At 70.7% G+C, this 43,370-nt stretch carries 38 protein-coding genes, 1 tRNA gene, 2 pseudogenes and 1 riboswitch; of the genes and pseudogenes, 21 read left to right on the forward strand and 20 right to left on the reverse strand.

Going from position 1 to position 43,370, the window contains the following annotated elements; genetic code table 11:
• Positions 1 to 3,060, forward strand: a 3,060-nt coding sequence (locus AC1DUE_RS18440; protein ID WP_477040871.1) for a COG1361 family protein, incomplete at its 5' end; no start/stop codon positions are given.
• Here AC1DUE_RS18440 and AC1DUE_RS18445 read toward each other — a convergent pair.
• From AC1DUE_RS18445 to upp, 3 genes are all read right to left on the reverse strand, one after another.
• Positions 3,057 to 3,713, reverse strand: a complete 657-nt coding sequence (locus AC1DUE_RS18445; protein ID WP_477040872.1) for an NAD(P)H-binding protein — start codon at positions 3,711 to 3,713, stop codon at positions 3,057 to 3,059. The two genes, AC1DUE_RS18440 and AC1DUE_RS18445, sit on opposite strands and share 4 nt — an antisense overlap.
• A 91-nt stretch (positions 3,714 to 3,804) precedes the next feature.
• The gene (locus AC1DUE_RS18450) at positions 3,805 to 4,071 is read right to left on the reverse strand and encodes a hypothetical protein (protein WP_477040873.1); all 267 of its coding nucleotides are present in this window, start codon (positions 4,069 to 4,071) and stop codon (positions 3,805 to 3,807) included.
• A 167-nt stretch (positions 4,072 to 4,238) separates the two neighbouring features.
• Entirely contained in the window at positions 4,239 to 4,874 is a 636-nt protein-coding gene (upp, locus tag AC1DUE_RS18455) for a uracil phosphoribosyltransferase (protein WP_477040874.1), read from the reverse strand.
• Between the two features lie 43 nt (positions 4,875 to 4,917).
• On the opposite strand from upp, the gene AC1DUE_RS18460 reads away from it, so the two are divergent.
• From AC1DUE_RS18460 to AC1DUE_RS18470, 3 genes are read left to right on the forward strand one after another with little or no spacing between them, the layout of a single operon-like run.
• Positions 4,918 to 5,379 carry a nucleoside deaminase gene (locus tag AC1DUE_RS18460; RefSeq protein WP_477040875.1) on the forward strand — a complete coding sequence of 154 codons (462 nt, stop codon included), beginning with the start codon at positions 4,918 to 4,920 and terminating at the stop codon, positions 5,377 to 5,379.
• Between the two features lie 9 nt (positions 5,380 to 5,388).
• Complete coding sequence (gene fdhD / locus AC1DUE_RS18465; protein WP_477040876.1) at positions 5,389 to 6,210, forward strand: formate dehydrogenase accessory sulfurtransferase FdhD; 822 nt, start codon at positions 5,389 to 5,391, stop codon at positions 6,208 to 6,210.
• 42 nt (positions 6,211 to 6,252) lie between these two features.
• Complete coding sequence (locus tag AC1DUE_RS18470) at positions 6,253 to 8,517, forward strand: FdhF/YdeP family oxidoreductase (protein ID WP_477040905.1); 2,265 nt, start codon at positions 6,253 to 6,255, stop codon at positions 8,515 to 8,517.
• On the opposite strand, the gene AC1DUE_RS18475 is transcribed toward AC1DUE_RS18470, so the two are convergent.
• A complete protein-coding gene (locus AC1DUE_RS18475) occupies positions 8,474 to 9,316 on the reverse strand; it encodes an NAD-dependent protein deacetylase (RefSeq protein ID WP_477040906.1) in 843 nt (280 codons plus the stop codon). The two genes, AC1DUE_RS18470 and AC1DUE_RS18475, sit on opposite strands and share 44 nt — an antisense overlap.
• A gap of 88 nt (positions 9,317 to 9,404) precedes the next feature.
• Between AC1DUE_RS18475 and AC1DUE_RS18480 the strand changes: the two genes are divergently transcribed.
• A tRNA-Ser gene (locus tag AC1DUE_RS18480) sits at positions 9,405 to 9,491 on the forward strand.
• Between the two features lie 904 nt (positions 9,492 to 10,395).
• On the forward strand, positions 10,396 to 16,953 hold the full coding sequence (locus AC1DUE_RS18485) for a PA14 domain-containing protein (protein WP_477040877.1): 6,558 nt from the start codon (positions 10,396 to 10,398) through the stop codon (positions 16,951 to 16,953).
• Positions 16,954 to 17,155: 202 nt separating this feature from the next.
• Here the strand turns inward: AC1DUE_RS18485 and AC1DUE_RS18490 are convergent, their stop codons facing one another.
• The 7 genes and pseudogenes from AC1DUE_RS18490 to AC1DUE_RS18520 form a co-directional block, all read right to left on the reverse strand.
• A complete protein-coding gene (locus AC1DUE_RS18490; RefSeq protein WP_477040878.1) occupies positions 17,156 to 18,061 on the reverse strand; it encodes a DDE-type integrase/transposase/recombinase in 906 nt (301 codons plus the stop codon).
• The gene (locus AC1DUE_RS18495) at positions 17,946 to 18,236 is read right to left on the reverse strand and encodes an IS3 family transposase (protein ID WP_477040879.1); all 291 of its coding nucleotides are present in this window, start codon (positions 18,234 to 18,236) and stop codon (positions 17,946 to 17,948) included. The genes AC1DUE_RS18490 and AC1DUE_RS18495 overlap by 116 nt, the downstream gene beginning before the upstream one ends.
• A 128-nt stretch (positions 18,237 to 18,364) precedes the next feature.
• Positions 18,365 to 18,925, reverse strand: a pseudogene (locus tag AC1DUE_RS18500) (CHAT domain-containing protein); the annotation flags it as partial.
• Positions 18,926 to 18,943: 18 nt separating this feature from the next.
• Complete coding sequence (locus AC1DUE_RS18505; RefSeq protein ID WP_477040880.1) at positions 18,944 to 19,243, reverse strand: hypothetical protein; 300 nt, start codon at positions 19,241 to 19,243, stop codon at positions 18,944 to 18,946.
• A gap of 573 nt (positions 19,244 to 19,816) precedes the next feature.
• On the reverse strand, positions 19,817 to 20,215 hold the full coding sequence (locus AC1DUE_RS18510; RefSeq protein ID WP_477040881.1) for a ubiquitination-like system serine protease family protein: 399 nt from the start codon (positions 20,213 to 20,215) through the stop codon (positions 19,817 to 19,819).
• A complete protein-coding gene (locus AC1DUE_RS18515; protein WP_477040882.1) occupies positions 20,212 to 21,354 on the reverse strand; it encodes a ThiF family adenylyltransferase in 1,143 nt (380 codons plus the stop codon). Before AC1DUE_RS18515 ends, AC1DUE_RS18510 begins: the two co-directional genes overlap by 4 nt.
• 2 nt (positions 21,355 to 21,356) lie before the next feature.
• Entirely contained in the window at positions 21,357 to 21,641 is a 285-nt protein-coding gene (locus AC1DUE_RS18520) for a multiubiquitin domain-containing protein (protein ID WP_477040883.1), read from the reverse strand.
• Positions 21,642 to 21,781: 140 nt separating this feature from the next.
• On the opposite strand from AC1DUE_RS18520, the gene AC1DUE_RS18525 reads away from it, so the two are divergent.
• Positions 21,782 to 22,165, forward strand: coding sequence for a helix-turn-helix domain-containing protein (locus tag AC1DUE_RS18525; RefSeq protein WP_477040884.1), 384 nt, complete (start codon positions 21,782 to 21,784; stop codon positions 22,163 to 22,165).
• 1 nt (position 22,166) lies between these two features.
• Positions 22,167 to 22,724 (forward strand): ImmA/IrrE family metallo-endopeptidase, encoded by a 558-nt coding sequence (locus tag AC1DUE_RS18530; RefSeq protein WP_477040885.1) that lies wholly within the window; start codon positions 22,167 to 22,169, stop codon positions 22,722 to 22,724.
• Positions 22,725 to 22,988: 264 nt separating this feature from the next.
• Here AC1DUE_RS18530 and AC1DUE_RS18535 read toward each other — a convergent pair whose 3' ends face one another.
• Positions 22,989 to 23,921, reverse strand: a complete 933-nt coding sequence (locus AC1DUE_RS18535) for a helix-turn-helix transcriptional regulator (RefSeq protein WP_477040886.1) — start codon at positions 23,919 to 23,921, stop codon at positions 22,989 to 22,991.
• Between the two features lie 81 nt (positions 23,922 to 24,002).
• Here AC1DUE_RS18535 and AC1DUE_RS18540 point away from each other — a divergent pair, with 81 nt between their 5' ends.
• The gene (locus tag AC1DUE_RS18540; protein ID WP_477040887.1) at positions 24,003 to 24,965 is read left to right on the forward strand and encodes an alpha/beta fold hydrolase; all 963 of its coding nucleotides are present in this window, start codon (positions 24,003 to 24,005) and stop codon (positions 24,963 to 24,965) included.
• Between the two features lie 42 nt (positions 24,966 to 25,007).
• Here the strand turns inward: AC1DUE_RS18540 and AC1DUE_RS18545 are convergent, their stop codons facing one another.
• The 5 genes from AC1DUE_RS18545 to AC1DUE_RS18565 form a co-directional block, all read right to left on the reverse strand.
• Positions 25,008 to 25,343: a YciI family protein gene (locus tag AC1DUE_RS18545; protein ID WP_477040888.1), complete on the reverse strand. Its 336-nt coding sequence runs from the start codon at positions 25,341 to 25,343 to the stop codon at positions 25,008 to 25,010.
• A 27-nt stretch (positions 25,344 to 25,370) separates the two neighbouring features.
• Positions 25,371 to 25,970 carry a dihydrofolate reductase family protein gene (locus AC1DUE_RS18550; protein ID WP_477040889.1) on the reverse strand — a complete coding sequence of 200 codons (600 nt, stop codon included), beginning with the start codon at positions 25,968 to 25,970 and terminating at the stop codon, positions 25,371 to 25,373.
• 97 nt (positions 25,971 to 26,067) lie between these two features.
• Entirely contained in the window at positions 26,068 to 26,799 is a 732-nt protein-coding gene (locus AC1DUE_RS18555; protein ID WP_477040890.1) for a phosphatase PAP2 family protein, read from the reverse strand.
• Entirely contained in the window at positions 26,799 to 27,473 is a 675-nt protein-coding gene (locus AC1DUE_RS18560) for a phosphatase PAP2 family protein (RefSeq protein WP_477040891.1), read from the reverse strand. The genes AC1DUE_RS18555 and AC1DUE_RS18560 overlap by 1 nt, the downstream gene beginning before the upstream one ends.
• 44 nt (positions 27,474 to 27,517) lie before the next feature.
• Positions 27,518 to 28,417: an NADP-dependent oxidoreductase gene (locus AC1DUE_RS18565; RefSeq protein ID WP_477040892.1), complete on the reverse strand. Its 900-nt coding sequence runs from the start codon at positions 28,415 to 28,417 to the stop codon at positions 27,518 to 27,520.
• A gap of 122 nt (positions 28,418 to 28,539) precedes the next feature.
• Between AC1DUE_RS18565 and AC1DUE_RS18570 the strand changes: the two genes are divergently transcribed.
• The 8 genes and pseudogenes from AC1DUE_RS18570 to AC1DUE_RS18605 all read left to right on the forward strand — a co-directional run bounded on the left by AC1DUE_RS18570 (position 28,540) and on the right by AC1DUE_RS18605 (position 36,228).
• A complete protein-coding gene (locus AC1DUE_RS18570) occupies positions 28,540 to 28,917 on the forward strand; it encodes a winged helix-turn-helix transcriptional regulator (protein ID WP_477040893.1) in 378 nt (125 codons plus the stop codon).
• 62 nt (positions 28,918 to 28,979) lie between these two features.
• Positions 28,980 to 29,099, forward strand: a riboswitch (SAM riboswitch).
• 210 nt (positions 29,100 to 29,309) lie between these two features.
• Positions 29,310 to 30,416, forward strand: a complete 1,107-nt coding sequence (locus AC1DUE_RS18575; protein WP_477040894.1) for an LLM class flavin-dependent oxidoreductase — start codon at positions 29,310 to 29,312, stop codon at positions 30,414 to 30,416.
• Positions 30,413 to 30,997, forward strand: a complete 585-nt coding sequence (locus AC1DUE_RS18580; protein WP_477040895.1) for a GNAT family N-acetyltransferase — start codon at positions 30,413 to 30,415, stop codon at positions 30,995 to 30,997. Before AC1DUE_RS18575 ends, AC1DUE_RS18580 begins: the two co-directional genes overlap by 4 nt.
• Before the next feature lie 26 nt (positions 30,998 to 31,023).
• A complete protein-coding gene (locus AC1DUE_RS18585; protein WP_477040896.1) occupies positions 31,024 to 32,061 on the forward strand; it encodes an amino acid ABC transporter permease in 1,038 nt (345 codons plus the stop codon).
• A complete protein-coding gene (locus AC1DUE_RS18590; RefSeq protein ID WP_477040897.1) occupies positions 32,061 to 32,828 on the forward strand; it encodes an amino acid ABC transporter ATP-binding protein in 768 nt (255 codons plus the stop codon). The genes AC1DUE_RS18585 and AC1DUE_RS18590 overlap by 1 nt, the downstream gene beginning before the upstream one ends.
• A gap of 80 nt (positions 32,829 to 32,908) precedes the next feature.
• Positions 32,909 to 33,916, forward strand: coding sequence for an ABC transporter substrate-binding protein (locus tag AC1DUE_RS18595; protein WP_477040898.1), 1,008 nt, complete (start codon positions 32,909 to 32,911; stop codon positions 33,914 to 33,916).
• Between the two features lie 87 nt (positions 33,917 to 34,003).
• Positions 34,004 to 35,044 (forward strand): annotated as a pseudogene (locus tag AC1DUE_RS18600) (FAD-dependent oxidoreductase); the annotation flags it as partial.
• Complete coding sequence (locus AC1DUE_RS18605; RefSeq protein WP_477040899.1) at positions 35,041 to 36,228, forward strand: LLM class flavin-dependent oxidoreductase; 1,188 nt, start codon at positions 35,041 to 35,043, stop codon at positions 36,226 to 36,228. The pseudogene AC1DUE_RS18600 and the gene AC1DUE_RS18605, both read left to right, overlap by 4 nt.
• A 141-nt stretch (positions 36,229 to 36,369) precedes the next feature.
• On the opposite strand, the gene AC1DUE_RS18610 is transcribed toward AC1DUE_RS18605, so the two are convergent.
• The gene (locus AC1DUE_RS18610) at positions 36,370 to 36,912 is read right to left on the reverse strand and encodes a flavin reductase family protein (protein WP_477040900.1); all 543 of its coding nucleotides are present in this window, start codon (positions 36,910 to 36,912) and stop codon (positions 36,370 to 36,372) included.
• Entirely contained in the window at positions 36,909 to 37,436 is a 528-nt protein-coding gene (locus AC1DUE_RS18615) for an NADPH-dependent FMN reductase (RefSeq protein ID WP_477040901.1), read from the reverse strand. Before AC1DUE_RS18615 ends, AC1DUE_RS18610 begins: the two co-directional genes overlap by 4 nt.
• A gap of 235 nt (positions 37,437 to 37,671) precedes the next feature.
• Here AC1DUE_RS18615 and AC1DUE_RS18620 point away from each other — a divergent pair, with 235 nt between their 5' ends.
• The 4 genes from AC1DUE_RS18620 to AC1DUE_RS18635 all read left to right on the forward strand — a co-directional run bounded on the left by AC1DUE_RS18620 (position 37,672) and on the right by AC1DUE_RS18635 (position 42,360).
• Positions 37,672 to 38,052 carry a YciI family protein gene (locus tag AC1DUE_RS18620; protein ID WP_477040907.1) on the forward strand — a complete coding sequence of 127 codons (381 nt, stop codon included), beginning with the start codon at positions 37,672 to 37,674 and terminating at the stop codon, positions 38,050 to 38,052.
• Between the two features lie 37 nt (positions 38,053 to 38,089).
• Positions 38,090 to 39,277, forward strand: a complete 1,188-nt coding sequence (locus AC1DUE_RS18625; RefSeq protein WP_477040908.1) for an RNA polymerase sigma factor — start codon at positions 38,090 to 38,092, stop codon at positions 39,275 to 39,277.
• 166 nt (positions 39,278 to 39,443) lie between these two features.
• A complete protein-coding gene (locus AC1DUE_RS18630) occupies positions 39,444 to 41,351 on the forward strand; it encodes an AAA family ATPase (protein ID WP_477040902.1) in 1,908 nt (635 codons plus the stop codon).
• 10 nt (positions 41,352 to 41,361) lie between these two features.
• Positions 41,362 to 42,360: an Fpg/Nei family DNA glycosylase gene (locus AC1DUE_RS18635; protein ID WP_477040903.1), complete on the forward strand. Its 999-nt coding sequence runs from the start codon at positions 41,362 to 41,364 to the stop codon at positions 42,358 to 42,360.
• Positions 42,361 to 42,701: 341 nt separating this feature from the next.
• On the opposite strand, the gene AC1DUE_RS18640 is transcribed toward AC1DUE_RS18635, so the two are convergent.
• The coding region (locus AC1DUE_RS18640; RefSeq protein ID WP_477040904.1) for an HNH endonuclease signature motif containing protein at positions 42,702 to 43,370 on the reverse strand (669 nt) is incomplete at its 5' end.

The raw sequence follows: 43,370 nt of genomic DNA on the forward strand, positions 1-43,370 counted from the left end.
GGCACGGGCGGCGGGGCGGCAGCGGCAGGTACGGGCGTCGCGGCCGGCAGCGCAGGTGTCGCGGCGGCCAGCGCCGGAGGTGCAGGCACGGCGACGGCGGTGGCCGCGGGCGGCGGCGCCGTAGCGACGGCCGGCGCGGTCGGTGGCGCCGCAGCCGCCGGCGGCGTGGCCGCCCTCATCGCCTCGATCCCGCTCGGCGCTGCCGCGGTCGTGGTGGGTGGTGTGGTCCTCGCGGCCGTCGCGACGGTCGGCATCGTCAGCCTCGTCACGGGTCCCGACGACGGCGGCACGCCCGTGGCGTCGCCCTCGTCGTCGGCGACGCCGTCGCCGTCGCCGTCCAGCGAGGAGTCGGCCGCGCCCCAGGGGGTCGTGCCGTCGGTGCAGCCCACCGACCTGCCGACCGAGTTCCCCGAGGACCAGCAGTCCGACGAGTCGTTGCTCGCGGACGGGGAGCAGCCGGCCGACGACTCCTCCGACTCGACGAGCGACGAGCCCGCGGACGGGCCGAGCGCGTCGCCGACCCCCTCCGCTCCTCCCGTCGCCCCGGCTGACGTCGTCATCGACCTCCCCGACGGCGGGCTCGCCCTGGAGGCAGGGCTCGGCGGCCAGGAGCTCTCGGTCACCGTCCGCAACGCGGGCGGCACGCCTGCCACGAACCTCATCGCCGAGGTGAGCCTGCCCCCGGGCGTCACGCTCGACGGCATCTCCGCCCAGGCGTTCGCCGGACCCACCGGCCGGTTCGCACCGACCGAGATGGGCAACGGCTGGATCTGCACGGAGGGCGCGCCGGGCGCACAGTGCACGCTCGCCACGCTCCCGCCCATGACGACGTCGACCCTGGTGCTGCGGGTCGCGGTCGACGACACGTACGACCAGGCCGACGGTGCGGTCGGGCTCGTGGTGCACGGAGCGGGCATCAGCTACCGCGCGCCCCCGATCCCGCTGACGGTGGCGGCGTCCCCCGCCCGCCTCGCGCTTCGCGCGCCCGCGCCGGCCCTCCAGCTGGTGAGCGGGCGGACGCGCACGCTCACGCTCGACGTCGGGAACGTCGGCGGCAGCCCGCTGGCCCCCGGCACCGGGTCGGTCAGCGTGGTGCTCCCGAGCGGCGTCACCGGCGCTCTGGCGCCCGGTGCGAGCCCGTGGAGCTGCCCCACGGTCCAGGGCGGCACGATGCTCTGCACCATCGACACGCTCGCCGCCCGGACCGCCGCGCCCCTGACGCTTGCCTTGAGCGCGTCGACCCCGGCCGCGGTCGGAGCGCGCGAGCTGTCGGTGCTCCTGGTGCCCGGCGGTCGACAGGCCCCCGACCAGGCCGTCGCCGCGTTCTCGGTGGTCCGGCCCGCGCTCCTCGGCGTCGTCGGAGGACCGGCAGCGACCGTCGCGCTCGGCCAGAGCACGCTCGCCCCGCTCACCGTGACCAACACGGGCGACCTGCCGTCCGCGCCCGTGAGCGTCACGCTCGCCGCCCCGGCGGGCGTCTCGGTGACGGTCCAGAGCGACGCGTGGGCCTGCGCCCCGCCCGCCGGGACCACCTGGACGTGCACGGCCGGGTCCGTCGCCCCGGGCGGTTCGCTGGCGCTGCCGGTCACCCTCGACCCGGTCGCCGGTTTCGTCGGACCCCTCGGCACGATGTCGGTCTCGGCCGCCGCGGACGACGCCGACGTCACCCCCGCCCTCGGCGTCGCGATCACGTCGACGGCACCGGTGCTCTCGCTCGACGAGGGCGACCCGAACGTGCTGCTCTACTACGGCGCCGGGACGGTGCGGTTCACCGTCTCGGTCGCCCCCGGCGCGAACGCCGACAGGCTCGTCGCGACGCTCAGCCTGCCGCCGAACCTGCGGTACGAGGCCGACGACGGCGGTGTGCAGTCGAGCGAGTGCGTCGCGGCCACGGCGCGGCGGATCGTGTGCGACTTCGGCACGGTCGAGGGTGGCGTCTCCGTGCAGGGCCTGGCGAACGTCCGGGTCGTCGGGAGCGCGCACGGCACGGCGCTCGTCGAGGTCGCGGCCACCGGTGCCGCCACCGTCCAGTCGTCGACCACGGTGAGCACGTCCTCCGGCGGCCTGTCGCCGCGGGTGCGGTTCGACGGCGGCTGGAACGTCGCCGAGGTCGGCGCGCCGCTGCTGTCGTGCGACGTCAAGCTGCCCGCGTGCAAGACCGCGCTGGACACCGGGAGCGCGGACAACAACGGGCTCGACATGCTGCCGCTCGACGACGCGGCCCCGGTGCCTTCCGGACCGGGCAACGGCGGCAAGAAGCGTGCGAGTGTCCCGGTCTCCTCGTCGACACTCCTGACCGTCCCCGCGGGCCGCACGATCGCGTTCGCCGGGCTCTACTGGTCGGCCAACGCCGGCTCGTACGACTCGTGGAGCGGCAAGCTCGACACCGCGAGGCTGCGCGGCCCGTCGGGCGACTACGCCGACGTCAACGGCACGACGCTCTCGCAGACGAACGACAACGCGGCCCGCCGCTACTACCAGTCGTTCGCCGACGTCACCGACCAGGTGGCCGCGGGCGGTCCGGGCACCTGGTCCGTGGCCGACGTCGCGGTGAGCAGCACCCGCAAGGACCCGGACAAGACCTACTACGCCGGCTGGTCGCTGGTCGTCGTCTACTCCGAGCCGGGCAACGACGCGTCCGTGACGGTCTACGACGGCGGTTCCTGGATCGGCACCTCCATGGCGCCGACCCCGTTCGAGTTCGCCGCCGAGGCGGGCACGACCGCCCGCCTCGGCGTCGTGGCCTGGGAGGGCGACCGCACCAGCTCGGGCGACCGGCTGGTCCTCGGTGACACCTGCACCGTGCCGGCCGGGCAGCACGCCCTGACGCCCCAGCGCTGGAGCGGCACCGCGTTCGCGGCCGGAGGCGTGGCCACCAACGCGTTCGACTCGACCGCCACCGGCTGGCGCGCCACGAACTCGCTGGGCACCGACGCCAAGGGCTTCGCCCCGCAGACGCTCGCCTGCGACGTCAGCTCGCTGACCGCGAGCACCAACGGCGACCAGTACCTGATCGGCGCGATCACGGTGCGGACGACCCCGCCGGCCGCGCAGGACTAGAGCGTCAGCGCCGCGATCGCGTCGTCGATCGAGACGGTTCCGCCGACGACCTCGAGCACACGCCCGGACGTCCGAGGCTCGTGCAGCAGCGCGGCGAGCACGGCGGCGACGTCCGCCCGCGGGACCTTGCCGCGGTCCACGCGCTCGTCGAGCGTCACCGTGCCGGTCGCCGCGCCGTCGGTCAGGCCGCCCGGCCGCAGGATCGTCCAGTCGAGGTCCCGCGCCCGCAGGTCGATCTCGGCCGCGCGCTTGGCGACGAGGTAGGCGGCGAAGACGTCGTCCGTGCCGGGCGGCGGCGGCGCCCCGGCTCCCATGGACGAGACGAGCACGTAGCGCCGGACACCGGCCTGCTCGGCCCCGTCGGCGAGCAGACCGGCGGCCGCCCGGTCCACGGTGTCCTTGCGGGCGATCCCGCTGCCCGGACCCGCGCCCGCCGCGAACACCACCGCGTCGGCACCGGAGACGGCCTCGGCGACGTCCCGCGCGTTGGCGCGCTCGAGGTCCAGGACGACCGCCTCGGCGCCGTCCCCGGTGACGTCCTCGACGTGGCCGAGCTGTCGGATGAGGGCCAGGGGGACGTCGCCGCGCGCGGTCAGGGCACGCGACAGGTGTCGAGCCACCTGTCCGTGGCCGCCCGCGATCGCGATTCGCATACGACCCACGGTAAGCACGGGGTCGCGCGCGGGCGACCGGTGGGGCACTGCCGGACCCGCGCCCCCTGCGCTCGGGCCCGGCAGCGCGATCTCAGACGGCTTCCTGCGCACCCTGCAGCAGACGCAGGTGCGTGAGCCGGTCACCGAGGTCGTGGATGTCGTCGGAACCCGCCGTGGCCAGCGAGAGGGCCGCGACGGACTCGGCTCCGGGGAGCAGCTCCAGTGCCATCTCCTGCAGCAGGTCCGCGGCCTCGGCGAGGTCGGCGGCACCGAGCCCCGTCTGCGCGGGCAGGCTCACGTAGAGCAGCAGACCCGCGTTCGGGGCGATGGTGCGAGGTATCGAGCGGGGTAGTGCCATGGGGAGGTCTCCGGTGCGGCGCCCTCCGGACTGGGGCGCGAGAGTGTGTCGGTCGCTGAGGGCTTCAGGATCGATAACAGGCGCACGTGAGGGTCACGACGCGGACTGTGCCACGCGCCGCGGGCTGCGGAAAGCGATTTGCGGAGCGTCCCAGGGGTTGGACGCGCTCAGACGATGCCGTAGAGCCGGTCGCCCGCGTCGCCCAGGCCGGGGACGATGTACGCCTTCTCGTTCAGGCGCTCGTCCACGGCTGCGACGACGATCTTGACGTCCGCCCGGTCGCCGACGAACTGCTCGACGACGGCGAGACCCTCGGGCGCGGCGAGCAGGCACACGGCCGTGACGTCGCGCGCGCCCCGCTGGAGCAGGTAGTCGATCGCGGCGACCAGCGTGCCGCCGGTGGCCAGCATGGGGTCCAGCAGGAAGCACTGCCGACCCGACAGGTCGTCGGGGAGCCGGTTGGCGTAGGTGATCGCCTCGAGCGTCTGCTCGTCGCGCTGCATCCCCAGGAAGCCGACCTCGGCGGTGGGCAGCACGCGCGTCATCCCGTCGAGCATGCCCAGGCCCGCGCGCAGGATCGGCACGACGATCGGCTGCGGGTCGGCGAGCCGGATGCCCGTCGTCGGGGCCACCGGCGTGACGATGTCGATCGGCTCGGTACGCACGTCTCGCGTCGCCTCGTACGCCAGGAGCGTCACCAGCTCGTCGACCAGGAGCCGGAACGTGGGCGACGGCGTGCCGATGTCGCGAAGGACGGTGAGCTTGTGGGCGACCAGGGGGTGGTCCGCGACGTGCAGGCGCATGGCCACAACCTACCGGCGTCCTCGGCCTGCGAGCATAGGACCCATGCCGAACCCCGCCGACGACGCCGCGATGGGTCTCGCGCTCGACGAGGCCCGCCTGGCGCTGCTGACGCAGGACGTCCCGGTCGGTGCCGTCGTGCTCGACGCGGCAGGGCAGGTGATCGGCCGCGGGCACAACACGCGTGAGGCCGACAACGACCCGACCGGTCACGCCGAGATGGACGCGCTGCGCGGGGCCGCGGAGTCGCTGGGGCGCTGGCGGCTCGACGACTGCACGCTCGTCGTGACCCTGGAGCCCTGCCTGATGTGCGCCGGCGCGACCGTCCTGGCGCGCGTCCCGCGGCTGGTGCTGGGCGCGTGGGACCCGAAGGCCGGTGCCTGCGGTTCGCAGTTCGACGTCGTGCGCGACCGGCGGCTGAACCACCAGGTCGAGGTGGTGGGCGGCGTGCGGGCGGACGAGTGCTCGGCGCTGCTGCGGGAGTTCTTCGCGACGCATCGGTCCTAGCATCGGGTGGTGCAGAGAATCGCGGTGCGGCGACGGGTGACGCGGATCGACGTCGATACCGGCGCCCGCCCGGCGGAGGACCTCCTCGCGGCCGAGGAGCCGCTCGAGATCCGGGTGGGCGGTCGTCCGCTGGCGGTGACGATGCGTACGCCGGGCCACGACGTGGAGCTCGCGGCGGGCTTCCTCGTCTCGGAGGGCGTCGTCTCCTCGTCGGACCACTTCGCGGCCGCCCGGTACTGCGCGGGGGCGAACGACGAGGGCGAGAACACCTACAACGTGCTGGACGTGACGACCCGCGGGGTCCCGGCGCCGGACCCGAGCCTCGAGCGGAGCTTCTTCACGACGTCGTCGTGCGGGCTCTGCGGCAAGGCGAGCATCGACGCGGTGCGGACGAGCTCGTCGTGGACGGTGGCCGACGACGACCTCACCGTGCCCGCCGACCTCCTCGCCACGTTCCCCGACCGGCTGCGCGAGCACCAGGACGTGTTCGACAAGACGGGCGGTCTGCACGCGGCGGCCCTGTTCTCCGACGACGGCGACCTGCTCGTGCTTCGCGAGGACGTCGGCCGGCACAACGCCGTCGACAAGGTGGTCGGCTGGGCGCTGACCGCGGGGCTGCTGCCCCTGCGGCGCACGGTGCTCATGGTGTCGGGGCGGGCGTCGTTCGAGCTCGCGCAGAAGGCCGTCATGGCGGGGATCCCGATGCTCGCGGCCGTCTCGGCGCCGTCGTCGCTCGCGGCCGAGCTCGCTACCGAGTCCGGGCTCACGCTGGTCGGCTTCCTGCGCGGGTCGACGATGGTCGTGTACTCGCGGCCGGACCGGGTGGTCTGAGTGCCGCGCAAGCCTCTGGTGACCGACCCCACCTATGAGCGGATGTCGGTCGTGCCGCCCGAGCCGTGGGCGGTCGGCCTGCCCGGGATCGTCAGCGCGATGACGAACGCGCTCCCCAACCTCGGCCCTCGACGCACGCTGAGCCTGCTCTCCAAGATCAACCAGCAGGACGGGTTCGACTGCATGAGCTGCGCGTGGCCGGACCCGGGCCACCGCGCGCGGGCCGAGTTCTGCGAGAACGGCGCCCGCGCGGTCACGTGGGAGGCGACGACCAACACCGTCTCCAGCGACTTCTGGGCCGCGCACTCGCTGACCGACCTGGCGCAGAAGTCCGAGTACTGGCTCGGCCAGCAGGGCCGGCTCGTCGAACCCGTCCACAAGCCCGCGGGCAGCGACCACTACGTGCCCATCGACTGGGCGTCCGCGATCCGTCTCGTGGCGACCACGCTGCGCGGCCTCGACAGCCCCGACCAGGCGGCGTTCTACACGAGCGGACGCGCGGCGAACGAGACCGCGTTCGTCTACCAGCTCTTCGTGCGGGCGTTCGGCACCAACAACCTGCCCGACTGCTCGAACATGTGCCACGAGTCGACGGGCACCGCGATGCTCGAGACGCTCGGGATCGGGAAGTCGACGATCGCGTACGACGACTTCGCCAAGGCTGACCTCATCGTCGTGATGGGCCAGAACCCCGGGACGAACCACCCGCGCATGCTGACGGCGCTCGAGGAGGCCAAGCGGGCGGGCGCGACGATCGTGTCCGTGAACCCGCTGCCCGAGGCCGGCCTGCGGCGGTACAAGAACCCGAAGACCGTGCGCGGCATCGTCGGCCGCGGCACCGACATGGCCGACCAGTTCCTGCAGATCCGCTCCGGCGGCGACATGGCGCTGCTGCAGTGGATCTCGCGGCGGGTGCTCGAGGCCGAGTCCCGAGAGCCCGGGACGGTCCTCGACCACGACTTCCTCGCGCGGCACACCCTGGGTCTCGACGAGCTCCGCGTGCACCTCGCTCTTCTCGACGAGGACGAGGTGGTGCAGGCGACGGGCCTGTCGATCCGCGAGATGGACGAGCTCGCCGACCGCTACCTCGCCGCGGACCGCGTGATCGTCACGTGGGCCATGGGCATCACGCAGCACCGCAAGGGCGTCGACACGATCAAGGAGATCGTCAACCTCCTGCTCCTGCGCGGGAACATCGGCAAGCCCGGCGCGGGCGCCTCCCCGATCCGGGGGCACAGCAACGTCCAGGGTGACCGGACCATGGGCATCTGGGAACGGCCGCCGGACTGGTTCCTGGACGCGCTCGCCGACGAGTTCGGGTTCGAGCCGCCCCGCGCGCACGGGCTCGACTCGGTGCGATCGATCGAGGCGATGCAGCGCGGCGAGGTCAAGGTCTGGTTCGCCCTCGGCGGGAACCTCGTCGCGGCGATCTCGGACACCGCCGCCGCCGAGGCCGCGATGCGCGGGACCGAGCTGACCGTGCAGGTCTCGACCAAGCTGAACCGGTCGCACGTCGTCACCGGCGCCGAGGCGCTCATCCTGCCCACGCTCGGCCGCACCGACGTCGACCTGCAGGTGTCCGGCCCGCAGTTCCTCTCGGTCGAGGACTCGGTCTGCGCGGTGCACGCCACCCACGGCGCCGTCGCTCCCGTCTCGGACAACCTCCTCTCGGAGATCTCGATCGTCACGCGCCTGGCGCGGGCGGTGCTGGGGGAGGACAGCCCGATCGACTGGGCCGGCTTCGAGCGCGACTACGACACCATCCGCGAGCACATCTCCCACGTCGTGCCCGGCTTCGCGGACTTCAACCGGCTGATCCGTCGCAAGGCCGGGTTCGTCCTGCCCAACGGCCCGAGGGACTCGCGGACCTTCGCGACGAGCACGGGCAAGGCCATGATCACGGTCAACGAGCTCGTCCCGGTCGAGTGCCCTCCCGGACGCCTGATCCTGCAGACGATCCGCTCGCACGACCAGTTCAACACCACGATGTACAGCCTGAACGACCGCTACCGGGGCATCCACCGCGGCCGCGACGTGGTCTTCGTGAACCCCTTGGATCTCGAGGACCTCGGACTGGCCGACGGATCCCGCGTCGACATCCACAGCGAGTGGCCGGGCGACCCCGACCGCGTCCTGCGGAACCAGCGCGTCGTCGCCTACCCGACCTCCCGCGGCTGCGCGGCCGCGTACTTCCCCGAGGCGAACGTGCTCGTCCCGCTGGCCAGCACCGCGCTGGGCAGCAATACGCCCGTGTCCAAGGCGGTCATCGTGCGGCTGGAGCCGTCAGCACCTCGGACAGCTCGGTGAGCGTCTCGGACGTCCCCGCGTCCAGCGTCACCGCCGCGTACTTGTCCCCGCGCGTCGCCCCACGGTTCACGACGACGATCGGCTTGCCCGTCTGCGCCGCGTGCCGCACGAACCGCAGCCCTGACTGGACGGTCAGCGACGACCCCGCGACCAGCAGCGCGTCGGCAGCGTCGACCATCGCGTAGGCCCGGTCCACCCGCTCGCGCGGCACGTTCTCGCCGAAGTAGACGATGTCGGGCTTGAGCATCCCGCCGCAGACCGCGCAGTCCGCGACCACGAAGTGACTGGTCTTCTCGATCACCGCGTCGGCGTCGGGTGCGATCTCGATGTCGTCGACGGCCGCCAGCTCCTCGGCGAACCCCGGGTTCAGCAGGTCCAGCCGTGCCGCGAGGTCCGACCGGCTGATCACCGTGCCGCACGACAGGCAGCGCACCCGGTCGTACCGCCCGTGCAGGTCGATGACGTGCCGGCTGCCCGCGGCCTCGTGCAGCAGGTCGACGTTCTGCGTGATCAGCCCGGTGACGACGCCGCGGTGCTCCATCGTGGCCAGCGCCCGGTGCCCCGCGTTCGGGATGGTCCGGTGCACGTGCCGCCAGCCGACGTGGTTCCGCGCCCAGTAGTGCCGGCGGAAGCCCTCGTCGCCCGTGAACTGCTGGAACGTCATCGGGGTGCGTGGCGGCGAGTCCGGACCGCGGTAGTCGGGGATCCCGGAGTCCGTTGACACCCCCGCGCCCGTGAGCACCGCCAGCCGGTGGCCGACGAGCACGTCGACCACCTCCGCCAGCGACCCGGCGGTCATCGGGAGTGCGTCGCTGCTCACCTCTCCACGGTACGACGGGTTGCCCGATTCGGAGGCAGGGCCCTTCACCGGGTACCGTTCTCCCCGAGGTAGCGTGTCCGAGCGGCCTAAGGAGCACGCCTCGAAAGCGTGTGTGGGTGAAAGTCCACCGTGGGTTCAAATCCCACCGCTACCGCAACGGCAGTGAACGCGGGGCCCTGACCAGCAGAAACGCCGGTTTGGGCCCTTCGTTTTGCCTCAAACTCGCCCAATTGGACTCCACCTTGGGGACCGAAGCAGCGCGGCATCCGGCAACCCGGTGCGAGCCGGATGAGCGTCCGACCAGGTCAGGCACCAGATCGTCCAACCGGACCAACCTTGTCCCACCGTCCGTCGAAAGCCGTGTGATAACGCACCCGCAGTGAGCGCACGGCCCTGACCAGCAGCAACGCCGGTCCGGGCTATCCGCCTTGCCCTCGAACTCACCGAATTCCACTCGGAGCCTGCCCCTTTCGCGGGCACTTTCGGTTCGTTGATCATGCACGGCGCCGCAGCTCGACGAGCTCCGTGCGCTCTTCGCTGCTCCGCCCCTCAGGGCGGCCCGCATCGACGTCGTCCTGGGCCATCCACCGGAGCACGCACGACTCGCTGATCCCCAGAGCCGAGGCGACCGCTAAGGGCCGGCTCCTCTCTCGACGCCGGACGTCCGGCGGCCGGCTGCAGGCCTCCCAGACTCCTCCCCGGGGGCGACACACCTCGCCTCAGACAAGGTGTCCACGGAAGCGGGTCAGGCTCCCCATGAGTCGGTGGTCCGTTCGAGTGAACGTGCGCCAGGGGTGTCCGATTCGTCCATTGCGCTCAGCGGGTGTGGTCCTTGGTGTGGCTAAGTTGCGGGCTCTCGGTGCCGATGGTGGTCGCTGAGACGAAGCCAGGGGGCAAGGGTGCGAGTGCGACGTACATCAGCAATGCGGGCGGGGCTGGTTGCAGGTTTGGTCAGCGTCAGCCTAGTAGCAGTCGGGATCCAGCCCGTGCAAGCTGCTCAAGCGTCGCCGCCGGGCGCCGCGCAGCCAATCAGCGTGCCGGCCGACCAGGTGCCACCGTTGGACTCTGCGGAGCCATCGCCGTTGTCGGCGCCCGTAGGTGCAAATGCGTTCGACGTCCCCGCGTTGGCTCCGTCCGCCAAGCCCGCCCCGAAGGTAGAAGAGGTCGAGGGCTTTGATGAGGAGACGTCGACCGTCTCGGCCCGAACAGAGTCGTCGACCGTCTTCGCCAACGCGGATGGGACGTACACCACCGAGCTGACCGCTGAGCCGTCGAACATCCGCGCGGTCGACGGCTCGTGGGAGTCAATCTCGACCATCGTCGCCTCGACCGGCGACGGCGGCGGCACGATTGCCCGGCACCCGCTGGCCCCGCGGTTCGCGGCGAAGGGCGATTCTGCTGATCTGCTGCGCGTCTCGCGCAAGGGTGCGCAGGTCAGCATCAGCCTGCTGGGTGCGCGCTCGAAGGCGTTGAGCCGCAAGGGATCGGTGGCCACGTACGCCGACGTGCTGCCAGGGGCGGACTTGAAGTACCAGGTGACGCCGGGTTCGGTGAAGGAGTCCGTGGTACTGGACACGGCCCCCGGCACGGCGCCGACCTACCGGTGGAGGATCAAGGGAACCGGTTTCACCTTGCATGAGGGCCGCTCAGGCTCTTACGAGCTCGTCGGCAGCGACGGCGCGGTCGCGATGATGATCCCGCCGGCCGTGATGGTGGATTCGTCGGGTGTCGACGGTGTGCGCGAGGCCGCGACCGTGAACACGCCGATGACGGTGACCCAAGATGCCAAGGGTTGGGTGCTGTCCATCAGCCCGGACATGGCGTGGCTGACCGATCCCTCACGGGTGTATCCGGTCTCGATCGACCCGACCGTGATGACCGGCACCGGCCTAGACGCGAGCTACTCCTACAAGTCGGACGGCACCGTTGTCTCGGACGGCCACCTGCGCATCGGCAACTCCCGCGACAACGGCGACCGCTACTGGCGCACCGTCTACCACTTCCCCTACGAGCAGTTCTTCGGCCGGCAAGTTGTCGACGTCTGGATGCACACCGTCGTGGAGTCCGGAACCACGAACGGCTACGTGGGTCAGACCGGTTGGGCGTCGTGTCTCGGGTTTGGTTGCCAGGGCAATGTCGAAGCACAAGCTTGGGTCGACAGTTCTGGCGTATTCGACAGTGATGCTCTCGGCACCGACTATGCGAGTTGGGTGAACGCCGGCCTTCAGGGCTACTACGTGTATATCAACGGTGCCGAGACGCCCGGCGTGTACACGTACAAGAACATGCGCACCGCGCTCTACATCACGACCGCCGAGTACCCCTCAGTCACGGGCAGCGCCCCGGCCCACTGGTCCCGCGTTCCTGAAGCGCCGACGCTGACGTCGTCCGCGTCCGACCCCGCGCAGTCGCCGGGGCTCGAGTACTTCTTCAGAGTCGGTACCACTCCGAGCCCTGACGCGAGCAAGGTCTGGGAGAGCGGCTGGATTAGCCAGAACACCGCGACCCTGCCCGCCGGGCTCCTCGAGGACGGCACGACCTACTACTGGCAGCCATTCGTCCGGAACGCCTACAACAACATCTTTGGCACGTCGACCCAGCGCAACGGGTACGTCTATGCGATGACCACGAACACATTGCCGAAGGTGGACAAGACGCAGGTCAAGTTCGACGGCGTCGCCCCGCCAGCGACGGGAACGCAGACGATCACGACGACGTCACCGCTGATCACATGGCCCGCCGTGGCCCCGGACGGTGACGGCGCAATCAAGTACCAGGTCCGCATCGCCACCGGGACGGACGCTGTCAGTGGAACCGTGCTCACCTCAGGGTGGCAGGACGCGGCGAGCTACCAGGTCCCCGAAGGCAGCTTGCGTGATGGCGGGGCGTACAGCTGGACCGTCGAGACCAAAGACGACCTCGGCGCCGGACGGGTGCCGTGGAAGGCCAACCTCACCGTGAACCGCCGACTGGCCGAGTCAGGCCCCGCGCCCGTCGAGCAGGTCGGCCCGGTCACCGTGAACCTGGCGAACGGGAACGTCGGGCTGCGGTTCGCCTCGCCGACCGTGAACACCGTCGGCGGCCCGATGGGACTCTCGTTCTCCTACAACTCCCAGGCAGCGCGCGAGAAGGGGCTGCTCGGGCGCTATTACGCCGCCGGATCCCCGGCCTCTGCCTTCACATACCCCTTGAGCGTCGAGCCACTGATGACGCGTATCGATGCGAGCCCGAACTTCTTCTGGGAGTACGGCTCGCCGGCACCCTCTGTTCCCGTGGACAACTTCGCTGTGCGGTGGAGTGGATACTTCACGCCTCCTACTGCTGGTGATTGGACGTTCGGGGTGCTCCAGGACGATGGCACTCGCGTTTTCGTTGGCGACGGCCCGGCCGTGGTGGACCGATGGTCCGACCAGGCCGGCGGGGTGTACTGGGGCACGGCCAAGACCATCACGGGCCAGACGCCCATCCGCGCGGAGTACTTCGAGTCCGGTGGCGGCGCGACCTATCAGCTGTGGGCCAAGGGCCCGGGTTACCCCAATGGCATCGTGGTGCCCCCGTCCTGGCTCTCTCCGACATTCGAGACACTGCCCGCCGGGTGGTCCTCCTCGGCGGCGCTCGCCGGTGGCTCGACTGAGTACGTCTCTGCCGCGGTCGAAGCCACCGCCGTGGTCGTTACCGACGCCACCGGCACCGCCCACACTTACACCAAACAGGATGTCGGCGGGTACGCGCCGCCGCAGGGCGAGTACGGCGTCCTAGCCCTGTCTGGGACCGGCCAGGTGAACCTTGCCCAAGAGGACGGGACTGTCTACGTCTTCGGCACCAACGGCCGCCTCGAATCCTCCACCCCACCCGCCGACGCCAAGACAACTGCATCCCCGAAGGTCGTTTGGAAGGGTTTCACCGGTCAGCTCGACTACCTCGAGGACCGCGCGTCAGGCAAGCAAGTCCGCTTCTACTACAGCGACTCGACTGCACCCGAGGGCGGAACCGGCGCCGCCTGCCCGGTCGAGTTCGGCTTCGCCGCTCCACCGGCGGGAATGGTCTGCCGAATCGTCTACCCACCCGCATCAGGCACCGGCGTTGGAGATTCGACCTTCTTGCGCTACGACGCCGCTGGCCGGCTGGTGAGAATCGTCGATCCAGGAACCGAAGTCACCGACTTCGAATACGGCAGCGCCGGCGAGCTCACCGCGCTACGCACACCCCTGATCACGGACTGGCTCGCCGCTGACACATCCCGGGTTAAGGCGAACGCGAACACGATCCAGGTCGCCTACGACGGCACCGGCGGCTCACCGAAGGCCTGGAAGGCCACCACGGTGACGCTTCCGGCAGTCGACGGGGTGACGACCGCCGGCCGGTTAGCGACATCGTTCACCTACGCAAACGCGACCACGACCTACGTCGACCGAACCGGACTGCCAGGGCACGCCAGGACGGTCACCTTCGACAAGGCCTGGCGACAGCTCACCGAAGTGAGTCCCAGCGGGCTGACCTCCACCCAGGTCTGGGACCCCTCCAAGGATCTCCTCCTCTCCTCAACCGACCCCGCAGGGCGGATGTCCACCACGCTGTACGACAATCGCGACCGGGCCACCGACACTTACGGGCCTGCGCCTACCTCGTGCTTCGGTGCCGACCGCCAGCCCGTCGCGTCCTGCCTGGCCACCACCGCGCACCAGTCAACGAAATACGACGAGGGCCTCAACGGGCTCAACGTCGCCTACTACAGCGGCGCATCCCTGGCCGGGCAGCCCAAGGCGTTCGCACTCGGATTCGGCTCTGGGACCCTTGCCAAGGACTGGGGCGCGAATATGCCCGACCCCGCACTGACGGCCGCCCCTTGGGGAGCCCGGCTCACCGGGCTCATCTACTTTCCGCAGGCCGGGGACTTCCAGTTCACAGCCGGCGCCGATGACCAGGTCCAAGTCTGGGTCGACGACATCCGCCGACTCGCGCCACCGAACGGAGGGACAACCTCCGGCACCGTGCACCGCGACTCGGCCGGTTGGGCACGCTTCCGGGTCGACTACGTCAACACCGGCGGTCCAGGCAGCGTGACGATCTCGTGGTCGGGCCCCGGCGTGACCACTGGGGTGATCCCGGAGTCGGCCCTCGCACCCGACTACGGATTGGTCACCAGTACCAGCAGCGACGACGCCGTACCGGCAGGGGTTCCCGGGGGAACCCCTGCCGTGACCTCTGCGCAGGCTCCCGGGCAAGCCACCCGGACCGGGTACGGCTCGAGCCCGTGGTTGGGTCAAGCGTTGACGACCACCGTCGACCCCGCAGGCCTCGCGCTGACCACCACGAACGCCTATGAAGCGCCAGGTGTCGGCTTCGGACGCCGCACCGGACGCTGGCTGCCGGCAGCCACGGCGGCCGGGACGCTCGACACTGCTCGTGGGACCACCTACACCTATTACTCTTCGACGGACATGCAGGAAAACGTGTGTGCGGTCCCCGCAGGCGCCAGGCCTGCTGGGCTGGTCAAGTCGACGACCGGTCCGTCGCCGAGCACTGGTGCTCCCGCGACGTCCAGCGTCGTGTATGACCAGTTTGGTCGGGCGGTGGGGACGAAGATGTCCGGCGACGTCGGTTGGACGTGCACGACGTACGACGCCCGTGGCCGCGTCGAGAAGGTGATCTACCCGGCAGCCTCCGGCGCGCGGACAGTGACCTCGTCCTACGCGGTCGGGGGCGACCCGTTGGCGCTGTCGGTCACCGACTCCTCTATCGGTTCGATTGGCGGGACGGTCACGACGAGAGTCGACCTGCTCGGCCGGGCCGTCTCGTACACAGATGTGTGGGGTGTCACGACGGGCACGACCTACGACTCCGCAGGGCGGACATCTGGCTCCACCACGACGGTCACGGCGACGAGCGGCGGGGTCAGCACCTACACGGCCGGGGTCACCTACGATGCGGACGGTCAGGTCAAGTCCGTCCTGGACGGTGGGAAGACGATCGCCGACGTCACCTACAACCTCGGTGAACCTGCGAGCGTGTCCTTCCCATCGGGGACGACCGCGGCCGGCAACGGCACGTCCACAACCTTCACCCGGTCGACTACTGGCGCGCTGATGAAGGTCGCCCACAGCTTCGTCGGCTCACCCGGAGTTTCCGATGAGGTCGTGCGTTCTCAGTCGGGCAGAATCCTGACCGCGAACGTCACAGACGGCACGGCCGTCTCGTCGGCCGCGTACTGGTACGACGGTGCCGGTCGGCTCGCCCGTGCTGACATCCCAGGTCACCGTCTGGAGTACGCGTTCGCTCAGTCAGGGACCTGCGGGGCCAACGCCTCGGCGGGGAGGGACGGGAACCGCACGATGTTGACAGACACCCCGACTGGTCAGCTCGCCCGCACGACGGCCTATTGCTACGACTGGGCCGACCGACTGGTCTCGACCAACATTGCGAACCCCGAGCCTGCGGCGAACCCGATCACCGGGACAAATCTCAACACGACGAACCTGCAGTACGACGCGCAGGGCAACACGACCAAGCTCGCCGACCAGACATTGCTATACGACGGTGCGGGTCGGCACATCTCGACCACCTTGGCCTCCGGTCCGTCCGTGGTCTACCAACGCGACGCCGGCAACCGGATCATCGCCCGCGCGGGCCAAGACGGGGAAACTTCATCGATCCGCTACGGCTTCACCGGCGAGGGAGACAGCGCCGACCTGGTCATGGACGACTCGAACAATGTGCTGCAACGCCAAATCTCCTTGCCCGGGGGAGTCCTGGTTAGCGTGCCGACGACGGGATCGGCGACCTGGTCATACCCGAACATCCACGGCGATGTCATTGTCACGGCCAACGCCGCCGGCGCCCGAATCGGCAGCCTGACGAGCTTCGACCCGTTCGGGCAGATCCTTGACCCGTCCACGAAGGCAATCGGCACAGCCGCCGCCGAGGACTCCGTTGGGGAGAACCTGCCCTCGAGCGTCGACTACGCCTGGGTTGGCCAGCATCAGAAGATGTACGAACACCTCGCCACAATCGCCGCGATCGAGATGGGCGCTCGCGTATATATCGGAGCGCTTGGTAGGTTCTCGTCCGTCGACCCAGTTGAGGGGGGTGTCGACAACGACTACGTCTACCCGACCGACCCCGTCAACAGCTTCGACCTCGACGGTCAGTGGGGTTGGAAGTCGCTCGCTGGAGCGTTGTCTGGTGTCGCAACGGTCGCGGGTTTCCTACCTGCCGCCGTGTGCGGTGTCTGCGGCGTCGTTGCAACCGTGGCAGCCGTAGGAGCTTCGGGGATCTATTTGGCCACGGGCGACCGCGCCTCGGCCGCCGGGGAGATGGTGGGACTTGCTGCTGGGCTCGCATTCGGAGGCGCTGGTCGTCTCGCGGTCAGAGAATCCACCAAGGCCGTGCTCAAGGCGACCGCCCCTAGGCTGGCCACGCATCTGTCCCGCGCCGCGGCTAGGTGGAATAGATCGATTGGGAAGTTCCGCGGGATGGATGGATTCATCGAGGACATGGCTGGCACCGTCGGCAAGAGCGGGATCGGCCACCGAATCGCCTTTCAGACGGCTTTCAGCGGCCTCGCGTATGTTGGCGGTCCTCAGGTCACCAGCTACGTCAACCGCCGATCCAGGTAGGAGTTAAAGCTTGCCGTTCGTGCTAGTTGCATACGCGCTGCTCCTGGCCGCTGTGCCAGTCCTTTCACGTCTACGGTGCCGTGCGGAAACGGCAAAATCCCTCGCCCTTTCGGCGAGTTTGCTGGCGCTCGCGCTTGTTGGCAGCTTTCGTTTCATCGTCGCCGGCGGCAGCCCCGTCGCGGGCCTGGTGATTGGTTGCTGGCTAAATCTTAGCTTGATTCTCGGCACGAAAATGGACCCGATGAACGCGGTGGTAAACATCAAGTCCGACACATCGGACGAGCGAATCGTTAGGGTGTTCAGGCGAAGTGCTCCGCCGCGCACACGGCGGAAGTCGGCAGCCTTGCCGCTTACAATATTCTTCGTTGGTGCGTTCGTCATGTGGATGCAGTTTCCGGCGTTTTTTGGAATGGAACCGTAGGCGGCGGGATTGCCAAGAACTGGGCGCGGGTTCCGCACGCGGCCCGAGCGCGCCCGCCGTGGCCTGGCGAAGCGCGCGGGTCGGTGACACGAGGAAGGTCCGGAGAACCAATCGACGTATTCGGCGGTGGCGATCTCGAGATCGTCGAAGTTCTTCCAGGGGCCGAAGTTGCGGACGAGCTCGGCTTTGAACAGCGAGCTGAAGCCCTCGGCAAGAGCGTTGTCGTAGGAGTCGCCAGTGGTACCGACGGATGCGACTGCGCCGGCCTCGGCCAGGCGCTGGCTGTAGCGGATGGCGACGTACGGAACGCCGCGATCGCTGTGATGGACCAGGCCGGCGACATCGTGGCCTTCGGGTTGCCGGGTCCAGATCCATCTCCAAGGCGTCCAGGGCCAGGTCGGTGCGCAGGTTCTTCGACAGCTGCCAGCCGACCACCCGCCGGGAGTAGACGTCGGTGACGAGCGCGGCGTAGACCCACCCGGCGAAGGTGGGGCAGGAGGTGATGACCGTGACCCACAGCTGGTTGGGTCCGGTCGCGGTGAACAGCCGCTCGACCAGGTCCGGGCGCAGGTCAGGTCCCGTCCCGGGGATCGCGGTGCGTGGTCCCTTGGCCCGGCTGATGCCCCCGCAGCCCCGCGGCCCGCATGAGCCTTTCGACGGTGCAGCGAGCGACCCGGTGCCCGTCACGGTGCAGCTGGGCGTGAACCTTGCGGACCCCGTAGACGCCCGTAGTTCGCCGCGTGGACCTGCGCGATGAGGTCGCTGGTCGCCGCATCGCGGATCGAGCGCGCCGAGGGAAGGCGCGTCTTGACCAACGACCCGGAACGTGGTGGAGACCTTGATGTGTCTCGCGGAAGGCCATTCCCGCCACGCGCGGTAGAAGGCGCCGTCCCACTCGTGATGTGCCCAGCGCCAAGGACCCTTGAAGCCGACTGCGACGAGGCCCGCAAGCAGTCCTTCTGATGTTTGTTCACATCGAGCCCTTCAGGGTCAGGAGCCGACGGGCGGCGATACGAGGACGAGGGTCGCAGGATCGACGTCGTCGCGTGCTCGTAGGGTCGGAAGGTGGGAGTGGTCGACTTGGTCGGCGTCGAACATCGAGGCGGCAAGCATCTGCACCTTGGCCTGATCGACCGCCGTCGAGACGGATTGCGCAGATGCAAGCGCCGCATAGAGCGATCGAGCGAAGACGACGGCGGCAGTGTCGTCGATGGTGTCGGACATCCCGATCACCACCGGGACCGTCTGCAGAAAGTCGTCGGCACCCTCAAGGCTCTCGCACGCGTTGAGGACGACCAGACGAGGCGGCTCGTCCGTGGCTCCGAGAAGCCGCGCCAGGAAGGTGAAGTTGACGTCTTGTCCGTCACGCTCGCCGGCGTCGTTCTCCATCCACAGTCCGAGGGCATCGGCGTGGCCGGAGAAGTGAACGACGTGCGGCCGATGGTCGTTGAGTCCATTGGCCAGGTCCCCGAACGTTGCGGCCGGGGCGTGCTCGACCACGACGAGGTCGCGGTACTTCGACCCGCGCAGACCCTGCTTAACCTGCCGAACCTCTTGATCAACTCGAAGCTATGCCACCTGCTCGACGACTGTCCCATCGGGGTTCATCACAGTGCTCGTGGTGGCGTCGGGGTTGGAGGTCAGGTAGAGCACGCGGAGCGGCTCGGGGGTCGGGGGAGGGACCTCGACGTAGCGGATCGCCGGCGCCGGCGGGCTCGCCTTCGACACGGCACAGGCATGGCTCAACTCCTCGCGTCGTCGCTTCGCGTCGTTGCTCCGCTGCAGGTTCTGGTTCGCCTTCTGCTCGGATGCCTCGGCGGAACGCAGCGATGTCGTCTTCGTTGCGATCGCCTTGTCGATGGTCGCCATGTCCTTGCGTGCCTTGGCGACCTTGCCGTCGGCGGCGTCCGTCTTCTTCTCCTCACGCTCCGCTGCGGTCAGTGACGATCGGACGGTGGCGGCGCTCTTGGTACGAGCTGCCGCGTCACGCTTCTTGCGGGCTGCTCACGGGCCGCGGTCGCGATCTTGCCCTGGGCGGCAACGATCTTCGCGTGGCCGGCCCTCTTGTCTTCCAGCCCAGCGATCTCGCGTCGGAGAGTGTCACTACGTGCCATCCATCTCACCTGTCTCTACCGGTTCGGGCTGCTGGTGCGGTGCGTCACGGCGTCACGGACGGGATGCGACGGGCTCATCCGCTCGCGCTACCGCCGTGCACGGGGTCTGCTCGGCGTCTCGATTGGTGATCCGTACCCCACAACGTGCCACCATCCGCAGTAGGGGCACTGAATTGCTTGCGCGCCCTTGGCGACGCGTACAGCGATCATCAGCGCTTCGTGTCGAGACTCGATCGGGGGCCGTTTGGTGAGGCACCGGACGCCGCGCATGTACCTACGCTCTCCTTCCATTTCGCGTCGTCGAGGCGCGGTGAGGACGGGCGGGTGGTCAGGATCGCGAAGGGCGGAAGAGATCTCCGAGCGTTCGCTTGGCACGGTCCAGCCAGGACTGGTTGAGGTGCTGCGCTGCTTCCTGGTCGCGAGACCGGGCCTGAAGGTGCTGCGCGGGCGTCATGGTCGACAACCACCGGACGCGCGACGCGTGGATGACGTAGTGGGACTTGCAGTCGTAGGCGCCGTTGCCGATGGACGGCGCGAGGCTGACCTGTCCGTCGTAGCGCAGGGTCCACCCTGCCGGGCCAAGCGGTGTGACGACCTCACGGTCACATCCACAGCAGCAGAGGTGCGCCACGATGTTGTGGGTGCCGCTGATGTAGAGCGTGCCGGGGTCGAGCTGGGCCGGGAGGACCTCGACGAACTGGTGGTCGATCTCGTGCCGGCGGTTCATGAGCTGAGGTCCACGATGGCGTTGTCACTGACGGGGTAGGCGAAGGCGGGCACGTCGGATGCCATGTCGGCGTAGAAGCGGAGGTGGCGCTTCCACTGGAGGACGGCGAGGGCCGCGTTCAGCGCGTTGAGGTCACCGATCTGGATGTTGCGTGCGTACTCGTCGGGCTCGGTGCCGCCCGTCGGGACAGGCACACGTCGCGCCGGGGTGCTGGTCGTGATGCGCAGCATGCCGGTGAGTCCGGACCCGGTGTCGGTGACGCCCATGCCCACGTCGATGAACGAGAGGTCCGCGTCCTCGAGAGCGGCGACGATGCCCTGGCGGTCGGAGCCGTCGTCGAGAGCGAGGAACACGAAGTCGAACCCGGCCACCTCGGCGACCGTCTCCGCGTCGAAGTACCTGGGGTGGGCGACGATCCGGCGCTTGATGCGGGAGTACTGCGAGGCCCAGTACTGGGCCTTGTTCGGCTGGGCTCGCAGGTCCGCGATGTCAGCGGCGCCCGGCGCCCGGAAGGCGTTGTGGTTGATGAAGACGTCGCCGTCATAGAGGTGGATCTCGGCGACCGGCGTCTTGGCGACGAGGTCGAGGATGTGCGAGCCCGTGCCACCGAGGCCGACGATCGCGATCCGCGCGCCGTGGAAGACCGAGTTGAGGGCGCTGGTGCCGGCTCGGCTGGACGCCGAGTCGCGGTAGGCGAACGGGTAGTCGTCGTCGTCGGGGACCGCGTGGACCGGATGGGTGCGAGCGGTTGCTGTCGGGTCGAGGTGTCGGGCCCACCGCGAGAGCAGGTCGACGTAGGTGGTGACCTTCTCGTAGTAGTTCGGGTAATTGCCGTCGAGCGGCTTGGCGGAGAAGTAGAAGTCGGTGCGCAGGCCGGGGAGGAATTCGTTGACCTGCGGACCGTTGATCACCTTCGAGAGCGGCCGACCCTCGTTGTCGCAGGGCTCGGAGCCCGCGAAGTGGGTCGCGTGGTCCGGGGGCGTAGCCAGGACGTCACCAGCCATGGCCGCCGGCATGACGAGCCGTCCGCGGGCTACAGCCTCATCGGCGGTGACGTAGGGGACGTCGTTGACGATCAGGTAGCCGTCGCGGAGCTCGACGTCGTAGCCCTCGTTCTCCAGGCGCGTGAGGTCGTCCATGATCACGACCGCGTCGTGACCTGGACGGCGAAGCTCGTGCCCTTCTTGACGCGGATGGACTGGCCGGGGGCCAGGGAGCCCGACGCGTTCCCGTGCTGCGCGCGGGTGTAGGTGACGATGTACTCGGTGTCGGGGGCGGGTGTCTGGCCAGGGAAGGCGAGAGCGACGACGTCTTCGAACGACACGTCCCGGTCCGCGACGAGGTGAGGGCGAGCGTTGACGAAGATCTCGATCGTCTTGCCGTTGGCAGCATCGCGATCGATAGGGGGAACAGCCTGCGTAGTCATCGGGATCCTCCTAGATCCGTAGATGGCGACCGCCACGAGACTGAGCCAGCGACGGGTGCCAAACCAGTAGAACAGTGCTCGATTTGTCGAGCGGTACTACAGTAGCACCACTGATCGACAAGTCGAGCACACATGGAGGAATGACGATGACGGAGGGCCCATCGGTGGACGTCTTGGCGCTGCACGCAGCGCTCGACGCCACGCGGACTTCGCGAGGGCTGTCATGGCGGCAACTGGCTAAAGAACTCGGGGTGAGCGCGTCGACCCTCTCCCGGATGGCCAACGGGCTCAGACCCGACGTCACCGCGTTCGCGACTATGACCGCATGGCTGAACATGTCCGCGGACGACTTCATTGTCGGCGCCACCAGGCAAGATGAGCGGGAGCCCGAGCTAGTCGCGGCTCTGGCGCCACTGCTGCGGGCACGCCGGGACCTGACAGAGACGGACGTGCAGTACCTCGAAGAGATCATTGGCGCCGCTGCGCGCCGCTTCGAGTCGGAACGGGCGGCACAGGACGGGTGAAATGAAGTGGACGCAGGCGGCTATGTCTGAGGTCGCTGAGGAGGAGCGCGCTGGCCTCGGCCTCGGTCCCAACGACGCCTTCGATCCTTACGCGCTTTGCGCCGAGCACGGTATCCCCGTGTACTCGATCGAGGATCTCCCCGGCGTGAGCGGGGAGGCGGTGGAGCACTTCACCGGCACCGCGACCGGGTCTTGGTCGGCCGCCCTCATTCCCGTGGGCACGGCCCGGATGATCGTCGAAAACCCCGCTCATCACCTCAACAGGCGACGGGCGAACATCTCGCACGAACTCGGGCATCATCTGCTCGAGCACCCGTTCGCCGGAGTACTACTCAGCGAGTCCCACGCCGAGTCGTTCGCTGCAAACCTCGAGAAGCAGGCGACCTTCATGGCAGGCGAGCTGCTCATCCCGAAGGCCGCCGCGAACAGGGCGGCCTTCGCCGACTGGACGAACGAGCAGGTCTCCGCCCACTTCTGCGTCAGCACCCAGTTTGCCCAGATGCAGATGAAGGGCCCCCGTGTGTACGCCCAGCGCGCTCGCGCCCGCTACGACCGTTGACCGTTGGAGAGTGATTTGGTCGCTTGGGTCTGCTGCACGGATCGCTACACCTGATCTGTGGTGCCGGAGGTCGCCGATTGCTCTCCTCTTTGACGTCCAACCGGGTCCGAAAACGTACAACGCGGTACAAGCCGCGAGCAGGTGTCCGACCAGGTCAGATGCTAGATCGTCGAACCGGGCCAATGTCGTCCAAGACGAGCGACGCAAGCCCACCGCTACCGCCACCGACAGCCCGGTCCCTTCGCAGGGTCCGGGCTGTCGTCGTCACCGGTACCGCTCGACGAGCGCAGCCCCGATCGAGGCGAGGTGCCTGCGCACGCCCGCAGGTCCGGTCACCTCGACCCACTCGCCCAGCCCGGCGAGCTCTCCGGCGAGCACGTGCTCGTCGTCGCCGCCGCGGATCACGACCTCGATGCGGCCGTCGGGTGCGGAGCCGCCGACCTCGAGCCGGCGCCCGAAGGCCATCCGGAGCAGGCCGATCCCATGAGGCACGCACAGTGCCTGGCACTCGCCGGGCGTGCGCAAGCGGTCGACCTGGTCGGCGATCTCGCGCCAGCTCTCCGCGAGGTCGAAGTCCTCGGGTCGGTGCACGGCGTGGTCGGTCGGCTCGACGGACGACACGCGATCGATCCGGAAGGTCCGCCGGCCGGCCTCCGTGTGCGAGACGAGGTACCACGACGGACCCTTGGCGACGATGCCGAGCGGGTGGACGGTCCTCTCGGTCTCGGCGCCCGCGCGATCCACGTAGCCGAGCCGCACCTGGACGCCGCGGATCACCGCATCCTGGAGCTCGTCGAGGAAGCGAGGCTGTCGGTGCTCGACGCGGTCCGACCCCCACCGCCGGGGGTCGGTGACCAACGACGACGCCGCCGCCTCGGCCTGTACGCGGAAAGGCTCCGGCAGGGCACGCACGAGCTTGCGCAGCGCCGCTCTCACGGCCGGCGTCGCGGCGGAGGCCGGGCCGGCCACCAGGAACAGAGCACGGGCCTCGCTCGCGGACAGGCCGGACAGGTCGGTGCGGGCGCCGCCGACGAGGCGCCAGCCGCCGCCGCGTCCCTGCATCGAGTACACGGGCACCCCGGCCACGGCCAGGGCGTCGAGGTCGCGACGGGCGGTGCGCTCGGAGACCTCCAGCTCGCGCGCGACCTCCGCAGCCGTCACCTGCTCGCGCTGCTGCAGGAACAGCAGGGTGGCCATCAGCCGGTCAGCTCGCACTCGACGAGAATTGCACAGGAAACCGGTCACAAGGTGACCGGGTTAGGTCGGCACGATGACGACATGACCTCACAGACCAGTGCCACGACTCGTGATGACTTTCCCCGACCCACCCGTGTCTCGGTCAACGGGGTGGAGCTCGAGGTGTTCGAAGCGGGCCGAGAGAATGCCGGCCGACCGATCGTGCTGTGCCACGGCTGGCCGGAGCTTGCCTTCTCCTGGCGCCACCAGGTGCCCGCGCTCGTCGCAGCGGGCTACCACGTGATCGTCCCCAACCAGCGGGGCTACGGGAACTCCTCCCGTCCGACCGAGGTGACGGCCTACGACATCGAGCACCTGTCGGGCGATCTCGTCGCGCTCCTGGATCACTACGGCTACGAGGACGCGACGTTCGTCGGACACGACTGGGGTGCGTTCGTCGTCTGGGGGCTGACGCTGCTGCATCCCGACCGGGTCAACAAGGTGATCGCCCTGAGCCTGCCCTACCAGGAGCGCGGCGAGACGCCCTGGATCGAGCTCATGGAGGCCGTGCTCGGCGGCGACTTCTACTTCGTCCACTTCAACCGGCAGCCGGGTGTCGCCGACGCCGTGCTCGACGAGTTCGCACACCAGTTCCTGCGGAACCTCTACCGCACGAACGAACCCGTCAGAGCGCCGCAGCCCGGCATGGCGTTCCTGAACCTCGCCCGGGCGGAGGCACCGCTCGGCGACCCCCTGATGAGCGACAGCGAGCTGGCCGTCTTCGTCTCCGCCTTCGAGACCTCGGGCTTCACGGGCGGCATCAACTGGTACAGGAACCTCGACCGCAACTGGCACCTGCTGGCCGAGGTGGAGCCCGTCATCCAGCAGCGCGCGCTCATGATCTACGGCGAGCGGGACGCGATCATGAGGTCGGAGTCACTGTCCCGGTTCGTGCCGAACGTGGACGTGGTCACCCTGGACTGCGGCCACTGGATCCAGCAGGAGCTGCCCGACGAGACCAACCGAGCCATGCTCACGTGGCTCGCCGAGCGGGACGCCACCTAGGGTCGACGACAGCCCGAGCCTCGCGGTTCGGGCTGTCGTCGCTCAGTCCTCCGGGAACAGCATCGGGCGCACCTCGAGCCGCCGGTTGCACGCCTTCGAGCCGTCGGCCATGAGCGCGAGAGCGACGTCGAGGTCGGGGGCCTCGATGACCCAGAGGCCGGCCATGTGCTCCTTCGACTCGATGAAGGGCCCGTCGGTGAACACCGGCTCCTCGCCGCGGCCGTCGATGACCGTCGACGTCTCGGGAGCCGCCAGGCCGGCGGCGAACACCCAGTGGCCGCCGGCGCGCAGGCGGTCGTTGAACGCGTCGATCGCCACCGCCTCCTGCGGGGTGCCCGAGTTGGTCCGGTCGTCGATCACGGAAACCAGGTACTGCATCGTCACCACCTCCGTCGTCGGGAACTGCTACGCGTACTCGGGACGGCCGCCGGGCCGGTAGGTCTGCACCGTGATGCCCCTCGGGAACCGACGCGACTCGACGAGCTCGAGCGCGAAGTCGCGGCCCTCGTCGGGGAAGAGCCTGGTGCCCGCACCGACGATCACCGGGCAGACGATCAGCGTCAGCTCGTCGACGAGCCCATGCTCCAGCAGCCACCGGATCAGCTGCCCGCTGCCGTGCACCTGGAGCTCGCCGCCGGGCGTGGCCTTGAGCTCGCGGACCGCCGTCTCGAGGTCGCCGGACAGCACGGTCGTGCCCGCCCACCGCGGGTCGGTGAGCGTGCTCGACGCGACGTACTTCGGGCGCGAGTTCAGCGAGCCGACGAACGGGTTGTCCATGTCGGTCTGCACACCCCAGTACCCGGCGAACAGGTCGTACGTGCGCCGCCCGAACAGGAACGCGTCGGCGCGCCGGTAGAAGTCGCCGATGTAGGCCGTCGACTCCTCGTCGCCCACCGGCAACGCCCACCCGCCCCGCTCGAACCCGGGGTCGAGCTCCGCGTTGTTCCCGCCGTTCGCCTGCATCACGCCGTCGACGGTGATCTGCGTGTTGGTGACGAGCCTCATGATCGTGATCCTTCCCGGGCCGCCCCGCGCGGGCGACCTCTCACCCGTGCGACGAACGGGAAGGGCGCGATCGGACACCGCACGCTCGTCGGGTGTGTCAGCCCGCGACCCGAGCGGCCAGGTCCTGCTGACGGCCCGCTGCGCCGGACGTGTCGCGGCGCAGGTAGTTCCACGCCAGGAACGCGCAGACCAGCCCGTTGACGAAGCCCATGAGCACGTCGGTCGGGCTGTGCATGCCGCGGTACAGGCGGGCCGTCCCGACGCCGATCGGCACGAGCAGGCAGAGCACGGTGACGACGCCGCGCAGGATCGGGTTGCCGATCCGCTGGGCCATCATCGCGAGCGTCACGTAGAACGCCGTGGACGCGCCGGTGTGCCCGCTGGGGTAGGCCGAGGTGGGCGGCGAGTCGTCCAGGTGCTCGACGTCGGGCCGCTCGCGGCCGACCACCAGGGCGGCGGTCATGAAGAGGATGGCCTGCACGGCGATGGCCTGCGGCGGCACGATCGCGAGCCACCACTGCTTGGTGCGCCACCAGAAGAGCGCGACGAACAGCACGCACGCGCCGATGATGAACTCGGTGGTGCCGATCGCGGACAGCGCCGCCGTCACCGAGTTCAGCGCCGGAGTCCGGATCGACTCGAACCACTCGTTCACGGCTGCCTCCCGCGGCAGCCCGTCGAGAGGTCCGGTGATCAGCAGGCCGACGCCGACGAGGACGACCCAGAGGCCGACCGCCGGCAGGAGCACCCGGACGCCGATGTCGCGGAGTGCTTCGCGGCCGGTCGGGGCGGACCGGTCGAGCTCGTAGCGGTGCAGGAACGTGTGCATCAGGACTCCTGGTGCGGGCCGGTCGCGGACCAGCCGCTGTAGCCCAGGTAGGACGCGCCGGCGAGGGCTGTGCCGAGGGCGAACCCCGCGATCACGTCGGAGGGATAGTGCACGCCGAGCATGACGCGGTCGAGCCCGGTGATCAGGACGCAGGCGCCGGCGACGACGGGGACGACGACCCGGCCGCGCGGGCCGAGCAGCGGCCACACCAGCAGCGTCACCGTGAGGGCCGCGGCTGCGGTGTTCGTGGCGTGCCCGGACGGGAAGCTCGACCCGGGGGCGTGCGAGACGGCATCCTCGACCACCGGCCTGGCCCGCTGCACCAGCCCCTTCGCGCCCAGCTGCAGCGCCCAGGCCGCCATGATCGTGAGGAACGCCCACAGCGCCCGCGTGGTCATCCCGTGCCGTCGCCACACCCAGACGCAGAGCACCGTCGCGGCGAGGTTGACCCAGCGCGCCTGGAACGCCTCCTGCCAGACGAGCAGCGCCTGCCGGAGCTCGGGGTGCTCGCGGGTGAAGTCGGTCGCGGAGGCGATGGCCTGCTGGTCGAGCCGCAGGACGTCGTCCACCTGCGCCCGCACCACGTACGCGAGCACCGCGACCGGCACGGTGAACGCGACCCCGAACACGGCGGCACGCAGGAGCGCGCGTCGACGGAGGGGGCGAGGATGCATCCCCGGAGGTTAGGCGCGCGGGGCCGGACGCGCTCGTCGAGAGCTCACGGCACCAGGACGACCACCCCGCGCAGCCCGCCGGCCTCGACCGCGGCGTAGGCGTCGCCCGCCTTCTCGAACGGGTAGGTGTCCGCGACGCGCGGCGTCAGGACGCCCTCGACGGCCAGCGCCGCCACGTCCGCGAGTCCCGCGGAGCCGCTGACCACGTGGACGGTCTTGACGCGGATGCCGCGCTCGGGCGTGGGCGTCGCGGGCGCGGTGACGGCCACGAGCACGCCGCCGTCCCGGGCTGCGACGAGAGCCGGTGCGCCGAGCTCGGCGGTGTCCAGCACCCCGTCGGCGCCCAGCGTGCCGAGGTCGGTGCCCCGCAGCACGAGCCGGGCGCCGGTGCGCTCGACGAAGGCGCGGTCGGCCTCGCGCGCGACGGCCAGGACCTCGAGCCCGCGGTGCCGGGCGAGCTCGACGGCGAACCCGCCGACACCACCGGCGGCGCCGGTGACGGCCAGCGTCGCGCCCGCCGGCAGGCCGAGCAGGTCCAGTGCCTGTGCGGCGGTCAGAGCGTTGAGCGCCAGCGTCGACGCGTCCACCGCGCTCAGTGACGCGGGACGCGACGCGACCGACCCGCGCGGCAGCACGACGGACGACGCCTGGGCGCCGACGAAGGTGTCGAACCAGTCGGACAGGGCCAGCACCGGGTCGCCGGGGGCGAGGCCCGTGACGTCCGGGCCGACCGCGTCGACCACGCCGGCGAGCGCCCAGCCGAGCACGTAGCGGTCGGCCGGCGGCAGCGGGACGTGGCCGCGCGCGACGACCACGTCGACCGGGTGGACGGGTGCGGCCTCGACGTGGACCCGGACCTCGCCCGGACCGGGCTCCAGGACGGGCAGGTCGAGGATCGCGAAGTCGGCGGTGGGGCCGGGAACGGTGAGGGTGACGGTCGACATGAGGGCCTCCGGGGGGAGATCGGTTCGGGACGCGACCCATCCTGAGCACAGTGGTATCTTTTGGGAAGTAGGCACCTTCTGGTGCCTAAAGGGTCTGTCTGGTTCCCTGCTCGGAGGACATCGTGCTCGAGACGCTCCCCCTCGCGGCGTACGACTCGTTCGACGCCGACTGTCCGACCCGTGAGCTCCTCGACGAGCTGTCGGACAAGTGGGTCTGTCTGGTCATGACCGCGCTGGAGGTCGGCCCGCAGCGGCACTCGGAGCTGCGGCGGCGCCTCAACGGCGTGAGCCAGAAGATGCTCACCCAGACGCTGCGCGCCATGGAGCGCGACGGCATGATCACGCGGACCGTGACCGCGTCCGTGCCGGTCCGGGTCGACTACGAGCTCACTCCGCTGGGCGTCTCGCTGACCTCCGTGGTGCACGCCGTGAAGGTGTGGGCCGAGGCGAACATGGACGCGGTCGCGATCGCCCGTGAGGCGTACGACGCCCGCGTCTGATCTCACGATGTGACCAGCGGTTTGACGTCGTCGGGCCCCCGATCTAAATTCCCTACCAATAAGGTCAAGATTTCCAGCGCGAAGCTCCGGCTAGCTGGAAGGCAACCCTCCGCGCGGTGGGGTGCCCCGGATGAGGACCTGGTCGTGGTGGGCACTACGCCTCCACACGGCAACGACGCGAACCCCGGCAGTGCCGGGACGAGAGGAACGACCATGAACGCGTTCGGAGCACCCCGCTCCCCGAGCTGCGGCCACGCCATGCTCACGCGTTCCTGTTGTCGCTGAACCTTCAGCGCCCCGCTCCACCTCGCACGCCCCGCTGAACGGGGCGAGCCTCGCCGCACCTCTGACGTGCGCGCCCCACCTCTCGCACCACCTGAACGGATACCCCTGTGTCCTCCCATGCCCACCTCGGTGTCGACCTGTCCGACACCGGCGCCCGCGCCGCCGCCTGGCGCACCCACGGCTCCCAGGGTCAGCGTCTCTTCGACGCCGGCCGCCTCGAGGAGCTCGTCGCCGTCGCCCAGCGCGGTGCGCTCGACTTCGTCGTGTTCGACGACGACTTCGCCCTGCACCCCGGCGGCAGCACGACCCGCCTCGACGCGGCCATCGTCGCCTCCCGCCTCGCGGCGCGCACCGACGGCATCGGCCTCGTCGCCTCGGTCGGCACCTCGCACCTCGAACCGGCGCACATCTCGACGGCCATCGCGACGATCGACCAGGCCAGCGCCGGTCGCGCCGGGTGGCAGGTCGGCTGGACCACGCGTCTCGACGAGGTGCCGACGGCCGGCCCGCGGTCGTCCTCCCCGGACGTCGCGGCCCTCGCCGGCGCGGCCGAGGCGGCCGCCACAGTCGCCCGGCGCTGGGACAGCTGGGTGCCGACGACCTCGGCACGCCCGCGTTTCACGACGCACGACGGCGTGAACTTCGCCGCCGGCGTCCCGAAGGGCAGCACGCGTCCGCCGCAGGGCCGACCGCCGGTCGTCGTCCGTGCGACGACCCCCGACGAGATCGAGCTGGCCGGACGCGTCGCGGACGTCGTGCGCATCCGCGCCACCGACCGCGACGAGGCCGCGCGCACCCGGGCCCGGGTCCTGGGCGCGGTCGTCGCCGCCGGTCGTGACCCGCGCGACGTGCGCGTCCTGGTCGACGTCTACCTCATCGTCGGGCCGGACCGGGCCAGCGCGCAGGCCCGCCTCGACATGCTCTCCGACCTGGAGGGCGTCAGCTGGGACACCGGCTCGCTCGCGTTCGTCGGGACCTCCACGGGGTTCGCCGAGCTGGTCACCGACTGGCTCGACGCCGAGGCCGCCGACGGGTTCACCATCCGCCCGGCATCCGTGCAGACCGACCTGGTCGCGCTCGTCGACGGCGTCCTGCCGGTGCTGCGCGCGTCGGACGCCTTCCGTTCGTCGTACCCCGGCCGCACGTTCCGCGACACCCTCGGCCTGCCGAGCACCGTGCCGAGCACCGTCGCCCGATTCGCGGCGTCGGCATGACGACCACCGACCTCCGCGTCGTGCGCTCGTACGCGCTGAGCGACCCGGCCGTGCAGCCGATGCTCGACGAGCTCGCGGTCGAGTACCTCACGCGGTACAGCGAGTTCTTCGGGGTCGACGACCTGCGCGCGGAGCTCGAGCGGTACCCCGCCGAGCAGTTCGCGGCGCCCGACGGTGACCTGATCCTGATCCTGGAGGACGGGACCGCGGTGGCCGGCGGTGCGTTCCGGCTCCGGGCCGAGCCGGAGCTCGGTTCGGCGGAGCGGCTCAGCCGTCCGGATACGCGCGACGAGTCCGGTCTGCCGACGGTCCGCACCGCCGAGTACAAGCGGATCTGGACCAACTCGGCGCACCGCCGCCGCGGTCTGGCGCGCCAGGTGCTCGCCGAGCTCGAGCTCCGAGCGGTCGCGCTCGGGTACGAGCGCCTCTACCTCACCACCGGTCCCCGGCAGCCCGAGGCCGCCGCGCTCTACCTGGCGACCGGCTGGCACCCCCTGTTCGACACGACCGACGCCCCGACGGACGGCCCGCTCGCGTTCGAGAAGTGGCTCTGTCCGGAGCATGACGCCCCGCAGTCGTAGAGCCCCCTCGAACCCCGGAGTGCACCGTGTCCACCGCCTTCCTGAAGAAGGACGACGTCCTGCCCGACGTGTCTGACGTCGTCGTCCACGACGAACCCCGCGTCTACGGCGCGCGCCACCCCGCGCGCTGGGTCGCGACCGCGATCGTCGCGGTGCTGCTCGCGATGGTCGTCAGCTCGCTGCTCACCAACCCCAAGTGGGAGTGGGGGGTCGTCTGGCAGTACCTGACCTGGCCGTCCGTGCTCGACGGGCTCTGGGGCACCATCCGGCTCACCGCCGCGGCCGCCGTGGTCGGGTTCGGGCTCGGCACCGTGCTCGCGCTCATGCGGCTGTCGAGGTCACCGCTGCTGCGATCGGTCGCGTGGGGGTACATCTGGATCTTCCGGTCCGTGCCCCTGATCCTCCAGCTGCTCCTCTGGTACAACCTCGCGTACCTGTACCCGCACCTCACGCTCGGGGTACCGTTCGGCCCGTCGTTCGTCGAGCTCGACACCCTGTCCGTGATCGACAAGTTCGGTGCCGCGGTCCTCGGGCTCGGGCTCTCGCAGGCGGCGTACGCGTCCGAGATCATCCGCGCCGGCATCATCGGCGTCGACCAGGGCCAGCACGAGGCCGCCGCGGCGCTCGGCCTGCCCCGGCGTCGCCAGCAACGGCGGATCATCCTGCCGCAGGCCATGCGCACCATCGTGCCGACCGCCGTGAACGAGATCATCGGCCTGGTCAAGGGCACGTCGGTGGTCTACGTCCTGGCGTACGGCGAGCTGTTCTACATCGTCGGCGTCATCTACGGCCGCAACCAGCGCGTGGTCCCGCTGCTGATCGTCGCGGGCATCTGGTACCTCGTCCTGACCACCGTGCTGACGATCGTGCAGTACTACCTGGAGCGGCACTACGCCAAGGGCGCCCTGCGCCAGCTGCCGCCCACGCCGATCCAGAAGGCACGCTGGGGCCTGGGCGTGAGCTGGTCCCGCCTCACCGGCAGACCACTGCCCGGCGACCTCCCACCGAGCTACGGACGCGGCGCCCGCAACCTCCTGGTCCGCACCCAGCGGGGTGGGTTCTGATGGCCGCGGGGCTCGTCGAGGTGCGCGGTGTGCACAAGGCGTACGGGACGCTCGAGGTGCTCGACGGCATCGACCTGACGGTCCGCCCCGGCGAGGTCACGGTGATCCTAGGCCCGTCGGGCTCGGGCAAGTCGACCCTGCTGCGTGTGATCAACCACCTCGAGAAGGTCGATCGCGGCCTCATCTCGGTGGACGGCGACCTCATCGGCTACAAGCGGCGTTCCGACGGAGCGCTGCAGGAGCTCAAGGAGAAGGACGTGCTGGCGCAGCGGACCCGCATCGGGTTCGTGTTCCAGAACTTCAACCTCTTCCCGCACCTGACCGCGCTCGAGAACGTCATCGAGGCGCCCATCTCGGCGCAGCGCCGGCCGCGGGCCGAGGTCGAGGCCGAGGGCCGTGCGCTGCTCGAGCGCGTCGGGCTGTCCGACAAGGCCGACGCCTACCCCCGGCAGCTGTCGGGCGGCCAGCAGCAGCGCGTGGCCATCGCCCGGGCGCTCGCGGTCAAGCCGTCGGTCGTGCTCTTCGACGAGCCGACGTCCGCGCTCGACCCGGAGCTCGTCGGGGAGGTCCTCGACGTCATCCGCGACCTCGCCGCGACCGGCACGACCCTCGTCGTCGTGACGCACGAGATCGGGTTCGCCCGCGAGGTCGCCACCTCGATCGTCTTCATGGACGGCGGCCGGATCGTCGAGCAGGGCACACCCACCCAGGTGCTCGACGCCCCGCAGCACGCCCGTACCAAGGCCTTCTTGGACAAGGTGCTCTGACAGCTCCGCCTGCACCCACCCCTGATCGTTCCCCGCTCACCCGCGCGCCTGCGCACACCACCGAAAGAGAGACACCTCCCGTGACCACACCCCTGCGACGTACCCGGCTCCTGAGCGCACTGGCCCTCGTGCCCCTGCTGGCGCTCGCCGCGTGCAGCGGATCGGCCGCGGCGGACGACGACGTGGCGGCCGAGCCCTCGGGCTCCGCCACCGCAGCCGCCGGACTGACGATCAACACCAGCCCCGATCAGGACCGCATCCACTCGACCGAGTCGGCCGACGCCATCGCGCTGCTGCCGGCCGCGGTCAAGGAGTCCGGCGTGCTCAAGGTCTCGACGACGGCCGGTGGCCTCCCGCCGCTCGGCTTCCTCGCCGACGACGAGAAGACGCCGATCGGCAACGAGCCCGACATCGCCTCGCTCATCGCCGACGCCCTGGGCCTGAAGCTCGAGCTCGAGGTCAAGGCGTGGGCCGACTGGCCGCTCGCGCTGCAGTCCGGGGACGTCGACGCGGTCATCTCCAACGTCACGGTGACCGAGGAGCGCAAGGAGCTCTACGACTTCTCGTCGTACCGCAACGACCAGCTCGGCTGGCTGACCGCCGCCGGCAGCGACATCAAGCAGATCAAGGAGCCCAAGGACATCGCGGGCCTCACGGTCGGCGTCGGGTCCGGCACCAACCAGGAGAAGATCCTGCTCGCCTGGAACCAGGAGAACATCGACGCGGGCCTCGAGCCGATCAAGGGTGGCGAGCCGGAGTACTACGAGAACTACTCCGACGTCCTGCTCGCCGTGCAGTCCGGCCGGCTCGACACCTACGTCGGCCCGAACGCGAGCCTGGCGTACAGCGCGGCGACCGCTCCCGACCAGTTCAAGGTCGTCGGCACGCTCAACGGCGGCTGGCCCGACACGGCGCAGATCGCCGTGGCCACCCTCAAGGGCTCCGGGCTCGCCGAGGCCGTGACCGCGGCCCTCAACCACACCTTCGAGGACGGCACCTACCAACAGGTGCTCGAGCGCTGGGGCCTGCAGGCCGAGGCGATCGAGAAGTCCGAGACCAACCCCCCGGGTCTGCCGAAGACCAGCTGACCACCCTGGACCGAGTGCCCCTGGTCTTCACACCAGCGCACTCGACGGTGGCCGGCCGGGGTCGGGGGACGCCCGGCCGCTCGCCGCGGCCGGTCGGTGGTCCTGCTCGAGCGCTTCGAGCCGGGCCACGTCCAAGGCGCCTCGCACGGAGCCTCGCGCATCTACCGGCAGACCTACGATCGCGCCGAGTACCTCGACCTCACGATTGAGGCGCTGGGGCTCTGGCGGTCGCTCGAGGACGCGACCGGTTCGGAGCTCCTGACGATCACCGGCGGCGTCAGCCACGGATCCCCCGCGCCGTCGCTCCTGGCCGCGTTCGAGGCCCGTGGCATCGCGCACGAGGTCCTCACGCCCGACGAGGCGGCCGAGCGGTGGACCGGACTGCGGTTCGAGGGGTCGGTGCTGCACGAGACCCGCACGGCGGGCCGACTGCACGCCGACCGCGCCGTCCTCGCGCTGCAGGACGACGCCCGCGCGCACGGCGCCGACGTCCGTCACGGCGTCCGCGTGCTCTCGCTGACGGTCGCCACTGACGGTGTGGTCGTCGAGACCTCCGACGGACCCGTCCGCGCTCGTCGGGTCGTGCTGGCCGTCGGCGCCTGGACCGGCTCGCTGCTCGGCCGGCCGCTCCCGCTGGTGGTGACGCAGGAGCAGCCCGCCCACTTCGACCTCGCCTACCCCGCCGACTGGCCGTCGTTCACGCATCAGCCGTTCGGTGTACATCCGTACCCCAGCGGAACGTACGGACTGCTGACGCCCGGCGAGGGCGTCAAGGTCGGGTTCCACGCGGTCGGTCCGGTGACCGACCCGGACCACCGCACGTTCACGCCCGAACCCGCGCAGCTCGCGCTCCTGCAGCGGTACGCCGAGCAGTGGATGCCGGGCGTCGACGCGAGCACCCCGCACCCCATCTCGTGCACCTACACGACCACGCCCGACCACGACTTCATCCTCGACCGCCGCGGACCGCTGGTCGTCGCCGCCGGGTTCTCCGGCCACGGCTTCAAGTTCGGGCCCGCGATCGGCCGGGTCCTGGCCGACCTCGCCGACGAGCCGGTCGACGACCCGGTGCGTGCCTCCGACCCCGCGTTCCACCTGTCCCGCCTCGTCCTCCAGGAGTCCCGATGACACGCGTCCCCCTGTCCGTCCTCGACCTCGCACCCGTGTGGGAGGGCGGCACCGGCGCGCAGGCGCTCCAGGCGTCGCTCGACCGGGCGCGGCTGGTCGAACGGCTCGGCTACCGGCGGATCTGGTTCGCCGAGCACCACCTCGCCCCGGGCGTGGCCTCGGCCGCTCCGGGCGTGCTGGCCGCGCTCGCGGCGGGCGTCACGTCGACCCTGCGCGTCGGGTCGGCCGCCGTCCTGCTCGGGTCGACGAGCCCGGTTGTCGCCGCCGAGCAGTTCGGCACCATCGCGGCCGCCCACCCCGGGCGCGTCGACCTGGGCCTCGGACGCGCGTCGTTCCCGCCGCCCTCCGACAAGGCCGCCGCGCCGCCCGCGCCGCCGGCGCCGCCGGTCGTCTCCGAGGATCGCGTCGTCGAGGGGCTCCTCGTGCCTGCGACCCCTCCCTTCAGCTTCCGGGACCCCGACCTGCTCGCGCGGTTCGTCGCGCAGCAGCGCTACCTCAGCGCCGGTCGCACGCCCGGCGCGTTCGCCGACGAGCTGCGCACCGTCCTCGACCTGCAGGCCGGTACCGCGCGCGCCGACGACGGCCGCGACGCCGTCAGCCCCGCGGTGCAGGGCTCCGACCTGGCCCTGTGGGTGCTCGCGTCGAGCGCGGGGGAGAGTGCCCGCGTGGCCGGCGAGCTGGGTCTGCCGCTCGCCGCGAACTACCACGTGAGCCCGTCGACGGTGCTCGAGACCGTCGAGGCGTACCGGTCCGCGTTCCGCCCGGGCGTGCTCGCAGCCCCGTACGTGGTGGTCTCGGCCGACGTGCTCGTCGCGGAGACGTCGTCGCAGGCGGTCGCCCTGGCGGACCCCTTCGCGGCCTGGGTCCTGTCCATCCGCTCGGGCGCCCGCGCCATCCCGTACCCGCGCCCAGGCACCACGACCCCGTGGGACGAGCGGTCCGACGACGAGCGCGCACTCCTGCGCGACCGCATCGTCTCGCGGCTGGTCGGCGACGCCGCGTCGGTCGCGTCGGGCCTCGATGCGCTCGTGCGCGCCACCGGCGCCGACGAGCTGCTGCTCACGACGATCACGCACGACCCGTCGGACACCGCCCGCTCGTACGAGCTCCTGGCGGCCGAGTGGTTGGCGCGGGACGCGGACGCCCTCGTCGGCGCGGGCGTGGGAGCCAGGTCGTCCTCGTAGGGCGGCGCCGAGCAGGACCTGAGTCGCGCCACGGACACCCGTGGCGCGACTCGCGTCATGTTCGGCCGTGCCTCGCGCACGACAAGACCCGCCGGGCTCCGAGGCCCGGCGGGTCTGTGCTGTCCGGAGGTCCGGCCGGCGTCACACGGCCGTGTGGTCGCCGATCCGGTGATACGTGCGGTCGTGGTAGACGAGCGGGAGTGCCTCGTCGTCGATCCCGTGCTCGAGGGCGCGGATCGAGACCAGGTACGAGCCGCCGACGGGTGCGCGCTGCACGATGCGCCCGCGGACCCAGGACACCGCACCGTCGATGACGGGCTCGCCCGACGCCAGCGCGGTCCAGCCGCCCGCGGCGAAGCGGTCGATGCCACTGGTCGCGAACCGCGCGGACACGTCGTCCTGCCCGGACGCGAGGAAGCTGATCGCGAGCGTGCGGGCCCGGGACAGGGGCGCCCACGACGAGGACGTCGACGCGAGCGAGAACGCGAGCAGCGGCGGGTCGGCGGACACCGAGATGACCGAGGTGGCCGTGAACCCGACCGGCCGGCCCTCGTCGACGAACGCCACGACGGCGACCCCCGCGGGGTGGCGGCGGAAGACCTCCTTGTAGGAGGCGGGCGACAGCTGCGGTTCGTCGTGTTCCACCAGGTCGGCCTGGAGCTCGCGAAGGATCTCGGCGGTCATCGCGCCGCCGCCTCGAGCTCGGGCGTGAGCGCGCGCTGGAGCGGCGCCGAGGCCTTGGCGAGCCACCGGTCGACGGCCGGGTCGAGGTCCAGGAGGTCGGCCTCGGTGACGGTGAGCGACCGCGTCGGCACGGTCGCGCCGAGCTCGACCAGCAGGGGCCGCAGGTGCACCTCGCCGACCAGCGCGTGCGCCGGGTTGCCCGAGATGACGAGCGGCACCGCGACGACCCCGGCCAGCCCGTCGGGGCCGTACAGATCGAGGAACGACTTCAGCAGCCCGGTGTACGAGGCCTTGTAGACCGGCGTCGCGACGACGAGCAGGCGGGCCTGCGCCACCGTGCTCAGAGCCGGGTCGAGGAGGGAGCGGTCGTCGGTGAACAGCTGGTGCCCGATCGTCGCGAGGTCGATCGACGTCACGTCCTCGCCGAGCCGGCCGGCGACGTGCTGCGCGGCGGCCAGGGTGCGCGACCCCGGGCGGGGGTTGCCGACGAGGGCGACCACGGACGGTGCTGGCTGGTGGACCACGGTGCTTCTCCTTCACGTCCACAGGGCTGTGCGACCCGCGATGTGTAACAACGAGTCGGCCCCCGGCAAGGGCTTCGTCGGAGAATCCCGAATGACGGACACCGCGGCGCCCTGCCCTCGTCGGGAAAAGAACGACAGGATGCATGTCGAGATCGTGCGCACGGCTCCGACCAGTGGGTGAGGGCCGGGCCAGAGGCGACCGGCGACGAGCTACAGGGAGCGCATCGTGAAGTACATGCTGCTGATGACCTATCACGTCGAGGGTGTCCCGCCGGTCGACACCTGGGCGCCCGAGGACGTCAGGCGGATGATCCAGTTCCAGCACGACCTCGACGCGTCCCTGGTCGCCAGCGGCGAGCTCGTCGGCGCCGAGGGCCTCGCCTGGCCCGACCAGGCCAAGCTGGTCCGTAGCGACGGCGTGCAGCCGCCGGTCATCACCGACGGGCCCTTCGCCGAGTCGAAGGAGTTCCTCGCGGGCTTCTGGATCGTCGACGTCGAGAGCGAGGCGCGGGCCATCGAGATCGCGGCGACGGCGTCGGCGGCGCCGGGAGTCGGCGGCGTCCCGATCCAGCAGGTCATCGAGGTCCGCGCGGTCATGGAGGCTCCCGACGTCTGAGCCACCACCCGCGCAGGCCGCCGTCGACGAGCTCCTGCTGCGCACGCTCGCGCCGCGGGTCCTCGCCGTGCTCGTGCGGCGTTCCGGCGACCTCGCGGACGCGCAGGACGCGCTCCAGGACGCGCTGCTCGCGGCCGCGACGCAGTGGCCCGTCGACGGGGTGCCCGACAACCCCCACGCCTGGCTCGTGGTCGTCGGGCAGCGCCGGCTCGTGGACGCGTGGCGCGCGCAGGAGTCCCGACGACGGCGCGAGGAGCTCGTCGCCTCGCCCGAGGCGGTCTTCGACGAACCGGGCGGCGACGACTCGCTGCTCCTGCTGTTCGGCTGCTGCCACCCGGCGCTGAGCCCCGCGTCCGCGATCGCGCTCACGCTGCGCTCCGTCGGCGGGCTGACGACGGCCGAGATCGCCCGCGCGTTCCTGGTGCCCGAGGCCACGATGGCCCAGCGGCTCAGCCGTGCGCGTCGCATCCTGCGCGAGCTCGACGGGCCGTTCCGGATGCCGTCGCCCGACGAGTTCGCCGACCGGCTGCGGGCGGTGCTGCGGGTGCTCTACCTCATGTTCAACGAGGGGTACGCGAGCTCGTCGGGGTCGTCGGTGGCCCGCGCCGACCTGGCCGTCGAGGCCCTGCGCCTGACCCGCGCGCTGCACGCCAGCCTTCCCGACGACCCCGAGGTGGCCGGCCTGCTGGCCCTGATCCTGCTCACGGACGCGCGTCGGGCCGCCCGGACGGGTCCGCACGGCGAGCTCGTCGCGCTCGACTCCCAGGACCGCTCGCTCTGGGACGCGGCGATGATCGAGGAGGGCGTCGCACTCGTCGAGGAGGCCCTGCCGCGTGGCGCGGTCGGCGAGTACCAGCTGCAGGCCGCGATCGCCGCGGTGCACGACGAGGCGCCGTCGGCGGACGAGACCGACTGGCCGCAGCTGCTCGCGCTGTACGGGCTGCTCGAGCGGATGACCGGCAACCCGATGGTGACGCTCAACCGCGCGGTCGCGCTCGCGATGGTGCGCGGCCCTGCGGCCGGCCTCGCCCTGCTCGAGACGCTCGACGAGCCGCTGGGGGAGCACCACCGCCTGCTCGCGGTCCGCGGCCACCTGCTCGAGCGCGCGGGCGACGAGTCCGGTGCGGCCGATCAGCTCCTGGCGGCGTCGCGACGGACCACGAGCATCGCCGAGCGCGACTACCTGCTGCTCCAGGTGACCCGGCTGCGGCACGCGCGGCACTGACCCTTTCGAGTGCCGACGGGGTCCGCCGGGGTCCGCCGTTGGACCGTTCGGGTGGCCGGATATGTCCGATGTTGCGGATATGTCCGATTCGGCCTGACGATGGTCCGATCGCACCTCCCGCGACGCAACGTCGTCTGATCCCAGGCGCCGAGGGAAAGGACCGCCTGTGCCCGACGAGCTGGAGTCTGTGCAGGACAGCGTTCCCTCCCCGATCCGCAAGGGAGCGCACGACATCGCCCTGTCGCGCGAGAAGGTGCGTCGTCGGCGCGTGTTCCGCGTCGGGCTCCCCGTGGTGCTGCTCGAGGCGTACATCGTCTACTGCGCGCTCACCGGCCGTCGGCTCCTGCCCGCGATGCCCGCGGTCGACCCGCTCCTGCTCGCGCCCGTCGCGTTCTTCGCGCTCCTGATCGTCCTCATGGTCGCCATGCAGTTCGGCGGCGGGCGGTCGCCGCACGTCACCTACCGGCCCGAGCAGGTCGATGTCCGGCTCAAGGACGTCATCGGCATCGACCCGGTCCTGGAGGACGTGCGCCGCTCGATCGACCTCTTCCAGACGCACCGCCAGTTCGCGGAGCAGATGGGCGGCACCCCGCGCCGCGGTCTGCTGTTCGAGGGCCTGCCCGGCACCGGCAAGACGATGACCGCGAAGGCGATGGCCGCCGAGGCCGGCGTGCCTTTCCTGTTCGTCTCCGCGACGTCGTTCCAGTCGATGTACTACGGCGCGACCGCGCGCAAGATCCGCTCGTACTTCAAGGCGCTGCGCAAGGCCGCGCGCGCCGAGGGCGGTGCGATCGGGTTCATCGAGGAGATCGACGCGATCGCGATGGCCCGCGGGGGGATGTCGTCGATGTCCTTCGTCGCGAGCCCCTTCGACCTGGTCCGCGGTCCCCGCACCGTCACCAACGCGGTCGTCTCCGAGGGCACCGGCGGCGTCGTGAACGAGCTGCTCGTGCAGATGCAGTCGTTCGACGAGCCCACCAGCGGCGACAAGTTCGTCAACTTCTTCGTCGCGCGCCTCAACCTGCTGATGCCCGCGCACCGCCAGATGAAGCAGCGCAAGCCCGCCAAGGCGCCGATCTTGCTCATCGCCGCGACCAACCGCGCGGACAACCTCGACCCCGCCCTGCTGCGGCCGGGCCGGTTCGACCGCCGCCTCACGTTCTCGACGCCGGACGCGCACGGCCGCCGTGAGCTCGTCGACCACTTCCTCAAGACGCGGTCCACCGACGTCGAGCTGGAGGACTCCGCGCTGCGCGACCGGCTCGCCGCCGCGACGAACGGCTGGACCCCCGTGATGATCGAGCACCTCCTCGACGAGGCGCTGGTCAACGCCCTGCGGCGCGGGTCGATGACGATGACCTTCGCCGACGTCGAGCGCGCCCGCATCACCGAGATGGTCGGCATCGGCCAGCCCGTGGCGTACACGACCGCCGAGCAGGCGCTCATCGCCACCCACGAGGCCGGGCACGCCGTCACCGCGTGGCTCGTCGCGCCGAACCGCACGCTCGAGGTGCTGACGATCATCCGCCGCGGCGACGCGCTCGGGCTGCTCGCGCACAGCGACTGCGAGGAGGTCTGGACGCACTCGCAGTACGACCTGCGTGCGCTCGTGCAGATCGCCATGGGCGGCTGGGTGGCCGAGGAGCTGTTCTTCGGGCAGACGAGCACCGGCCCTGCGAGCGACCTCGCCGCCGCGACCCGCACCGCCGCCCAGATGGTCGGCGCCGCGGGCATGACCGGCTCGCTCGTGTCGTTCGCCGCGACCCCGCACGACCTGGTCTCCGCGGTCCTCAACGACCACGTCGCCCGCCAGCAGCTCGAAGGTGTGCTCGACGAGGCACGCAGCACCGTCCGTCGCCTGCTGTCCAAGCACCGTCACCTCGTCGAGGCCCTGCGCGACGCGCTCCTCGAACGGCACGAGCTGATCGGCGTCGAGATCACCGACGTGCTCGACGAGGCCGCCATGCGACAGGAGCAGCTGACCGAGCAGGTCGAGGCCGAGAACCGGGCAGCCGTCGCCGCGGGTGCCGCTGCTGCCATCGCCGCAGCGGCCGAGCGGCTCCGCGTGGCCTAGCCTTCGGGACGTGCCCGAGGGTCATACCGTCCACCGCATCGCCCGCCAGCTGGGCCTCGACCTCGTCGGGCACCGGTTGGCGGTCAGCTCGCCCCAGGGCCGGTTCGCCGCCGGGGCACGACGACTCGACGGACAGCTGCTCGTGGCGTCGCGTGCCGTCGGCAAGCAGCTGTTCCTCGAGTTCGAGTCCGGCGACGTGCTGCGCGTGCACCTGGGTCTGTACGGCGCGTGGGACTTCTACGGCCGGCTCACCCCGCTGACGCCCGGCGCCGTCGCGCGCGGCAGCATGGGTGCTCCGCGACTGCGCCGAGCGGTCCGCATGGGCGAGGACGAGCGCGAGGTCGGCGCCGACGCAGGCATCGACCACCCGTTCCCGCCCGAACCCGTCGGCCAGGTCCGCGTCCGCCTGGCGTCCGCCGAGACCGTCGCCGACCTGCGCGGCCCGTCCGCCTGCGAGGTCCTGGACCCGTCCCAGGCCTCCCTCGCGGTCGCCCGCCTAGGCCCAGACCCGGCAGCCGACCTCGCCGAATGGCCCGGCTACGCCCCGCTGAGCAACCCGTCGACGAACGGGCAAGCCACCGACGCGGCGCTCGGCTCGGCGCCCTCGCCCCGCTCCGTCATGATCGACCGCCTGACCTCGCGCTCCGTCGCCGTCGGTCAGCTGCTGATGGACCAGTCAGTGGTCGCCGGCATCGGCAACATCTACCGCGCCGAGCTCCTCTTCCGCGCCCGCCTCGACCCGCACACACCCGGCCGCCGAGTCCCCCGCGAGACCGCCGGCGCCCTCTGGGACGACTGGGCAGTCCTCCTCGCCGAGGGCATCCGCACCGGCGTGATCATCACTCGAGACCTCTCGCCGACCGAGCACACCGACGCCCTCACCGACCCCACGCTGCGCAACTGGGTCTATCACCGCACCGGTCTGCCCTGTCTCGTCAGCGGCACACCGGTCGTCGTGGAAGAGATGGCGAGCCGCAACCTCTACTGGTGCCCCACGTGCCAGAAGTAGGCGGGTGCGGCGCGCACGCGAGCCGGCGGACTCCGCGACGCATGCCAGGCCAGTCGAGCGCCTGCCGGCCGCCACCCTCGGCTGGATGCGCCCCCCGTCGATCGCCGCGCTCGGGCCGAACGACGCCCAAGGCTGCGCCGACGAGCCGGTGCGCCCGCGACGTGCCAGGCCGTTCCGAGTGCCTGCTCCCGCCTGCCGCCACAACCCGCTGCTGCCCCTGGACGAGTGCTGTGCGCGGTCGAGTCTTCGATTCAGCCGGTCGACACCACGGATCGAGCTAGGGGCTGGGCAGGGCTGCGCCTCGGAAGGTGGGTGGTCTTCAGGGCGGCGCTGGTCGGTTGCTAGAAGGGTGGTTCGTCGTCGTCGTCGTGGGTTTGGCGTCGTCGTCCGGGTGGTGGGCAGGTGAGGGTGTCGGGGTTGATGAGGAGTGGTGTGGGGTGTCGGGCGTAGGTGATGCCGTCGGGGCTGGTCCACCAGGTGACCCCGGTGGTGGGGTTGCGGTGCACGTTCCAGTGCTTCTTGGTCTTGGCCTGGTGGTGGTGGCGGCACAACGCGTGCAGGTTGTCGGCGTGGGTTTGGTCGGCGCCGGGTCGGGTGGGGTTGTAGGGGGTGATGTGGTCGAGGTCGCAGCGGGTGGCGGGTTGTCGGCATCCGGGGAACGTGCAGGTCACGTCCCGGGCGATCACGGTCCGGGTCAGGTCCGCACCGGGCCGGTAGCCGACCGTCCCGGTGTCGATGACCAGCCCGGTGGGGTCGGTCAGCAGGCGCCGCCAGGTCCCGTCCTGGGCCAGCTCACGGGCCATCGCCGCGGGGATCGGCCCGTAGGAGTCCAGGTGCCCGGGGTTCTCGTCGAGCCCGGCCAGGGTGCTCGCGGCGATGGTGACGCCGATGGTGATGGTGTGGCCGTGGCGGCGCGGTAGCGGGGTCCCGTCCGGGGTCGCCTGCCGGTCCACGATCGAGGTGAACACGTCGGCGAATGCGTCGGCGCGGCGCTGGTCCACGCTGCGGTC

This window comes from Cellulomonas sp. P4_A2, assembly GCF_056402515.1.

Excerpts from the sequence above, each read along its gene's own strand:
- AC1DUE_RS18445 (WP_477040872.1), bottom strand. The coding sequence starts at position 3,713 with ATGCGAATCGCGATCGCGGGCGGCCACGGACAGGTGGCTCGACACCTG.
- AC1DUE_RS18450 (WP_477040873.1), bottom strand. The coding sequence starts at position 4,071 with ATGGCACTACCCCGCTCGATACCTCGCACCATCGCCCCGAACGCGGGT.
- upp (WP_477040874.1), bottom strand. The coding sequence starts at position 4,874 with ATGCGCCTGCACGTCGCGGACCACCCCCTGGTCGCCCACAAGCTCACC.
- AC1DUE_RS18460 (WP_477040875.1), top strand. The coding sequence starts at position 4,918 with ATGCCGAACCCCGCCGACGACGCCGCGATGGGTCTCGCGCTCGACGAG.
- AC1DUE_RS18470 (WP_477040905.1), top strand. The coding sequence starts at position 6,253 with ATGTCGGTCGTGCCGCCCGAGCCGTGGGCGGTCGGCCTGCCCGGGATC.
- AC1DUE_RS18475 (WP_477040906.1), bottom strand. The coding sequence starts at position 9,316 with ATGACCGCCGGGTCGCTGGCGGAGGTGGTCGACGTGCTCGTCGGCCAC.
- AC1DUE_RS18495 (WP_477040879.1), bottom strand. The coding sequence starts at position 18,236 with ATGGCCTTCCGCGAGACACATCAAGGTCTCCACCACGTTCCGGGTCGT.
- AC1DUE_RS18505 (WP_477040880.1), bottom strand. The coding sequence starts at position 19,243 with ATGGCGACCATCGACAAGGCGATCGCAACGAAGACGACATCGCTGCGT.
- AC1DUE_RS18510 (WP_477040881.1), bottom strand. The coding sequence starts at position 20,215 with ATGAACCGCCGGCACGAGATCGACCACCAGTTCGTCGAGGTCCTCCCG.
- AC1DUE_RS18515 (WP_477040882.1), bottom strand. The coding sequence starts at position 21,354 with ATGGACGACCTCACGCGCCTGGAGAACGAGGGCTACGACGTCGAGCTC.
- AC1DUE_RS18520 (WP_477040883.1), bottom strand. The coding sequence starts at position 21,641 with ATGACTACGCAGGCTGTTCCCCCTATCGATCGCGATGCTGCCAACGGC.
- AC1DUE_RS18525 (WP_477040884.1), top strand. The coding sequence starts at position 21,782 with ATGACGATGACGGAGGGCCCATCGGTGGACGTCTTGGCGCTGCACGCA.
- AC1DUE_RS18530 (WP_477040885.1), top strand. The coding sequence starts at position 22,167 with ATGAAGTGGACGCAGGCGGCTATGTCTGAGGTCGCTGAGGAGGAGCGC.
- AC1DUE_RS18535 (WP_477040886.1), bottom strand. The coding sequence starts at position 23,921 with ATGGCCACCCTGCTGTTCCTGCAGCAGCGCGAGCAGGTGACGGCTGCG.
- AC1DUE_RS18540 (WP_477040887.1), top strand. The coding sequence starts at position 24,003 with ATGACCTCACAGACCAGTGCCACGACTCGTGATGACTTTCCCCGACCC.
- AC1DUE_RS18545 (WP_477040888.1), bottom strand. The coding sequence starts at position 25,343 with ATGCAGTACCTGGTTTCCGTGATCGACGACCGGACCAACTCGGGCACC.
- AC1DUE_RS18550 (WP_477040889.1), bottom strand. The coding sequence starts at position 25,970 with ATGAGGCTCGTCACCAACACGCAGATCACCGTCGACGGCGTGATGCAG.
- AC1DUE_RS18555 (WP_477040890.1), bottom strand. The coding sequence starts at position 26,799 with ATGCACACGTTCCTGCACCGCTACGAGCTCGACCGGTCCGCCCCGACC.
- AC1DUE_RS18560 (WP_477040891.1), bottom strand. The coding sequence starts at position 27,473 with ATGCATCCTCGCCCCCTCCGTCGACGCGCGCTCCTGCGTGCCGCCGTG.
- AC1DUE_RS18565 (WP_477040892.1), bottom strand. The coding sequence starts at position 28,417 with ATGTCGACCGTCACCCTCACCGTTCCCGGCCCCACCGCCGACTTCGCG.
- AC1DUE_RS18580 (WP_477040895.1), top strand. The coding sequence starts at position 30,413 with ATGACGACCACCGACCTCCGCGTCGTGCGCTCGTACGCGCTGAGCGAC.
- AC1DUE_RS18590 (WP_477040897.1), top strand. The coding sequence starts at position 32,061 with ATGGCCGCGGGGCTCGTCGAGGTGCGCGGTGTGCACAAGGCGTACGGG.
- AC1DUE_RS18605 (WP_477040899.1), top strand. The coding sequence starts at position 35,041 with ATGACACGCGTCCCCCTGTCCGTCCTCGACCTCGCACCCGTGTGGGAG.
- AC1DUE_RS18610 (WP_477040900.1), bottom strand. The coding sequence starts at position 36,912 with ATGACCGCCGAGATCCTTCGCGAGCTCCAGGCCGACCTGGTGGAACAC.
- AC1DUE_RS18620 (WP_477040907.1), top strand. The coding sequence starts at position 37,672 with ATGCTGCTGATGACCTATCACGTCGAGGGTGTCCCGCCGGTCGACACC.